Origin of the sequence: Streptomyces viridiviolaceus (assembly GCF_014650995.1) — a bacterium.
Lineage (GTDB): Bacteria > Actinomycetota > Actinomycetes > Streptomycetales > Streptomycetaceae > Streptomyces > Streptomyces viridiviolaceus.
In genome coordinates this window covers 57,672-112,353 of record NZ_BMWA01000013.1, presented here as the reverse complement: position 1 = coordinate 112,353, position 54,682 = coordinate 57,672, and the positions used below count along the sequence as shown (strand labels likewise).

The following is a 54,682-nucleotide window of genomic DNA, read 5'->3' as shown; positions in this document are numbered from 1 at the left end:
GGCCAGGAGCGGGTCCTCGGTGCGGAACTCGCCCAGCTCGACGCCGTCGCGGACGAGCGCTTCGAACCGGTTGCGCCAGGCGGCCTCCTGGACGGCGACCCGGTCGCGCAGCGCGGGCCGGTAGCGGCTCAGGTGCCGGGCGTTGAGCCAGAGCCGGCTGATGTCGTCGTAGGCCTCCCCGCTTGTCCGGGCGAAGAACCGCGCCAGGTGCTGCGTGGGGGTGGCGTCCCCGCGGTCGGCGGGCAGGAGCCCGTCCAGCTCGGAGCCCGCGGCCTCGCCGAACGCCTCGGCCACCAGGTCCTCCACCGCCGGGAAGTAGTGGCTGATCAGTCCGGGACGGACGTCGAGCTCCTCGGCGATTCGCCGGAGCGTGATGCACTCCAGCCCTTCTGACAGTGCCACGGCGGCGGCCGCCGCAACGATTTCCGCACGTCTGGCCGCCGGAGATTTGCGGATTCGCTTGTTCGGAACGCTTGACGACATGAAATCAATGCTATTGAGTGTGCGACCAACAGGCAAGCAGGTGGGTAACCAGCACCCCGGAGGTGCCTCATGGCGTCCACGATCCCAGACCCTCAGAACGGCGTCCGCGCCGCGCATCAGCCGCCGCGGCCCCCGTCGGACCGGGCGGGCCGCGTCGAGGCCCACGGCATCGACCACATCCCCGACACGGAACGCCACGGCCACCCACGGCAGTTGTTCTCCGTCTGGGCGGCGGCGAACGTCAACTACCTGAGCCTCGTGGTCGGCGGCGCCCTCGTCCTCATGGGCCTGACCCTGTGGCAGGCCCTCGCGGTCATCGTGGTGGGCAACCTCTTCTGGATACTCACCGGGCTGCTGTCCATATCGGGGCCGGCCGCGGGCGCACCGAGCGAAGTGATCACGCGGGCCATGTACGGAGTCCGCGGCAACCGGGTCAACAACGCCGTCGTCGGCTGGCTGATCTCCGTCTGCTACTTCGCCCTCAACCTGGCCGCCGCCGCGACCGCCGCCTTCGCCCTCGTCGAGAAGGCCGGGATCACGGCCGGCACCGGGGTCAAGGTCGCCGTCGTGATGGTGATCGCGGCGCTCACCCTGGCGATCGGCGTCTACGGACACGCCATGATCATGAAGCTGTACCTCCCGATCACCCTGGTCCTCGCCGCCGCGTTCGCCGTCGTCGCGGTCAGCGTGCTCGGGCACACCGACTTCTCCTACGTGCCGGCCGAACCGCTCACCGGCACCGACCTGTGGGCGGTGCTGATCGCCGGGGTCGCCCTCATCGGCGCCGGGCCGCTGTCCTACACCACCAGCGCCGACTTCTCCCGCTACCTGCCCCGCACGACGCCCGCGAAGGCCGTCATCGGCTGGACCGCGCTCGGCGGCTTCCTGCCCAGCGTCGTCGTCTGCTCCCTCGGCGCCCTCGCCGCGACCGCCGTCGACATGACCGACCCGCAGGCCGGGCTCGGGACCATCCTCCCCGGCTGGTTCGAGCCAATCTTCCTGGCCGCCCTGGTCCTCGGCACGATCGCCATCAACGCCCTGACCGCCTACAGCGCGGGACTCGCCCTCCAGGCCGTCGGCATCCGCATCCGCCGCTCCCTCAGTGTGATCGCCGACGGCACCGCCGCCGTCTCCCTCACCCTCTACGGGCTCCTGTTCTCCGACTTCCTCGACACCGTCAGCAACGTCCTCCAGCTCACCGTCGTGCTCCTCGGCCCCGCCATGGCCGTCTACGCCACGGACATCCTGCTGCGCCGCAACCGCTACGACGGCCCCGCCCTGACGGACGAGACCCCCGGCGGGCCCTTCTGGTACACCGCGGGCGTCAACCCGGCCGGTGCCCTGGCGCTCGCGGGAGGCGTCGTCGCCGCCGCCCTGTGCGTCAACACCCTCTACACCGGGCCGATCGCCCAGGCCGCCGGCGGCATCGACCTCGCCCTGCCCGCCGGCATGGTCGTCGCCGCCTCGCTGTACGCGCTCCTCACGCGACTGTCGGGCGGGCGCGCCCCCGCCCGTGTCCGCGGGTGACCCCGCCCGCCGGAAAATCACAGGCGCCCGCCCGCCCGCCGGAGGTACTGTCCCGGCATGTCGGACGAGGACGGCTACTTCGGGGAAAGCGTCGCCGCCGCCTATGACGAGTCATTGGCGGACATGTTCAGGCCGGAGGCGGTGGACCCGGCGGTCGACCTGCTGGCGGAACTCGCCGGTGCCGGCCGGGCGCTCGAGTTCGGCGTCGGCACCGGCCGGATCGCACTGCCGCTGGCCCGCCGCGGGATCCCGGTCCACGGCATCGACATGTCCCGCGCCATGACCGCCCGGCTGCGCGCCAAGCCGGGCGGCGACGCCGTCGGCGTCACCATCGGGGACTTCGCCACCACCCGGGTGCCGGGCACGTTCACGGTGGCGTACCTCGTCTTCAACACGATCAACAACCTGACGACGCAGGACGCCCAGGTGGCCTGCTTCCGCAACGCCGCCGCCCACCTCCGGCCCGGCGGCTGCTTCGTCATCGAGGTCGGCGTGCCGGAGCTCCGGCGGCTGCCGCCGGGCCAGAACGCCGTACCGTTCCGCACCGGTCCGACACACTGGGCGTTCGACGTCTACGACGTCGCCACCCAGGCGATGAGTTCGAACTACGTCACCGTCGTCGACGGGCGTGCCGAGTACGAGTACTACCCGTTCCGGTACGTGTGGCCGTCCGAACTCGACCTGATGGCCCGCCTCGCCGGGCTCCGGCTGCGCGACCGGTGGGAGGGCTGGACACGAACCCCCTTCCACCACGAGAGCCGCGGGCACGTCTCGGTCTGGGAGAAGCCGGCCGGCTGACGCCGGCGTCACGCACCGGTCAGCGCCGGGACAGGTACAGGCTCACGGCCTTGTGCAGCACCTTGTTGAGCGGGTACTCCCACTCGCCGAGGTACTCCACGGCCTCGCCGCCCGCACCGGCCTTGAACCGGAGCAGTCCCAGCAGGGGGTTGTCCTCCTGGACGGTGTCGGTGATGCCACGGAAGTCGTAGACCGACGCACCGAGTTCATGGGCGTCGCACATCATGCGCCACTGCAGGGCGTTGTTCGGCTGGACCTCGCGCCTGCGGCTGGTGGAGGCGCCGTACGAGTACCAGACGTGCTCGCCGACGGTCAGCATGGTGGCCGCCGCGAGCACCTCTCCGTCGTGGTGGGCGAGGTAGAGGCGCATGCGGTCCGGGTCCTCGGCGGTCAGTGCGGTCCACATGCGCTGGAAGTAGGGCAGCGGGCGCGGGACGAACCGGTCCCGCTCGGCGGTCTCGACGTACAGGCGGTGGAAGTCGGGCAGATCCTCGTAGCCGCCCTGGACGACCTTGACGCCGGCCTTCTCCGCCTTCTTGATGTTGCGGCGCCACTGCTGGTTGAATCCGCCCTCGATCTGCTCCAGCGACCGCCCGGCGAGGGTCACCTGGCACACGTAGCGCGGCTGGCCCGCGGCGAAGCCGTCCTCGCCCCCGGCATCGGCCTGCTGCCAGCCCATCCGGCGCAGCCGGCCGGCGATCTCCGCGGCCCCCGGCTCCTGAGTGGTGGCCCGCACGTCCCCCAGTCGGCGGGCCCCCGGGTCGGAGATCGCGGCCTTGACCGCCTCGGCACTCCAGCGGCGCGTCACCACGGGCGGCCCCATCCGTACCGAGAAGGCGCCCCGCCGCTTCAGGTACGCGAGCATCGGCCGCAGCCATCCCTCCAGGTCCGCCGCGTCCCAGTCGATGACCGGGCCCTCGGGCAGGTAGGCCAGAGCGCGCTTCAGCCTGGGCAGTGGCCGCAGCAGCACCAGCCCGGCCCCGACGAGCCGGTCGTCCTCGTCGAACCAGCCGAGGCTCTCCGCCTGCCAGTCCGGCTTCACGTCACCCCACGAAGGCACCTGCATGTGGCTCACGGAAGGCCGGGTCGCGACGAAGCGCAGGTGCTCTTCGCGGGTGATCGCCTCCAGGCGACAGCTCATGAGGGGGCTCCTCTGGTCGATTCGCAGGACTGCCGGGGCGCGAGAGGTGGCGTCCCGCACCGCACCTCACACGGAACGTGCATCGCGGGGCCCCCGCAACCGGGCCGCCCGCCGTGCGCAGGCCCCGGAGGACCGCTCGCGGTCACCTGCGACGGTGCCGTCCGTGGGCGCCGGAGCCCGGCCGCCGCATCGGCCGGAAGAGTGAAGGTCTCACCGGGGAAGCGCAGGCGCCGGGCCCACGCCCGGCGCCGTGCCGTCCGCGGTGGGACCGTGCCGGGGAGGAGGAGCCCCACGGCTCGGCGGTCCGGCAGGATGGAGCCAACGGCCATGGCACGCGCGATCTGGACAGGCGTGATCACTTTCGGGCTGGTCACCGTACCCGTCGGCCTGTTCACGGCGACGGAGGACCACACCGTCCACTTCCACCAGTTGCAGCGCGGGACCTCCGACCGGATCCGCAACCGGCGGGTCAACCAGCGCACCGGCGAGGAGGTCGACACCGGCGACATCGTCAAGGGCTACGAGGTGAGCGAGGGCGAGTACATCGTCGTCGAGCCGGACGAGCTCGACGAGATCGCGCCCGGCCGCTCCCGGACGATCGAGATCAGCGACTTCGTCGACCTGGACGACATCGAGCCGGTCTTCTTCGACCGCACCTACTACGTCGCCCCCCGGGGCAAGGAGTACCTCAAGGTCTACCAGCTGCTCCGCACCGCGCTGGCCGAGGCGGACAAGGCCGGCGTGGCCACCTTCGTCATGCGCAACAAGCAGTACCTCACCGCGCTCCGGGCCGAGGGCGAGGTCCTCGTCCTGCAGACGCTGCACTGGGCCGACGAGGTCCGCGACCCGGGCAAGGAGCTTCCGGAGCTGCCGTCGGGCCGAGCGGGCCGGGGAAAGGAGCTGGACATGGCGCTGCAGCTGGTCGACGCCCTCAGCGGCCCCTGGGATCCCTCCCGGTACCACGACACGTACCAGGAGAAGGTGCGCGACCTGGTGCGGGCCAAGGCCGAGGGCGAGGAGGTCGCCGTCGCTGAGGAGCCGCCCGCGGCCACCGACGTGATCGATCTGATGGAGGTGCTGCAGGGCAGCCTCGACCGGGCTCGGGGCACCGGTGGCGGGCGGCAGCCGTCGCCGAGGAGGAAGACCCGTGGCGCGGCAGCGGGACGCGAAGGCGCCGCGAAGAGGTCCGCGCCGTCCCGGAAGGCGCCGCCGAAGCAGGCGCGTACACCCACCGCGGCCCGTGACGGGGGCGGCGACGAGCAGGCGCTGCGGAAGCTGAGCAAGGCCGAGCTGTACCGGCGTGCGACCGAACAGGGCATCTCCGGGCGCTCGAAGATGAGCCGCGAGGAACTCGTCGACGTCCTCGCCGGGTCCGGCCGCCGGCGGAAGAAGAAGACCACCGCCGCCTGACGGCCGGCTCGGTCATGACGTCACAGGCCGCCGAGGAAGCGCCGCACCGAGGCCCGCCGGGTCGGCCCGGCGCGTCCTGCCCTGCCCGGAGTGGACGTGCCGGGGCCCGTCGGGACCGCCGTCGTCGAGACAGGACGGGCGGTGGTCGCCCGCGGTCATGCCGTCTCGGGCGGGTCCGGCCACGACGGTCGGTGCGACGGGCCGGTGTGACGGGCGGTCAGTGAGTGCTGAGCATGCCCTCGCGCAGGCGGGCCAGCAGGCGGGAGATCAGCCGGGAGACATGCATCTGTGACACGCCGAGACGCTCGCCGATCTCCTTCTGGGTGAGTTCCTCCACGAACCGCCAGTGGATGATCTGCCGGTCGCGTTCGTCGAGCGCGGCGATCATCGGGGCGAGGGAGTGGAAGTCGTCGACGAGCCCGAGAGCCGCGTCGTCGGCCCCGATGAAGTCGGCGAGGGCGGATTCGCCGTCCTCGCTGCCGTGGATGGCCGCGTCGAGGGAGGCCGAGTTGTAGCCGTTGGCGGCCACACGGGCCTCCACGACCTCGTCCTCGGGCAGGCTCATCAGCTCGGACAGTTCCTTGGTCGTGGGGTTGCGGCCCAGACGGCTGCGCAGTTCCTCGGTGGCGCGGGCCAGTTGCACGCGGGCCTCCTGCAGCCGCCGGGGAACGTGCACGGCCCACGAGGTGTCGCGGAAGAACCGCTTGATCTCGCCGACGATGTACGGCACGGCGAAGGAGGTGAACTCCACCTCGCGGGAGAGTTCGAAGCGGTCGATGGCCTTGATCAGCCCGATCATGCCGACCTGGACGATGTCCTCCATCTCCTCCGGTCCGCGACTGCGGAACCGGCCGGCCGCGTAGCGGACCAGGGACATGTTCATCTCGATCAGCGTGTTGCGCGCGTACTGGTACTCCGGCGTGCCTTCCTCGAGGACCGTCAGCTGGTCGAAGAACAGCCTCGACAACTCCCGCGCGTCCTTGGGCGCCACCTTGGAGGGATCCGCGATCTCCGGGATCCCGGTGGTGTGCTCAGCAGCCTGCACGGTCGTCGTCGTCATGATCTTGCCCTCCCAGTCGTCCGGCCCTGCCGGTGCCCGTTCACCGGCCGACGCAAGAGCGGCTACCCCGACCTCGTCCCCGCATGCCTTCCGGCCCGCGCATACGCCGGTGCGGGGATACACCATGCGACTGCGGCCAAAAGTGGGGAATAGGACAATAGGTGACATTTTCAGAAGGGAAGACGAGGTCATGTTCGAGGCTGAGAACATTCGTGAGTGGCGTGATCACGACGTCGTCGACAAGGACGGCCGAAAGATCGGGACCCTGGAGTCGATCTACGTCGACACCGCCACCGACCAACCCTCGTTCGCCGCGGTCACGGTCGGTCTGCCGACCCGTCGCCGACTGGTGTTCGTCCCCGTGGAGAAGGCCACCGTGGGGCCCGGTTACCTGAAGGTCCCGTACGACAAGGGGGTCGTGAAGGAGGCGCCCGGGATCGACCCGGACGGCGAACTCGCGGCCCAGGCCGAAGGTGAGATCTTCGCCCACTACGACCTGCCGTACACCCAGGGCAGCCGCGGCGAACGCCGGCTCGCGCGGCGCTGAGCCGCACCGCCGGTCCCCGGTGTCGCCGCCCGCCCGCTCAGGGCCGGCGACACCGTCGAGCCTGCCCTGCTCGGCTCGTCGAGGAGTGAGGAGAACTGGTCGGCGCTCATCCGGATCCGCTGACCGAAGTCGTCGGTCAGGACGACCCGCCGGTCGGCCGGCGCACCAGGGTCGACGAACAACCGGGGGCAGCCGCAGTCGCCGTTGCCGCAGAACGTCGCGACGGGCTCGAGGCCACCTGTGTCGGTCATGCCGGGCCACCTTCCGTGGGGTTGCCGCGCGCCGGTGTCCGGGCCGGCGGTCGTGGGGACTGTCAGTGGGATCCCCGGGCGGCGGCGAACGCGCGTCCGCGCCGGGCGCGGGAGCACGGCGGTCACCCGTCCCGCGCCCGTGCCCCCGCCTCCGCTCCCGGCGCCCCGGTTCGGCAGGGGGCCGGGGAACCGGACGTGCGCGGCGTACGACCACTGGAGGGGAGGCGCGCGCTGTGTCAGGATCACAGGCGCCGGATCGAGCGGGAGGCAGGACCGGAATCCGTACCCATCGGTGATCGAGGCAGTGCTGATGCAAGGATGAGGCCGCCATGACTGCAGGGTGGTGCGCTCGCACCGTAGGAGCCGCGGTGTTCGCGGCCGTCTGCGTGCTGCTCGCCTCCCTCGGCCACGTCATGATGTCGGGCATCGCCGTGCCCTGGTGGGCCCTGACGGCCGGCGCGGTGGCGGTGGGCGGCTCGGCCTGGTGGCCGGCCGGCCGGGAACGCGGGCCGTTGCTCGTCGTCTCCTGCGCGGTGGTCGCCCAGGCCGTGCTCCACTCGTCGTTCGCGCTCGCCCAGGCGGTCGTGCGACCCCGGCCGCCCGGCGAGTCCCTCGTCCGGCAGTGGCTGGACCTCCTGCTGTGCGCGACACCACCGGGGCGCCCTAGTGGGGAAGCTGACGCCGTGTCGGTGTCCGCGGGCCCCATGGAGCACGGCGCGCACGGCATGCACGTCATGGGCACGACGGCACAGTCGGCGTCCGCGGACGCCATGACACACGGCATGGCCGGCATGTCCTCGACCGGCATGCTGGCCGCCCACCTGCTGGCCGCGGTGCTGAGCGGGCTCTGGCTCGCCCACGGCGAACGTGCCGCGTTCCGTGTCCTGCGGGCCCTGGCCGCCCGGCTCGTCGCCCCGCTGCGGCTGCTCCTCCCGCTGCCCGCGCCGGCGCACCGGCCGCGTGTCCGGGCCCGCCGAAGGGGCTCGGACCGCGCGCCGCACCGCTTCCTCCTCACCCACGCGATCACTTCTCGGGGCCCGCCGCCAGGGAGCGCTGTCGCCTGACGGCAGCCGGTTCCCCGAGGCCGCACGACAGCCACCGCGCCGTCGGTCGCCGCCTCGGTCCCCGGCCGTGCACCCCCGTGCCCGGCCGCCCCCTCATCGCCGGTCCCGCCGTGCCGCCCGCCGACCCGCGGGGGCGCAGGCCAGGGGACCGGATCCCTGATCCCGAGAAGGACAGACACAGGTGATCACTCCTGCCCTGCCCCCATCGCCCGGACCGTGCGGACGGTCCGGCACGGGCGCCGACGACGAGTCGATCACGGCCTGGGCACTCGCCGCGCGCGGCGGCGATGCCGACGCCGTCGACCATTTCGTGCGCGCCCTGCACCGGGACGTCCGCCACTACGTGACCTTCCTCGGCGCCGACCCGCAGAGCGCCGACGATCTGACCCAGGACACCTTTCTGCGGGCCCTGGGCAGCCTGCACCGCTTCGAGGGCCGTTCGTCGGCCCGCACCTGGCTGCTGTCCATCGCCCGCCGCGCGGTGATCGACAGCATCCGGCACAGCTCGTCCCGTCCCCGTCTGTCGGCCACGGACGACTGGGAGGCGGCCGCCGAACGCACCCAGCCGCGCGGTCTGCCGGGCTTCGACGACGGCATCGCCCTCGCCGAACTGCTGGAGACGCTCCCCGACGACCGCCGCGAGGCGTTCGTCCTCACTCAGCTCCTGGGCCTGCCCTACGCCGAGGCGGCCCACGTCAGTCACTGCCCCGTGGGAACGGTGCGTTCCCGGGTCGCCCGGGCCCGCACCTCCCTCATCGAGTGGCTGAACGACGCCGAGGACGTCGCGCCGGTCGCCGCCGCGGCCTGACGACCCGTACGGCCACGGGTCCGGATCGCCGGGTGATCCGGACCCGTGAGGCGCGCCGCCGCGCGCGGAAAACGCGGTGGCCGTTCGCCGACCGCTTCCCCTATCTTCGGCCGCATGGCTGACGAGTGCTTCCGGCACCCCCGGCTCGCCGCGGTCTACGACGCGCTCGACCCGGACCGCGGCGACCTCGACGCGTATCTCCGCATGACCGGGGAGTTCGGGGCACGCAGGGTACTGGACATCGGCTGTGGCACGGGGGTCTTCGCCCTGCTGCTGGCCGGCCGTGGAATCGAGGTCGTCGGCGTCGATCCCGCTGAGGCGTCGCTCGCCGTGGCCCGGGGCAAGCCGGGTGGTGAACGGGTGCGCTGGATCCGGGGTGACGCGACCTCGCTGCCGCCGCTGCGCGTCGACATGGCGACCATGACGGCGAACGCCGCCCAGGAGATCACCGACGCAGCGCAGTGGCGGGGGACCCTGCGGGGGGCCCACGCCGCACTGCGACCGGGCGGGGTTCTGGTCTTCGAGACCCGGGATCCGGCCGTGCGGGCCTGGGAGAGGTGGAACCGGGAGGACTCCTACGGCGTGACGGAGATCCCCGGCGTCGGGCCGGTCGAGACCTGGGTCCGGCTGGTCGAGGTGAGCGGGCCCCTGGTCACCTTCCGGTGGACCTACGTCTTCGCGGCCGACGGGGAGGTCCTGACCTCGGAGTCGACGCTGCGGTTCCGTGAGCGGGAGGAGGTGGAGGCGGACCTCGTCGCGTGCGGTTTCGCGGTGGAGGAGGTCCGCGGGGCACCGGACCGTCCGGGCCGGGAGTTCGTCTTCGTCGCGCGACGTCCGGTCCGGGTCGGCGGAGCCCGGCGGTTCCCCGTCCCGCCGGGCTAGGGTTCCCGGCATGACCTCGACAACCTTGCGCGGCGTCACCATCGACTACGACGACCTCGGTCCCCCGGCCGGGCTGCCGGTTCTCCTGGTGCACGGGCACCCCTTCGACCGCACTCTGTGGGCACCCCAGGCAAGGGCGCTGACCGGAGCCGGCCACCGCGTCGTCACCCCGGACCTGCGCGGATACGGCCGCAGCGGTGTCACCCCCGGCAAGGTCCTGCTCGCGGACTTCGCGGACGACCTGGCGGCACTCCTGGACCACCTGGGCATCGAGCGGGCCGTGGTCGGCGGCGTCTCCATGGGGGGCCAGATCGCCATGGAGTTCCAGCTCCGCCACCCCCGGCGGGTGCGCGCCCTCGTCCTGTCCGACACCTCCGCCGCGGCCGAGACCGACGAGGGCAAGCGGTTCCGCAACCGGCTCGCCGACAGGCTCCTGGCCGAGGGCATGGACGGTTACGCCTACGAGGTCGTCGACAAGATGCTCGCGGACTACAACGTCACCGCGATGCCCGACGTGGCCGCACGGGTTCTGGAGATGATGTGCGCCACCGATCCGCGCGGTGCCGCGGCAGCACTGCGGGGGCGGGCCGAACGCCCCGACTACCGTGAGGTGCTGGCCGCCGTCGAGGCTCCGGTGCTGATCGCCGTCGGGGCGGACGACGCCTACACGCCCGTCGCCGAGGCCGAGGCCATCCACCGCCTCGTCCCGCATGCCACCCTGGCCGTGATCGAGAAGGCCGGCCATCTGCCCGGCGCCGAGCAGCCCGAGCGCTTCAACGCCGCACTGCTGGAATTCCTCGCCGCGCAGGTGTGACGGCACGCGCGACGTGGGGCGGGCGCCGGCCGTACGGGAGGGCCCGCCCGGTACCGGTGTCAGGGGCCGGTGCCGGGCGGGCGGTTCGAGGGGTGCCGGCCGGGGTGCTTCAGGGAGCGGCGGTGAGCCGGTCGATCGCGTCGACGGTGAGGGTGTGGTCGTGCGGGGTGGTGTCCAGTGCCCTGTGCAGGGACAGGCCCTCGATCAGCGCGTCGAGCTGCTGCGCGGTCGCCGCGTCGAAGTGCCGCTCCAGCGCGGCACGGCTGCGTCGCATCCACGTGTGGGTGAGGTCCCGGTAGGCGGGTTCCCGGGCGGCGAGGGTGTACAGCTCGTGGGTGAGGACGAGCGTGCGCGCGTCGCCCTCGGACAGCTCGCGTACGAGCTGTGCCACCGCCTCGCGAGCCTCCTGCCGGTCGACGGCCGCGCTGAGCCGTTCTTCGAACAGTGCCGCGGCCTGCTCGGCGAAGGAGGCGAAGGCTTCGCGCAAGAGGGCGTCGCGGCCCGCGAAGTGATAGGTCATCGACCCCAGGGGGACGCCCGCCCGTGCGGCGACCTTCCGGTGCGAGACTCCCGCCACGCCCTCATCGGCGATCAGGTCGAGTACCGCGCGGAGGATACGGGCCCGCCGCTGCGGGTCGGCGTGTCCGGTGGCCACTACTCCTCCGCCACGGGGGTGCCGGCCGCCGCGTCCGCATGAAGGGAGCGGACCACACGGGCGGGGTTGCCGACGGCGACGACTCCGGCCGGGACGTCCTTGGTGACCACCGAGCCCGCCCCGATCACGCTGTCGTCCCCGATGGTCACGCCCGGGAGCACGATGACGCCTCCGCCGAGCCACACGTTGTCGCCGATGGTGATGGGCCGGGCGGCCTCCAGCTTGTCCCTGCGCGGCCCCGGCTCCAAGGGGTGGGTGGGCGTGAGCAGCTGCACGTTCGGGCCGATCTGGCAGTCGTCGCCGATACGCACGGCGGCGACGTCCAGTGCGGTCAGGTTGAAGTTGACGAAGGTGCGTGCGCCGATGGTGAGGTGGCTGCCGTAGTCGACGTACAGCGGCGGCCGGATCTCGGTCCCCTCACCGACCTCGCCCACCAGTTCGGTGAGGATCTTCCGGGCCTCGGCGGGGTCGTCGACGAACGCCTGCCGGTAGGCCGCGGCCAGCCGCTGCGCGCGTTGCTGGGCCTCGACGATGGCGGGGTCGTCGGCGATGTAGAGGTCTCCGGCGAGCATGCGTTCGTGGTGGCTCCGGGGATCACCGGCGAAGTGGTCAATCACGTGTACGATCGTACACCCTGGAGCGTACGATCGTACGCTCCAGCTACTCGTGTCCGGAACGTGCGGCAGTGCGCCCTGAGGAAAGTGGGAGGCGGACAGGTGGTGCACGGGCACCCAGTGGGCGCACATCGGGTCGTCATGAGCCCTGTACGCGCCCCCATGGGCGTGCGGAGAATGCGCAGTGACCGTGAACACGCGGCGGACGCGCGCGTCGAACCGCCGACTCCCGGGAAAGCAGGTCGATCGCCGTGCTGTTGCGTCTTCCCACGTCCTTGTCCGAAGCACAGGAGTGCCTCGCCGAGGGGGCGGTGCCCATCGGCGGGGCCACGCTCGTGTGGGCCCTCTGGCAACGCGACGGCTTCCCCGAGCAGGCCATGTCGCTGCGCGATCTGCCGGAGGCGACGGCGCTCGAGCCCGAGGCGCTGGGCGCGGCCGTGGTGCTGAACCGGATCGACGACCGCGTGCCCGAGGTCCTGCGCCGGGCGGCGGGCTCCGTGGGCACCGGAGCCGTACGCCGGACGGCCACGGTCGGCGGCAACCTCGTCGGCAGCACACTGCGCTGCCTGCTGCCCGCGGCTCTCGTGCTGGACGCCCACGCGACGGTGCTGGGCACGGACGGGGCCTACGAGACCGATCTGGCCGAGGTGCTGGCGAAGCGTCACCTGCTCCTCGGCATCCGCTGGCGCACTCCCATGTCCAGCGGCTACCACAAGGAGCCCGCCGACGCCGGAGGGCCGCCGCCCCTGGCCGTCGCCACCGCCGTGCACGACGACGGGCAGGGGCGCCGCCGACTCCGCATCGCCGTCCGCGACGGCTACGAGGTGCTGAGCGAGAGCGCGCCCTGTGACGGCGGCGCCGATCAGGTCATCGAAGCCCTGGAGCGCGGGGACGTCGGCGCGCTCGCCCCCGCGGCCCGTGAAGTGGTGCGCCGGCAGATCGTCGACAGGCTGGTCTGACCCGTCGGCGCGCTGCCGGCGCCGGATCACGCTCAGCCGTTGGCGAGTTCCTTGACGCGGTCCAGAGCCCCGTTGAACTTGTCGTGGTCTCCGACGGTCGGGCCGGTCGAGGTGTACTGCCACATCGTGTGGTACGTCCAGCCGGCCGGCAGGGGGCCCACCGTGGAGGCGTAGCGGGCGATCCACAGCGGGGTGGTGGAGGCGAAGCCGCTGTAGTCACCGGTGCACTGCTGCCACCAGTTGGTGGAGGTGTAGATCACGGCGTTCCGGCCGGTGCGGGCCTTGTACCTGTCCAGGAAGTCGCGGATCCAGCTGACCATCTGACTGTGCGTCTTGCCGTAGCAGGTGTTTCCGTAGGGGTTGTACTCGATGTCGAGCACGCCGGGCAGGGTCTTGCCGTCCTTCGACCACGCGCCCCCGCGGTCGACGAAGTAGTCGGCCTGGGCGGCGCCGCCCGCCGTGTCCGGGGTCGCGAAGTGGTACGCACCGCGGATCATGCCGACGTCGTACGCGCCGTTGTACTGCTGGGCGTGGTACGGATTCCGGTAGTACGTCCCCTCGGTGGCCTTCACGTAGGCCCATTTGACGCCGCTGTTCCACAGGGTGGTCCAGGCGACCTCGCCCTGGTGGCTGGAGACGTCCACGCCCTCCGTCTGGGTGACCCGGGTGCCGGCGGGGGGCGGACCGAGCACGCCTTCGTGGGCGAGAACTCCACTGCCCATGTAGGCGGAACCACGATCCGGTACGTCGTCGGCCGATGACGGTACGGCGTGCGCCGTCAGCACGAGCGACAGGGCGGCGAGCAGAACGCCCGACGTGAGCAGGCGGGAGCGGCCGGAGGCCGCGGCTGTGGGTATGTGCATGGAACCCATCCGAGCCGCCGTCGCGCCCCGTCGCATCCCACAGTCGGCCAGACGGCGTCACCCGCGTCCGAACGGGGGTGATACGCGGGACGGCTGGGTGGGCCCGCCGGTAAAGGCCGCCACGGCGGACGGCCTGACGGTCCGCCGGTCAAAGGCGGGTGTCCTCCTCAGGGGCCACGGCCCGGCGATAGACCTGCCGGGAGCCGCCGTCCGGGCCCGGGTCGGTGACCTCGGCCGGCTCGAAACCGAGGCGCTCGTAGAAGACGCGTGCGCCGCCGACGACGGCTCCCGGATGATCGGCTCCGAACGTCACCACCTCAAGGGTGCCCGGCTCCCGTACGAACCTCCGTACGGCGTCCGCCATCAGTTCCCGCCCGGCCCCGCGCCCGCGCGCCTCCTCCGAGACGACGAGCCAGTGGACGTGGTAGGCCGGCGCCCGCACGCCGAACAACAGGCCGCCGAGCAGACGGTCCGACGGCGGGGAGACGGCGACGAGCGCCATGGACCGGTGGATGTGTTCCTGCACGGCCTGGTGGAAGCCGGGTTCCTCGACCATCGGGCCGAACCAGTGCTCGACCTGCCCCGCCAGGTCGAGGAAGCCGGGGAAGTCGTTCGTCCGTGCGAGTCTGACGATCATCCCGTGAGTGTGCCAGACAGGACTGGCGGCCAACTCGGCACGGACCCGACGGAGTTGCGCCGTGCCCGTCGGGCCGGGCTGCCGTCGGCCACCCGCCTCCGCGCCGGGCTGCCCTAGGGGATCGGCACCGCCTGTCCGGTGACCCGGGTACGGGAGTCCTGCGGCGACACGGTGATCAGCAGGTCGCTGGGGCGGCCCATGTCCTCGCCCTGGCGGATCGCGATCGTGGCGGGGCCGGTGACGAGGCCCAGCGCGTGGAGGTATCCACCGAACGCCGCGGCCGCCGCTCCGGTCGCGGGGTCCTCCACGACACCGCCGACGGGGAACGGGTTCCGGGCGTGGTACCGCTCCGGCGACTCGCGCCACACCAGATCGACCGTGGTCCACCCGTGCCGCCGCATCACCTCGGCGAGTCCGTCGAAGTCGTAGTCGACGTCGGCCAGACGCGCCCGGGAGGCCGCGGCGAGCACCAGGTGATCGTTGCCGCCGAACGCCACGTGCGGGGGCAGTGCGGGGTCGAGGTCGTCGGGCGTCCACCGCAAAGCCGCGAGTGCCTGCCGAAGTTCCGTGGCTTCGGCCGGACGGGACCGCGTCGGCACGCTGGTGAGCGTGGCCCGCACCGCGCCCGTCCCGTCGGTCTCGGTGGACACCGGGATCTCGCCCGCGGGGGTGTCGAGCACGATCTCGCCGGGCCCCAGGCGCTCGGCCAGCGCCACGGCGAGCGCGACCGTGGCGTGACCGCAGAACGCCACCTCCGTGAGGGGACTGAAGTAGCGCACCCGGAAGCGCCGCGCCGCCTCGTCCCCGCCGGTGACGAAGGCCGTCTCGGAGTAGCCCACCTCGGCGGCGGTCCGGAGCATCGCCGGGTCGTCGAGCCCGGCGGCGTCCAGGACGACCCCGGCGGGGTTGCCGCCGCCCGGGTCGTGGGTGAAGGCGGAGTAGCGCAGGATCTCGGTCCCGGTCAGCGGCCCGGAGCGGTGCGCCCCGTGGTTCGTTCCCGTCACGTCACTGGTCATGGCCCCACGCTGTCATCGCGCGCCGATCGTGTCCAACGATGGATTCTGATCGTTCCCATCGAGAACACGCATGCCTCGCCTAGGCTGCCGCCGTGGACACCCGACTGCTGACGACCTTCACCACGCTCGCCCGAACCGGCAGCTTCACCGCTGCCGCAGCCGAGCTGCACCTGGCGCAATCCACCGTCACCGTGCACATCCGCACCCTCGAGCGGGACCTCGGGGTCCGGCTCTTCGACCGCCTCCCCACCGGTGCGCTGCTCACCGACACCGGCCGTCGGCTGCTGGAGAGGGCGGAGGACGTGCTCGACGCCGTGGCCCGCCTGCGGGCCGGCTGCGCCGACGTCGGGACCGTGTCGGGGCGGGTGGTGGTCGGCACCCCCGAGTCGCTGTGCGCCACCCGGCTGCCGGCCGTGATCGCGGGGCTGCGTACCAGCCGTCCCGAGGTGGACGTCCACCTGCACGCGGCCGGGCCCGCGGAGTGCGTCGAGGGTCTGCGGTCCGGACGCCTCGACCTGGCGCTGATGTGGGAGGAGGAGACGGAGCACCCCGACCTGACGACCGAACCGGTGGCTCGGGAGCCGCTCGCCCTCGTCTGCGGTCCGGGCCACCGCCTCGCCGCGCCGGCACATGCGGTGACGTGGGAGGAACTGGCGGGGGAGAGCTTCTTCCTGCTGGAGGAGGGGTGTTCCTACAGCGACGCGTTCGCACGGCGGTTGCTCGCCGTGCCCGGCGCCCGGCCGCGCCTGACCCGGTTCGGCAGCGTGGACGCCGCGCGCTCCTGCGTGGCGGCGGGGCTGGGCCTGACCCTGCTGCCCCGCACCACCGTGGAAGAACAACTGCGCCGCGGCCGACTTGCCGAGGTCGGGGGACCGCGCTTCCCGGACGTACCGGTACTGCTGGCCCGGTATCGCCGGCGGTGGGCATCGCCCGCCGTGCGGGAGTTCGCGCGGGAGCTCGTGCGTCACTGGAACGACTGAGCCGGGCGGCACCCCGCAGGCTCCTGATCCCCCGCCGCTCCCGAGGGCCCCGCTCCGGCCGGACTGAGCCGCATGGCGCACTGGTCCTCGGCCTCGACGTGGACCTCGACGCCCCGGCAGGCGGTGAGGCGAGGCGGTGTGCGACGGCGACCGGTCGGCGGCGCGAGTCGCACCGGTGCCGGACGGCCCGCTTCCGCGGCCCGTGGGAAACACGCGGATGTGTAGGACCGGCGAACCCGGGCACTCGGACGGGGCGTGATGGTACGGGGTTATGGCGGCGCGGCAAGGGACGGCCGCGTCGCCACCCGTGCGCCCGGCGACGAGGACTCAGGGCCGGTACGGCTGCTGCGGCTGCCCGTACGGGTTGTTCTGCTGCGTGCCGGCGTCCTGCGCCTGGAGCTGTTCCGCCTGCTCCTTGGTCAGCTTCTGTTCCGCGCCGCAGAAGGTGCACTGCGTCGAGTACTTGGTCGAGAACGGGAACAGCGGGACGAAGAACAGGGTGAACTTCGTGACGCGCTTCCGGAGCGTGTGGGCGGAGGGATTGCCGCAGTGGCCGCACACCAGCGTGAGTATGGCGAGCTGGTACAGGTAGCCCTTGGTGCCGAAGATGATCACGTGCCGGTCCTTCCCCGTGGCAGTGCCTGCCGTGACCGGGGGATCCGGTCACGGTGCCATCTTCGCGCACGTCGATCCGCCCGGTGAAACGCACTGCGGTGCCGTCGCGTGCCTGAGGGGCCCGGCGGGCGAGGGCTCAGCCCTCGCCGTCCACCGAGGCGCGCAGTCGCGCGCTGGCCATGCGCATGTGTTCCGCCATCGCCCGGTCCGCGGCCTCCGGGTCGCGGGCGCGGATGGCCCGGAGCACCGCGTCGTGCTCGCACAGGGTGCCGCTGACCGTGTCCTCGATGTCGCTGACGCGTTCCATCCACACCTGCAGCAGCGCACGGATGCTGTGCAGGATGTCGCTGAGGACGCTGTTGCGGGCGATGCCGGCCGTCTCCAGGTGGAAGGCGATGTCAACCTGCCGGCCCGCGTGACGCCGGAGGCACGGCACGTGCCTCCGGCGTCGCCGCTTCTACGCTCGCGTGTCGAACTCCGGGGAGACCCGCAGCAGTTCGGACACGTCCGAGCCCACCGCGATCTCCCGCGGAGCCGACCCGCGGCGGAACAGCCGGGCGTCCCGTTCGCCCCCGACGACGGCGCGGTCGCCCTCGACCCGCAGCCAGGAGCCCTCGCGCAGGCCGAGCACGGGCACGTCGTTCTCCTCCAGGAACTCCGTCAGCCGCTCCTCGCGGGTCTCGCCCTTGTGCGTGGAGTCCGGGTCCGGGTCGAGGTAGTGCGGGTTGATCTGGAACGGGACCAGCCCGAGCGCCTCGAAGGACGGGGGCTCGACGATCGGCATGTCGTTGGTCGTCCGCAGCGAGGGTGCCGCCATGTTGGTGCCCGCGCTGGCGCCCATGTAGGGCAGACCGTCCCCGACCGCCTTGATCAGCGCCTCCCGCAGTCCCGTCCGGTACAGCGCGCCGAGCAGCCGGAAGGAGTTGCCGCCGCCGACGAACACGGCGTCCGCCTCGCCGAGCCGCGCGAGCGGGTCGCCGCCCTCGTGCACACCCCGGACGTCGATGCCGGCCCCGGCGAGCGCGTCGCGCACCTTGGCGGTGTAGGCGTCGTGGTCGGCGAGCGCGTACGGCACGAAGGCGAGCCGCGCCCGGGCGGGCAGGAAGCCGGTGACGGTGTCGAGGGCGTGTTCCAGGTAGCCGCGGCCGTACTGGGTGGAGTTGGACAGGAGCAGCAGTTTCACGGGGTGGTCCTCATCAGCGGGGTGGATCGGTGCGTCAGGTCGTGCGGGGGGAGCGCGGACGACGGTGGTGCTGGGGCGGATGCGTCAGACGCTGCTCCAGCAGCCGGGCGGCGCGGCGCAGCGCGTCGAGCCGGTCCTCGGGCCCGTCGGGGAAGCGCTCCTTGGCGGCGCCGAGGCTGAGGCTGCCGTACGGCTCCGAGCCGAGGAACACCGGCACGGCGACCGTGCCGATGCCGGCGTCGTACTCGCCGACCGTCCAGGCCCAGCCCTGCGCGCGCACCTGCCGGAACTCGCGCTCCAGCTGCTCGGGGTCGGTGACCGTGCGCTCGGTGAAGCGCGCCATGGGACGGCCGTGGAAGAGCCGGTGGCGCTGGTCGTCCGGCAGGAAGGCGTAGTACGACTTGCTGGTCGCGCCGGCGTGGGCCGGGTACAGCTCGCCGACCAGCGGGTAGTAGCGCAGCGGCCCCTCCTCGCCCTCGACGGCCGCCACACAGCGCATGTGGAAGCTGTCGGGCAGGCAGAACAGCACGGTGTCGCCGGTCGCCGCACGCAGCTCCTGCAGCACCGGTTCCGCGAGCAGTTCCAGGGAGCCCGAGCGTTCCCACAGGCGGCCCAGGCGCAGTGCGGCCGGGCCGATGCGGTAGCGGCGGGTGGCGGGGTCGGAGACCAGGAAGCCGCGTCCCGCGAGGGTGGAGAGGAGGCGCTGGGCGACCGAGGTGTCCCAGCCGAACTCGCCGGCGATCTCCGTCACGCCCCAGTCGGGCCGGGTGCGCTCGAACGCCAGCAGCACCAGCAGAGCGCGGTCGACGGTCTGCAACGCACCGGCCGGGGTCTTCCGGTCGGCGGGCTGCACGGGCTGTCCGGTCACGGCAGCTCCTCTCACTCGTTCGCCACTGTCCCGCGCATCTCGCCATTCAGACCTGGATTGCAAATAACGGGAAACAGTTGCGGAGAACGTTAACGGATCCTGAACTTGCTGTCAGCACCGCCCCAGGTGCGGATCAGGAGAACTGCCCCATGTTGAAGTACGTCCTGGACATCGTGGATCTGCTGGACGATCCCGACGTCGACGGCAAGCGCGTCGCGGCCCACCTCGACTCCGTCGCGGGGCCCGAGGGGTCCGGCGCCGAGGTCACCACCGTCACCGGTGAGCGCGGCTCGACGGACTTCGTGCTCGTCCGGGTCCCGGGCCGCAACGGCCGTACCCGCGGCGGCTCGGCCCGCACCCTCGGCGTGGTGGGGCGGCTGGGCGGCGTCGGAGCGCGCCCGGAGATGACCGGCCTGGTCTCCGACGCCGACGGCGCGGTCGCCGCGCTGGCCACCGCCGCCAAGCTGCTCGACATGCGCCGCCGCGGGGACGTGATCGACGGCGACGTGATCGTCGCGACGCACGTCTGCCCGAACGCCCCGACCGCACCGCACGACCCGGTGCCGTTCATGGACTCGCCGGTCGACATCGCGACCATGAACCGGCACGAGGTCACCGGTGAGATGGAGGCGGTGCTCTCCATCGACACCACCAAGGGCAACCGGATCATCAACCACAAGGGCCTCGCCCTGTCGCCCACCGTGAAGGAGGGCTGGGTGCTCAAGGTGAGCGACCAGCTCGGGGAGCTGCTGGCCGTGGTGACCGGTGAGCCGTTGGTCACGTACCCGGTGACCACCCAGGACATCACCCCGTACGGTAACGGTGTACATCACATCAATTCGATCCTGCAGCCGGCCACGGCGACGGCCGCTCCGGTCGTCGGCCTGGCGATCACCTCCGCGGCGGCGGTGCCCGGCTGCCAGACGGGCGCGAGCCACGAGACCGACATCGCGGCCGCGGCCCGGTTCGCCGTCGAGACCGCGAAGGCCTACGGCGGCGGACGCCTCGACTTCCACGACGACCAGGAGTTCGACTCGCTCGTGACCCGCTACGGCTCGCTGGCACACCTGCAGACCTTCGGCCGCACCACCAGGGAGTCGTGATCATGGCCGCGCACAAGAAAACCGACGCCGCAACGGAGGCGGGCGGCGCCGGAGCGGTGGGCAGCGACGACTACGCGCTGTCCCGCGTCCCGCGCGAGAAGCGGCTCGGCTTCTGGACGATGCTGCTGCAGTGGCTGGCCCAGTCGGGCTCGATCTCGCAGTTCACCCTCGGGGCCACGATCGGCGTCGGCATGTCCTTCGGGGACGCGTTCCTGGCCTTCACCCTCGGCGCGGTGATCCTGGAGGTCGTGATCTTCGCGATCGGCCTGGCCGGCATGCGCGAGGGCCTCGCGACGCCGCTGCTGACCCGCTGGGTCGGGTTCGGCCGCAACGGCTCCGCCCTGGTCAGCCTGGTCATCTCCATCAGCCTCGTCGGCTGGTTCGGCGTCCAGAACACGATCTTCGGCGACAGCGTCTCCTCGCTCGTCGGCGGTCCGTCCTGGCTGTGGTGCGCGGTCGCCGGTGTGGCCATCACCGTGCTGGTCATCTTCGGCTTCCGGTACATGGCCGTGTTCGCGAAGATCGTCACCCCGCTGTTCTTCGCGATGGTCGCCTGGTCGGTCACCGACGCGCTGAGCGAGCACTCGCTGTCCGAGCTGATCCACTCCCCGGCGCCCGGCCAGGCCATCCCGCTCTCCGTGGCCGCCACCGCCATCGCGGGCGGCTACATGACCGGCGCGATCGTCTCCCCGGAGATGACCCGCTACAACCGCAAGGGCAGCCACGTCTTCCTGCAGAGCGCCTCGTCGATGATCCTCTCCGAGTACATCGTCGGCCTGACCGGCGTGCTGCTCGGCCACATGGTCGGCAGCGGCCAGGTCTCCCAGATCGTGCTGTCCACCTCCGGTGTCTTCGGTGTGCTCGTCGTCCTGATGTCCACCGCGAAGATCAACGACTGGAACCTGTACGGCTCCTCGCTCGGCGTCGTCAACTTCTTCCAGGTCGTCTTCGGCAAGCGACTGCACCGCGGCGCGGTCACGATCGCTCTCGGCGTCGCCGGCACCGTCCTGTCCGCCGTCGGCATCATGACCCACTTCACCGACTTCCTGTCCGTGCTGGGCGTCGCCATCCCGCCGGTGGGCGGCATCATCGTCGCCGAGTACTGGGTGGTGCGCCGCATGCGCGCGCCCCTGGACGCCACCCGCGAGGCCGGGACCCTGCCCGCCGTCTCGCCGACCTGGGTGCCGATGTCCCTGGTCATCTGGGCGGTCGCGTTCTGCGTCGGCAAGTTCTACGACGGCGGCATCCCCGCCCTGAACTCCCTGCTGACCGCGTTCGTCCTCTACAGCGTCCTCGGCCTCGCCGGCTGGATCAGGACGTACGGCACCACGACCCTCGACGACGCCGACGACACCGCCCCGTCCCAGGCCGCCCCCGGCACGGCGCCCGTAGGAGCATGATGAGCACCACCTCCCCCGGCACCTTCGTCCCCGCCTCCCAGGAGGCGCAGCGCGAGGTCGTCGACCTGTGCGCGGAGCTGATCCGCTTCGACACCTCCAACCCCACCAGCGACGAGCGCCCGTGCGCCGACTGGGTCGTGGCCCGCCTCGCCGAGGTGGGCATCGCCTCCGAGCTGGTGGAGAGCGCCCCGGGCCGCGCCAGCGTCATCGCCCGCATCCCCGGCACCGACCCGGCGCGCGGCGCCCTGCTCGTGCACGGCCACCTCGACGTCGTTCCCGCGGACCCCGCCGACTGGCAGGTGCCGCCGTTCTCCGGCGAGATCCGCGACGGCTACCTGTGGGGGCGGGGCGCCATCGACATGAAGGACACGGTGGCCGTCATGCTGGCCACCGCCCGGCACTTCGCCCGCACCGGCACCCGGCCCGCCCGCGAGATCGTCCTCGCCTTCCTCGCCGACGAGGAGGCGGGCGGCAGGTTCGGCGCCCACTGGCTGGTCGAGCACCGGCCCGAGCTGTTCGCCGGGGTCACCGAGGCGATCGGCGAGGGCGGCGGCTTCAGCTACGCCCTGGACGACACTCAGCGCCTGTACCCGATCGAGAACGCCCAGCGCGGTATGGCCTGGATGGAGCTGACGGCCACCGGCCGGGCCGGGCACGGCTCCTCCCCGAACGACGAGAACGCCGTCACCGACCTCGCCGAGTCCCTCACCCGCATCGGCCGCCACACCTTCCCGGTGCGCCTGATCGAACCCGTGCGCGCCCTGCTCGCCGAGGCCGCCCGCCTCAAGGGCGTCGACGTCGACTTCGACGCCGAGGACCTGGACACCGAGCTGGCCAAGCTGGGCCCGGTGACCGACTTCATGCAGGTCGTGCTGCGCAACTCGGCCAACCCCACCATGTTCTCGGCCGGCTACCAGACCAACGTCATCCCGGGGAAGGCGACGGCCCGTGTCGACGGCCGCTTCCTGCCCGGCCACGAACAGGAGCTGATCGACACGATCGACGCGCTGCTCCTGCCCTCGGTGTCCCGGAAGTGGGTCAACCACGACATCGCGATGGAGACGACCTTCGACGGTCCGCTCGTCGACGCCATGTGCGCCGCCGTACGCGCCGAGGACCCCGACGGCCACCCGGTGCCGTACTGCAACCCGGGCGGCACCGACGCCAAGGCGTTCACCAAGCTGGACATCCGCTGCTTCGGGTTCAAGGGCCTGAAGCTGCCCCACGACCTCGACTACGGCCGCCTCTTCCACGGCGTCGACGAGCGGGTCCCGCTGGAGGGGCTGCGCTTCGGCGTGCGGGTGATGACCCGGCTGTGGCAGGACTGCTGAAACGGCCCGGGAATGCGCCGACGGAGGTCGGTGTTGAGGGGAGCGACTGACATGCGCGGGTCAGAACCGCAACCGCGCGGCGGTCGAGAGGAGCACCCATGGCACGCAGCACCGCACGCCCGGTCGTCCGGCTGAAGTCGACCGCCGGGACCGGCGTCACCTACGTGACGCGCAAGAACCGGCTCAACGACCCCGACCGGCTCGTCCTGCGCAAGTACGACCCGGTGGCCGGGCAGCACGTCCCCTTCCGCGAGGAACGCTGAACGGCAGGCCGGAGCGAGGAGATCTCATGAAGGTTCGCAATTCCCTGCGCTCACTGAAGGCCAGGCCCGGCGCACAGGTGGTGCGCCGCCGGGGCGTGACCTACGTGATCAACAAGAAGGACCCGCGTTACAAGGCCCGCCAGGGCTGAGCAGCACCACGGTCCCTCGGGCCCGGCCCCGCGAGCAGCGGGGCCGGGCCCTGTGCGTACGTGCCCCGGGGCACGGTGGTGTCAGGCCGGCGGCCTGCCCGGTGTCACGTCACGGAACGATCTTCAGCAGACGGTTCGGCGAGCCTGTGCCGGGGCTGGTGACCTTGCCCGTCGTCGCGCCGTTCACCAGGGCGGTGGCGACCTGCGCCGGGGTGGCCGAGGTTTGGTTCGCCAGGTAGACCGCGGCCGCGCCCGCGACGTGCGGGGTCGCCATCGACGTACCGGAGATGGTGTTGGTGGCGGTGTCACCGGTGTGCCAGCCGGCCGTGATGGAGGAGCCGGGCGCGAAGATGTCGAGCACCGAGCCGTAGTTGGAGTAACCGGCCTTCGCGTCCGTGCTGGTGGTGGCGCCGACCGTGATGGCCTCGGTGACCCGGGCGGGCGAGTACGAGGAGGCGTTGGCACCGCTGTTGCCCGCCGCGACGGCGTAGGTGACCCCGCTGGCTATGGAGGTGCGCACGGCGTTGTCCAGGGTGGTGGACGCTCCGCCGCCGAGCGACAGGTTGGCGACCGAGGGGCCCGAGTGGTTGGCGGTGACCCAGTCGATGCCCGCGATGACGCCGGCGGTGGTGCCCGAGCCGTTGTTGTCCAGCACCCGGACCGCCACGACCTTCGCCTTCTTGGCGGCGCCGTAGGTCGTGCCCGCGATCGTGGTGGCCACGTGGGTGCCGTGGCCGTTGCCGTCGGAGGCGGTGGTGTCACCGTCGACGGCGTCGTAGCCGTAGGAGGCACGACCGCTGATCTGCTGGTGGGTGATGCGCACGCCGGTGTCGATGACGTACGCCGTCACGCCGCTGCCGGCACTGTCCGGGTAGGTGTAGGTGCCGGAGAGCGGCAGCGACGTCTGGTCGATGCGGTCCAGGCCCCAAGGCGCGTTGGACTGCGTCGTGTCGGCGAGCCGGACGCGCTGGTCCTGTTCGACCGAGGCCACGGCCGGGTCGGCGGCGAGCCGCCTGGCCTCGGTGGCGGAGAGGGTGACGGCGTAACCGTTCAGGGCGCTCCGGAACGTCTTCTTCACCGTGCCGCCGTACTCCTCGACGACGTCCTTGCCGGCGGCCGAGGACGCCTTGAGGCCGGTGCTCTTCTTCAGCGTGACGATGTAGCTGTCCTTGACCGCCGTCGGCGAACCGGCGGCGAGGACGGCGCCCTCCGCGGGAGCGGCCTGGGCGGGAACGGTGGTGAGGCCGCCGGCGAGGGCGGCGGTTGCCACGCCGGCCAGCGCGGCGAACCGGATTCTCTTGCTCCGCAGTCGTGCCATGACGAGGGAGTCCTCCTCTGGGCGACGCGCGCCCGGGTGGGGCGCGCGTCTGTGGGGGGTGTGCGCGTGATCCCCCCCACGACCGGGAGCGTTGCGTTCCGCTCCTGGCCGTGATCAAGACTCGGCCGTCGGTGACTGCGGGACAAGGGAGTTGAGGACTTGTCAACAAACCTGTCATGAGCACGAAATCATGAGCCGGTTGGTCGAGGAGCGCATGCGGCGCGGCGTCCCCCGTGGGCGGCTCAGCCGGCCGCAGCCCGCTCCAGCAGGCCCTGCAGATACAGCCCACGCCCGGCGTCGAGCGGGCTCGGAGTGCCGGTGCGGACGGCGGTGGCGAATTCGCGGCGCAGGACGGGCCAGCACTCCTCGTGGTCGATGCCGGCCGTGTCGAAGACCAGGGGAAGCTCGGGGCCGAACAACTCGACGCGGGTGAGAGTGTGCGGCACGGCGACCGAGCCGGACAGGGACGCCTGGCTCACCGCTCCGTTGTCGTGCTCGCAGGTCAGCTCGAACCAGCGGCGCGCGTCGCCCGTGCCGCGGATGCCGGTGATGGGGCCGATCGCCGCGTCCAGCAGGTCGAGCAGATGGGGACCGAGGTCGAGCAGGGCGCCGTGCTCGAGGCGCCAGCCGGTGGCGAACTCGCCCTGGAGGAAGGCGCCGTGGAGGTAGCAGGCGCGGGCTCCGCGGACGTCGAGCGTGCGCGCCTCCTCCAGGAAGGCTCGGGTGGTGGGGTGGTAGCGCTTGGTGAGGACGAGCTGGGAGACGACTCCCGCCTCGGCGATCGCGTCGGCCACCCGGCGGGCCGCGGGCAGGTCGGGACCGAGGGGCTTCTCCAGCAGCACGGCCTTGCCCCTCTTCGCCGCCAGCGGCGCCAACTCGGCCTGGACGGCAGGGGGAACGGCGAAGGCCACGGCCTCGCAGCGGTCCAGCAGTTCCTCGAAGCCGGCGGCGACGTGGGCGGCGTGGGGAGCGGCTGTCTGCCGCGCCGCCTCCGGGCGGCGGGCCCAGACCGCGGCGAGCCGGGTCTCGGGCCCGGCGGCCAGGATGCGGGCGTGCATGGCCCGGGCCCAGGGGCCGGCGCCCACGAGTCCGACCTCGACGGGCCGGTGGGGCCACGGGGCGGGGGGAGCAGTGGTCACGGTGTTCCTGTCTGTGGGGCGAGCGGCACGGCGGTCACCGTGCGAGGCGGTCGAGCCGGGCGTCGGCGCGGGCGGGGGAGTAGAGGGACTCCACGACCACGGCCGCGGCTCCGATGAGCCCGGAGTGGTCGCCCAGCCGCGAGGTGACGACCTGGAGGTTGGCGGTGGCACGCGGCATGGCGCGCTGGTAGAGCAGTTCCCGCACGCCGGTCAGGAAGGGGACTCCCGAGAGTTCGCCGGCGATCATCAGGACGCCGGGGTTGAGCAGGGTGACGACGGTCACCAGCACCTCGCCCACGCGGCGTCCGGCCTCCCGGGCCAGACGGATGGCGTCCGGCTGCCCCTCGTTGAGCAGCCGTTTGACGTCCCGTCCGGAGGCCGTGTCGTGGCCGAGGGCGGCCAGCTCCTTGGCGATCGCCCGTCCGCTGGCGACGGCGGCCAGGCAGCCCTGGGAGCCGCACATGCACAGCGCGTCGGTCCGGTCGTGCAGGCGGATGTGCCCGATGTCGCCGGCCCCGCCGTCGACGCCGCGGAAGAGGTTGCCGTCGATGACGACGCCCGCGCCGATGCCGGTGGAGACCTTCAGCAGGAGGAAGGCGGAGCAGTCACGGTGGTTGGCCTGGTGCTCGGCCAGCGCCATGAGGTTGGCGTCGTTGTCCACCAGGACCGGAACGGCCTCGTCCTCGAGGCCGGTGTCCATCTGGTGCGCGTACGCCTTCTGCAGGCGTTCGCGGATCGGGTGGCGGTCCCAGCCGGGCATGATGGGCGGCTCGATCACCCGGCCCGACTCCCAGTCGACGGGACCGGGCACCGACAGCCCGATGCCGCAGACATGGGCCGGCGGTACACCGGCGGCCGCGATCAGGTCCGGGAACCAGCCTGCAAGGTGGTCCAGCACGTGCTCGGGGCCTTCGCTGATGTCCATGGGACCGGTGTGCTCGGCCAGGATGGTTCCCGCGAGGTCGACGACCGCGGCACGGGCGTGCCGGGTCTCGAGGTCGAGGGCGATGACCGAGGCGTGCGTGGGGTCGAAGACGATCCGGTCGGAGGGCCGGCCGCCGGTGGAGGTGCCGGTGGTGTGGCGCAGCCATCCCGCCCGGTTGAGCAGGTCGAGGCGTTGCCCGACGGTGGAGCGGGACAGCCCGGTGACACGCTGGAGGTCGGCCCGGGTGTTGGCGCGGCCGCTGCGGATCAGCTGCAGCAGTTCTCCCGCGCTTACCTGGCTTGACGTCATCATGGAGGCCCCCAAGGCTCAGCTCTTGTCGGCGCCGCTGGTCAGGCCCTCGGTGAGGAGGCGTTCGGCGGCGAAGAACAGAAGTACCACGGGGATCGTCAGCACCACGGACCCGGCCATCAGGACGGTCTTCGGCACCTCGATGCCGTTGGAGAGCTGGGCCAGGCCGAGCGAGACGGTCCACTTGTCGGGATCGGCCGCGAGGAACAGCAGGGCGAAGAGGAACTCGTTCCACGCGATCATGAAGACGTAGAGACCCGTCGCCATCAGGGACGGCAGCGCGAGCGGCAGGATCACCTTGCGGACCGTCTGCAGCCGGGAGCACCCGTCGAGCATCGCCGCCTCCTCGATGGAGTACGGGATGGTCACCAGGTAGTTCTTCAGCATGTAGATCGACACCGGCACGGTCTGGGCGACGTAGACGACGGCGAGGCCGACCAGGCTGGAGGACAGTCCCATCTTCGCGAAGACGACGAACAGCGGGACGGCCAGCAGCGTCGCCGGGAACAGGTAGACGGCCAGGAAGAGCGCGCTGACCTGGCGGTGGCCGAAGAACTTCAGCCGGCTCACGGCGTACGCGCCGGGCACGGCGGCCACCAGGGTCAGCACCACCGTGCCGAGCGACACCAGCGCGGAGTTGAGCAGGAACTTCAGGAAGCCCTGCCCGCCGGAGTCGGCGGAGCGCAGCACGTCGCGGTAGGTGGAGACGGTGAAGTCCTTGGCCGAGAGCCACAGGGATCCCGGGTCGAGCAGCAGTGCGTCGATGGGCTTCAGCGACAGCAGCACCATGTAGTAGAAGGGCAGCAGGGTGATCACCGCGAGGAACGCGATGACGACCCAGCGCAGGACGCCGAAGAACCTCTCCTCGAACTGGGCGCGGGTCATCACGAATCCTCCTGGACCTTGTTGCCGAAGAACTTGAAGTAGAAGCCCAGCAGGATCATGAGCGAGACGGCCAGGACGAGGGCCTGGGCGGCGGCGGCCCCCACGTCGTAGCGGGCGGTGAGGAAGTCGTAGACGCGCACGGCCGCGACGTCGGTGCCCGCGCCGCCTCCGGTGAGCAGGTAGACGTCGTCGAACTTGTTGAAGGTCATGATGAACCGCAGGACGCACAGCAGCGCGATGACCGGCATCAGCTGGGGGAGCAGGATGTGCCGGAACCGCTGGGTGGGAGTGGCACCGTCGACGAGCGCGGCCTCCTCCAGACCGTCGGGCACCGCCTGCAGCCGGGCGAGGATGAACAGGAAGGCGAAGGGGAAGTAGCGCCAGCACTCGAAGGCGATGACGGTCAGCAGGGCTAGCGGGATGTCGAAGTGCAGCCCGAGCAGGTGCACTTCGTACTCGCGGGTGGACAGGAACGCGATCGGGTCGTCCCAGCCGAACAGGCGACGGCCCCAGTCGTTGACGACGCCGTACTGCGGGCTGAGCGCGACCTCCCAGACGAAGGCCACGGCGACGACGGGCGCGACGTACGGCAGCAGCATCGCCGCGCGCAGCAGTCCGCGGCCCCGGAACGGCTTGCGCAGCGCGAGCGCGGCGATCAGGCCGAGGACGACGGAGCCGAGCGTGGACCCGGCAGTGTAGAGCAGGGTGGTGCCGAGGCTGGACCAGAAGCCGGCCGAGTCGAAGACCTGGGAGAAGTTGTCCAGGGACCAGTTGCCGAACAGGCCCATGCCCTGGATGTCGACCAGCTTGGCGTCCTGGAACGCCAGCAGCACGGTCCACGCGATGGGCAGCACGACCACCACGAGGACGACGAGGAAGGTGGGGGAGACGAACGCGAGTCCCGCGCGGTTCGCGCGCCGGGCGGCGCTCAGCGGGCGTCGGCCCGAGGGGGCGGGCCGGTCCGTCGGCCGGGGGCTGGAATCCGGGCGCTCGGGTGCGCCGGCTGGGGCTGTAGTCATGAGGGGACCTTCGTGACGTGCAGGCGGGCGGCTACTGCAGGGACTTCTTCAGGGCGGCGACCTCGTCGTCGGCTTCGCGTGCCGCCTCGGACGGCGAACTCTGGCCGCTGGTCATGGCGCCGATGGCCTTCGGGACGGGCAGTTCGCCGTTGGTGGCGCCGACGAGGGCTCCCTCGCCCTGGGTGATCCCCCAGCGCCGCATGTTGCTGACGCCGTCGGCGAGCTGGTTCAGCAGGCTCGGGGGGAAGACCTCGTCGAGGGGCTTACGGGTGTCGACACCGATGTCGCTGTGCCGCCAGGCGTCGAGATAGCGGCCGGGGTCGGCGGCGGTGCCGGTACGGACGGGGATCTTGCCCTCGGGTGCCATGCCGAACCAGGACTCGTAGCCGGTGCCCATCATGTACTCGATGAACTCGCGGGACGCCGCCGTCTCGGCCGTCTTGGTGGTCACCCATGAGGTGATCTCGCCGAACTGGGCCGCCTCCTTGCCGTCGGGGCCCTTCATCGCGGTCACGATGCCGCTGTTGTCCGACAGGTACCGCGGGTCCTTCTTGCACTCGGGGCAGCTCGGCAGGGCGTCCTCACGCAGGCCGGCCAGTTCGTCCAGCAGGAACGAGGACCAGATGATCATGGAAGACCGGCCCGCGAAGTAGGTCGCGCGGGTGGAGTCCACGGTCTGGGTTCCCGCGGCGCCGTAGACGCGGGCCAGCTGGTCGTAGGTGCGGAACGCGCTCTCGCACTGCGGGGAGTCGAGGGCGACCTCGCTCCGGTCGTCGACGAGTTGGCAGTCGTTGGCGAGCGCCACGCTCTCGAAGCTCTGGGAGGTGAAGACGTCGCCGGGATCGGTGGCCGCCGAGACGCCGTCGTGACCCTCGGTGGTCAGGGCCTTGGCCGCGGCCAGTGCCTTTCCGTAGGTGTCGGGGGCCGCGAGCTCCTTCTGCTCGAACCGGTCCTTGCGGTAGACCAGCAGCTGGAGCCAGGCGTCGGACGGCACGCCGAGGCTGGTGGCGCCGTCGGAGGTCAGCTCCAGTGCGTTGGCGTTGAAGGTGTCGCGCCCGAGTTCGCCCACGATCCGCTCGGGGATGTCGGTGTTCAGCAGGCCGTTGGTGTACATCTGCCAGACCTGGCCCATCGGCGCCGCGCCGATCACGTCGGGCAGCGTGCCCGAGGCCGCCGCCGACATGATCAGCTGAGGCATCTGGCCCTCGTCGACCCCGACGAGATGGACCTTGATGCCGGTCTTCTTCTCGAATCCGTCGATCACCTTCCGCGTCGCGGCGACGCGGTCAGGGAGGTTCTCCTGGGACCAGACCGTGATCTCACGGTCCGGTGTGCCGGGTCCGGTGCTGCCGGCACAGCCCGACAGCAGCCCCGTCCCCAGGGCTGCCGTGACGCCGACCGCGGTCATCCTCGACCGCAGGGTCCTGGTGCGCATTGCGTGTCCTCGTTCCGGCTTACGTCTACTAGCCACGCATCACAGCACCAGTTTTGCGTGTTGACAAGACATAAGTTGCAGATATTGTCGACGCAACCGCATCAGCAACCCTCCGGAGCCCTCCGTGTCATCCGTGGAACGCGTCGTCCAGTTCACCGGCCCCCGCCAGGTCGAGGTCGCCGAACACGTCCGAGCCGAACTGCCGCCCGGCCATCTGCGAGTCCGCACCCGGTACTCCGGCATCTCGGCCGGCACCGAGCTCACCGCCTACCGCGGCACCAACCCGTACCTGACGCGCACCTGGGACCCCGAGGCGCGGCTGTTCCGCGAGGGCGCGCCCGGCATCGAGTACCCGGTGGCCGGCTGGGGCTACTCGGAGGTCGGCGAGGTCGTCGAGGTCTCCCCGGAGCTGTCCGGCACCCCGGACCTGCCGGCCGTCGGCGACCTGGTGTGGGGCATCTGGGGCCACCGCAGCGAGGGCGTCGTCCCCGCCGAGCGCATGATCGGCCACACCCTGCCGACGGGCCTGGAGCCCCTGGCCGGTGCCTTCGCCCGGGTCGGCGCCATCGCGTACAACGCCGTCCTGGCCGGCGACATCCACCTCGGCGAGGACGTCGCCGTCTTCGGGCAGGGCGTCATCGGCCTGCTCACCACCCGCCTCGCCCAGCTCAGCGGCGCCCGCGTCACCGCCGTCGACGCCCTCGACGGCCGCCTGGAGACCGCCAAGCGCTACGGCGCCCAGCACACCCTCAACGCCCGCACCGACGCCGTCGCCGAACGGATCCGCGAGGCCACCGCCGGCCTCGGCGCCGACCTCGCCATCGAGATCAGCGGCGCCTACCCGGCCCTGCACGAGGCCCTGCGCTCGGTCGCCGCCGGCGGCCGGGTGGTCGCCTCCGGCTTCTACCAGGGCGACGGCATCGGCCTGCGCCTCGGCGACGAGTTCCACCACAACCGCGTCCAGCTGATCTGTTCCCAGATCGGCGGCGTCCCCCCGCAGCTGTCGAACCGCTGGTCCGTCGAGCGCCTCCAGCAGACCTTCCTGCGCCTGGTCGCCGAGGGCCAGGTGGACGTCGCCTCGCTCGTGAGCCACGTGATCCCGGCCGCCGACGCCGCCGACGCCTACGTACTGCTGGACGAGCGCCCCGCCGAGGCGCTGCAGGTCGTCCTGGAATTCTGACAGTCCCGAAAGGTCCCCACCCCCATGCTCAAGACCGCCGTCCAGGAACAACTCCTGCCCGGAGACACCCTCCAGGCCAAGTGGGACTTCGCCCAGCAGTCCGGCTACGACGCCATCGAACTGCGCGGCAAGGGCGACCTCCACTTCGCCTCCCGCCTCGACGAACTCAAGCAGGCCGCCAAGGACGGCGTCGTCATGCCGACCGTCTGCGTCGACATGCTGCACTTCCTCGGCGCCTTCGACGAGGACCTGCGGCGCGACGCCGTCGCCCAGATGAAGTCCCAGCTCACCGTCATCGCCGAGATCGGCGGAGTGGGCGCCCAGACCCCCGCCTCGTACGGCATGTTCTCCCGCCGGCTGCCGCCCTTCGAACCCCCGCGCACCGAGGAGGAGGACCGCGAGGTGCTCCTCGCCGGGCTCACCGAACTGGGCGAGCACGCCCGCAAGGAGGGCGTCACGCTCTTCCTGGAGCCGCTCAACCGCTACGAGGACCACATGGTCAACCGGCTCGACCAGGCCGCCGACCTGATCCGCGCGACCGGCCTGGACTCGATCCGGATCGGCATCGACAGCTACCACATGAACATCGAGGAGACCGACCCCGCCGCCGCGATCCTCGCCCACGCCGACGTCATCGGCCACGCCCAGGTCTCGGACTCCAACCGCTTCCAGCCCGGCGCCGGACACCTCGACTGGCCCGCCTGGCTCGGCGCCCTGCACACCATCGGCTACGACGGCCACCTGGCCCTGGAGTGCCGCCTGACCGGCGACCCCGTCGAGGCCGTCCGCTCCGTTCCCGGCTTCCTCAAGAGGTCCGGCGCGTGAAATCACTCGTCGACCTTCCGGTCCGGCCCGCGCCCACCGCGCCCGCAGACCACCTGACACTGCGGCGCGGTGCGGCGCGGGTCCTCATCGACAACTGGACCGGCGCCTCCACCGTCCCCTCCCGCACCCTGTACCCCCACCAGTGGAGCTGGGACTCCGCCTTCGTCGCCATCGGCCTGCGCCACCTCTCCGTGCGCCGCGCCCAGCGGGAGCTGGAGTCCCTGCTGGCGGGTCAGTGGGCCGACGGGCGTGTGCCCCACATCGTCTTCAACCCCGCCCTGCCGCACGACGCCTACTTCCCGAGCCCCGACTTCTGGCAGTCCTCGCGGGCCGGCCGGACGGCGGGCGCACCCTCGGCTCCCGAGACCTCCGGCATCGTCCAGCCCCCGGTGCACGCCCTGGCCGCCTGGCTCGTGCACCGGGCCGATCCCGAGGAGTCCCGGCGCCGCGGATTCCTCGCCCGGGTCCGGCCACGGCTCGCGGCCTGGCACGACTACCTCCTCACCCGCCGCGACCTCGGCGGCGGGGGACTGGCCGCCGTCGTCCACCCGTGGGAACCGGGCATGGACAACAGCCCCTGCTGGGACAGCGCCCTGGAGCGCGTCGAACCGGCGCCGCCCCACGCCTTCCGGCGCGCCGACCTCACCCACGGCCACCCCGCCGACCGGCCCACCGACCTGGACTACGGCCGCTACGTGAGGCTGGCGACCGACTACCGCGCAGCGGGCTACGACGACCGCGGCCTCGCGCACCGGTTCGCCCTCGAAGACCCCTGCTTCAACGCCCTGCTGGTCGTCAGCGAGCTGGCCCTGGCCGCCATCGCCCGGGAACTGGGCGCGACCGGCGAACCGCACACCGCACGGGCAGCGCGGCTCACCCGGCGGATGGTCGCCCGGCTGTGGGACGAGGACACGGGCCTGTTCCGCGCGCGCGACCTGCACACCGACACCCTGGTCGACGAGCGCAGCGTCTCGGGGCTGATCCCGCTCGTCGTCCCGCACCTGCCCCAGGACGTCGTCCGGCGTCTGCACACGGCGCTCGACGGCCCGCACTTCGACGCCCCGGCCACCCGACTGGTCCCCAGCTACGACCTGACCGGCCACGCCTTCGACCCCACGCGGTACTGGCGCGGCCCGGCCTGGTTCAACACCGCCTGGCTGATCCAGCGCGGACTGCGCACCCACGGCCTCCAGGAGAGCGCCGAACGTCTGAAGGACGGCTTCCTCACGGCGGCAGGACGTTCCGGGTTCGCCGAGTACGTCGACCCCTGCACAGGCGCGGCCCGCGGGACCCGGCAGTTCTCCTGGACCGCCGCGCTCACGCTCGACCTGCTGTGCGCCGACCCGAAGGAACCCATGCCATGACCGTGGCCGACCACCGCGTCCAACTGGTGCGCGACGCCACCTTCGTACGCCTCGCCGCCGACGGGGAGATCAGCGGCACCCGCGGCTCCGCCCCCGACGGACTGTTCGCCCGCGACGCCCGTCACCTCAGCCGCTGGCAGCTCACCGTCGACGGCGGCCGCCCCCTCGCCCTGGTGCCGGCCACGGCGGAGACGGACGACACGGCCGGCTGCGTCCTGACCCCGGAGGGCACGCGGGACGACCCGCCCGCCTACACCGTCTTCCGTCGGCAGAGCGTCGGTGCCGGCACGTTCACCGAACACCTGCGCCTGGTCAGCAACCGCCCCGACCCCGTGACGGCCCGCGTCGCCCTCACCGTCGACGCCGACTTCGCCGACCTGTTCGAACTGCGCGCCGACGACCGCCACTACGCCAAGCCCGGCGCGGAACACGAGGTCCACGACACGGCCGACGGACTGCGCTTCGACTACCGGCGATCCGACTGGCACGCCGCCACCGACGTCACCTGCCGCCCCGCCCCGGACCCGGCCGGCACCACGGCCCCGGAACCGCGGGGCACCGCACGGACGCTGACCTGGCGCCTGCACCTCGCGGCGCACGGACAGGCCGACCTGCGCCTGACCGTCCACGCCCGTCCCCACGGCCGCCCGCTCACCGCCCCCGCCGCACGGCGGCCGCACAGGCACGACCCCACGGCGGTGGACGGCACGGACGACCTGACGCGCGCCTGCGAGCGCGGCCTCGCCGACGTCGACCTGCTGACCATCCCGGTCACCGGCGTGGACGGCGAGGAGGTGCGCATACCCGCCGCCGGCATCCCCTGGTTCCTCACCCTGTTCGGCCGGGACTCCCTGCTGACGTCCTACTTCCTGCTCCCGTACCGGCCCGCGACGGCGGCCGCCGTACTGAGCGCGCTCGCCGCCACGCAGGGGCAGCGCCACGACGCCTTCAGCGGTGAGCAGCCGGGCCGCATCGTCCACGAGACCCGGCACGGAGAACTCGCCCACTTCCGGCAGGTCCCGTACGGCCGGTACTACGGGGCCGTCGACGCCACGCCCCTGTTCCTGGTGCTGCTCCACGCCCACTACGAGACCGTCGGCGACGCCGGTCCGGCGAAGCGCCTGGAGCGGCACGCACGGCAGGCCGTGGACTGGATGCTCACCGACGGCGGTCTGGGGGAGCACGGCTACCTCGTCTACACCCCGGACCCGGGCGGACTGGTCAACCAGAACTGGAAGGACTCCGCGGGCGCCGTCTGCTTCCGCGACGGCACCCAGGCGCAGGGCCCCGTCGCGGTGTCGGAGGCACAGGGCTACGCCTACGACGCCCTCGTGCGCACGGCCGAACTCGCCCACGCGGTCTGGCGGGACGAGCCGTACGCCCGGCGCCTGCGCGAGACCGCCGACCGGTTGCGCGACCGGTTCCTCACGGACTTCTGGATGCCGGAGGCCGACTTCCCCGCCCTCGCGCTGGACGGAGCGGGCCGCCAGGTAGACGCCCTGGCGTCGGACGCCGGACACCTGCTGTGGTCGGGCATCCTCGACGAGGACCGCGCCCGCCGGGTGGGCCGGAGGCTGCTGGAGCCCGACTTCTTCTCGGGCTGGGCGATCCGGACCCTGGCGGCCGGACAGCGGCCCTACCACCCGTTGTCCTATCACCGGGGCAGCGCATGGCCGCACGACAACGCCGTCATCGCCCTCGGACTGGCCCGCCACGGTCTCGCCGCCGAGGTGCGCACTGTCGCCGAGGGCCTCGTCGCGGCGGCGGCCCACCACGGTCACCGGCTGCCCGAGGTCATCGCCGGGTACGACCGCGCGGCGACCGCCGGACCCGTCCCGTACCAGCACGCGTGCTCACCGCAGGCCTGGGCCGCCGCCACGCCGCTGGCCCTGCGGACGGCGCTGCAGCAGATCTGAGCGGCCGGGGCGCGGGACTGCTGCTCCCGCGCCCCACAGCCGCCCCGCGCCCTCACCGGGCGGCGAACAGCTCCCCGGCGTGCTCCAGCGCGAACCGGGCCACCCGCCTGCCCAGCGCGATGCCGGCCTCGTCGGCCGACCTGGTGTGGATGCCGGAGAGGATCCGCGCCTCCACGTTCTCGTCCGACAGCCGCTTCCAGTCGGTGTACGTGCGGGTGACCCCGGGCGCGGTGGGACTGGTCAGTTCGAACGGCGCGGTGCGCGGACCGAAGAACGCCGTGAGCACGGACTCCGCCGCCCCCGAGTAGGTGTTGTGCCCGCTCGGGTGGTCGGGGTGCGCGGGCGTGGTGTGCAGCGGCGTCCAGCCCGGGTCCGGGTCGATGGTCCCGGTGCGGATCGCCGTGACCGGACGCCACCGCTCGTAGGCGTACTTGCCGTCGGACGTGGCGATCTGCGTGTCCACCAGGGCCACGTGGAACAGGGCGACCTGCCGTGCCTGTTCGGCGATCCCATGGGGTGAGCGGGAGAGCGCCACCCGCAGCGGCTCGGTGTACAGGGTGAGGGAGGAGCCCAGCCAGAAGGCGGCCGTCTCCGTCTGGTGCGGGCTGCGCGCCTTGCTGTCCACGGCGCCGTAGGCACGCACCTCCGCCAGGTCCGCGGCATAGCGGTCGGAGTCCAGGGCGGGCGGCGGCCCCGGTCTGAACTGGTCGGGCCTCCTGAGCAGGAAGGGCACGGCGAGGCGGTTGCCGTACTGGGTCGCCGGGGCGTACGCCGGCGGTGTCGGCTGCCAGATGCCGGGCCGGGGGGCCGGGACGGGGTACGGGGCGTTGACCGAGGCGGGGTCGAGCCCGTCGCTCCGGCGCGAGCCGAGGACGTGCGCGGCCTCCCGCCGTCCCGCCGCGACGCCGAGGCCCCGGGCCTCGCCGCCCGGGATGCGGTCGATGCTCTGTTGGAACGTCGCGTCGAGCTGCTCGGCCCGGGCGGGGACCAGGTCCACCAGCGCGTGGTGCACGGCCGAGACGAGCGCGGCCTCCTGGTAGGCGGCACGGTCGACGCCTCGCGGGACGTCGCGGGCGGCACGGGCCGCCGCCAGCCAACCGATCGCCCAGGTACGGCTGTTGGTGACCTGCGTGGCGGCTCCGGCCGCCGCGATGGCCTCCGCCGTGGCGTCGTACCAGGTGAGCACCGCCGAGCGGCGGTCGGCGGCGACGGCCCGCGGTACGGCGACGGACGCCGACAGCAGGGCCGCCGCGCCGAGGGCGACGAACCCCCGGCGGGAGGGACGGGGTCCGGACACGGTCACGCGATCTCCTTCGACGGGACGGGGGCGGCGGCGGGACGCGGCAGCCCGTAGTGCTCGCGGAGCGTGGAGCCGGTGTAGGCGGTGCGGAACAGGCCGCGCGCCCGCAGGATCGGCACCACGTGCTCGGCGAAGAGGTCGAACCCACCGGTGAGCCAGGGCGGCATGATGTTGAATCCGTCGGCCGCTCCGTGCTCGAACCACTCCTGGATCTCGTCGGCGATCTGCTCGGGGGTGCCGGCCACCACGCGGTGGCCGCGGGCGCCCGCGAGGCGGTGCAGGAGCCCGCGGACCGTGGGCTGTTCGCGGTCGATGATGTCCAGGACGAGCTGGAAGCGGCTGCCGTTGCCGCGCTCGCCCCGCGTCTCGATGAGGGCCCGCGGCACCGGGCCGTCGAGCTCCTCCTCGCTCAGCTCCAGGCCCAGCAGCCGCTGGAGCAGCTGGAGCGAGTACGCGGGCTGGGTGAGTTCGTCGAACTCCTCGTGCAGCGCGCGTGCCTCCGCCTCGGTCGAGCCGATGAAGGGGCTGATGCCGGGCAGGACGATCACCTGGTGCGGATCCCGGCCGAGCGCCGCGGCCCGCGCCTTGACGTCGGCGTAGAACTCCTGGCCGCTGCGCAGCGTCTGGTGCGCCGTGAACACGGCCTCGGCGTACGCCGCCGCGAAGGCACGGCCGTCCTCGGAGGACCCGGCCTGTACGTAGACCGGGCGGCCCTGCGGGGAGCGGGGCAGGTTCAGAGGTCCGCGCACCTTCAGATGGCGGCCGGCGTGGTCGATCTCGTGGATGCGGTCGGTGTCGGCGAACAGCCCGGACTTCTGGTCGGCGACCAGCGCCTCGTCCTCCCAGCTGTCCCACAGCTTCGTCACGACGTCCACGAACTCCCGGGCCCGGTCGTACCGTTCGGCGTGCACCGGGTGCTCGTCGAGGCCGAAGTTGGCGGCGGCCTGCGGAGCCCCCGTCGTCACGATGTTCCAGCCAGCACGTCCCCGGCTGAGATGATCCAGCGAGGCGAAGAGACGGGCCAGGTTGTACGGCTCGGTGTAGGTGGTCGACGCGGTGGCGATCAGTCCGATGCGCTCGGTGGCGGCGGCGACGGCCGACAGCCAGGTGAACGGCTCCAGGCGGAACCGGCTGGCGTAGCGCACGTTGTCGGCCAGCGACGGGCCGTCCGCGAAGAACACGGCGTCGAACGCGGCCCGTTCGGCCCTGCGGGCGAGATCCTGGTAGAACCCGATGTCCAGGAGCCGGCCGGGATCCGTGCCGTGGTAGCGCCAGGCGGCCTCGTGGTGACCGCCCGGGTAGACGAACAGGTTCAGGTGCAGCTTCCGGGCGCTCATGCCGCGTTGTCCTCCTCGACGAGATCCACTCCGAGCCTGGCGAGCAGCCGGCCGCGCAGGGCCGCGTACTCGGCGCTGCCGCCCCGGCGCGGAGCCGGGAGGTCCACGGGCAGGTCGGCGGCGATCCGGCCCCGGTCCAGCACCACGACCCGGTCCGCGAGCGCGATGGCCTCGTCCACGTCGTGGGTGACGAGGAGCACGGCGGGCCGGTGCCGCTCGCACAGACGGCGCAACAGCGCGTGCATCCTGATCCGGGTGAGCGCGTCCAGCGCACCGAACGGCTCGTCGGCGAGCAGCAGTTGTGGCTCCCGCACGAGGGAACGGGCCAGGGACACGCGCTGCTGCTCGCCCCCGGACAGCTCGACGGGCCAGGCGCGCTCACGGCCGGCGAGTCCGACCTCGGCGAGGGCCGCCGTGCCGCGCTCCCGCGCCGAGGGGCCGTCCAGACCCAGGACCACGTTGTCCAGCAGTCGCTTCCAGGGCAGCAGCCGCGCGTCCTGGAAGACGACGGACACGTGGTCCGGAGCCGTGAGCTCGCCGCCGCCCGCCACCTCGTGGTCGAGCCGGGCCAGCGCCCGCAGCAGCGTGCTCTTGCCGGACCCGCTGCGCCCGAGCAGGGCGACGAACTCGCCCGGCGCGATGGACAGGTCCAGCCCGTCCAGCACCCGGCGCTCGCCGAAGGAGCGCACCAGGTTCTCGATCCGGACCGTCGCGTGCCCCTCGGTCTTCGTCAGCCCGCCAGTGTGCGTCGCCATGTCAGGGTCCTCCTCTCCACGAGTCGTACGAGGGCGTCGGAGACGAGGCCGAGCAGGCCGTACACGACGAGGCCGACGATGATCACGTCGGTCTGCCCGTACGTCCGCGCGAGCTCCATCATGTAGCCGATGCCGCTGGTGGCGTTGACCTGCTCCACCACGACCAGCGCGAGCCACGCGGCGGTCACCGCGAAGCGCATGCCGAGTAGGAAGCCGGGCAGAGCGCCGGGGAGCACGACGTGCCGGACGAAGGCGAGCCGGCCGAGGCGCACGGTCTCGGCGAGTTCGGCGTAGCGGTTGTCGATGGTGCGCAGCCCGTTGTGCGTGTGGATGTACACCGGTACGAAGACACCGAGAGCGATCGTGATGACCTTCATCGTCTCGCCGATGCCGAACCAGAGGATCAGCAGCGGTATCAGCGCCAGCGAGGGGATGGCCCGCTTGATCTGCACGGGACCGTCGATCACCGCCTCACCGAGCCGGCTCAGGCCGGAGACCAGCGCGAGCAGCAGACCCGCCGCTACGCCGAACAGCAGTCCGAGCAGGGCGCGTTGGCCGGAGGTGGCCAGGTGCGACTGCAGCTTGCCGCTGTCGATCAGGTCCGCGGCGGTGCCGGCGATGGTCCACGGCGCGGGCAGGCTGCGCGCGTCGACCAGGCCCAGGCCGGAGCCCGCCGCCCAGAGCGCGAGCAGCAGCAGCGGGCCGATCGCCCAGCCGTACGGCACGGGCCGGCCGGGACCGAGCCTCTTGCGGCCGGCGCGGCGCGGGCGGACCGCGGCCGCCGGGGCGCCGACCGCCGGCGGCGCCTGTTCGTCGAGGGTGGTGGTGCTCATGATGACGTCCCTTCGCCGGCGATGGCCGCGGCGGCCACCGGTTCGTAGCGGCGGTCGAAGAGAAGGTCCGCTTCGAAGGGTTCGCGGTCCTGCTCCTTCGCCAGCAGGTCGATGGTCTGCTGCTGACGGCGGATGGCGTCGGTCCAGTCCGCGGGAATGTCCGGATGGCCGACCCGCCGGACCAGATATTCGCCGTCCTCGCGGCTGAGTCCCTGGTCCTCGACGTAATAGCCCGCCACCCATTCCTTCGGGTGCTTGTCGATCCAGATCTGCGCCCTCGCCCAGAACTTGATGAGTTCCCTGATCGCGGCGGATTTCTGGGCGTCGCCGACCGACTCGGTCAGTGCCCACAGGTGAGCGGGGTCGTCCCGGAGGCCGTGTTTGATGGTCGTGCCGCCCTCCTTGCCGTACTTCGTCAGATAGCGCTTGATATTGACGTCCGCGATCGGGGCGGCGTCGACCTGGCGGTTGCCGAGTGCCGTGGGATAGACGTCTCCGGTGCTGGCGAGTTCGACGAGTTCGACATCCTGCTGCGTGAGACCGGCCTTGTCCAGGATGCGCAGCACCAGCGCGCCCTGGGCCTGCCCCGGACTGTAGGCGATCTTCTTTCCGCGCAGGTCCGCCGGCGAGCGGATGCCGGCGCCGGGAGCGATGCCGAGTTCGTAGATCGGGTTCTTCAACGGATCCTTGCGGAACTTCGCCGCCACGAGTTTCGTGTCGAGCCCCGTCCAGTGCGCGTTGATCGACGGGATCTCGGCGGCCGAGCAGACGTCGAGGGCGTCGGCCCGGAAAGCCTCCGAGCACTGAGGGCCGCCGCTGATGTTGGCCCACTTCACCTTGAAGGGCAGCTTGTCGATCTGTCCCGACAGTTCGAGTGCGACCTTGAGGTCCGGTGCGCCGACGGTGAGGGTGGTGTCGCGGGAGACCGTGGCCGGGATCTTCTCGGCGGAGACGTCCTTGCTGCTCGCGGTGGACTGCGCCGGGTCCACACAGGAGGTCAGAACCAACGAGGCGGTCAACGCGGCCGCCGGGAAGGTCAGACGCCGGAATCCGGATATGCGTGTGCGGGAGGTCATTACGGCCTTCACAGTGAGAGACTTCGCCAAGAGGGAATGCGCCCCGGAGAAAAGGGCAGGGTGCCGGACGAGGCGACACGGAAACGGGGCTGGACGGGCAGTGGAGCGGTGGATTTCAGCGACACACCGCGGTGGCGACGCGCATCAGATCGATGGCTCGCCTCTTTCGGAACTGCCGGGTCTCGGGCATGCCGTGGACGCTATCCACGCGTCAATAGCCGGTCAAGGCGGGGAAGTCGGCCGGACGGCAAGTGCAATGACACCTTCGTAGCCGCGCCATGTTTCCGCAACAAAGCAAACCGGGCGGAAAAAAATTGCGGCCTCGGCTCGACACCTCGGCCGCCGGCTCATGGCGTGATCTGTGGGACGTCTGTCCAAACGGCCATGGCTGTGCCCCGCCGGCACCGCGATCCTGGAAGCGGCCCAGACGCCCCCCCCGAGCAACCCACGCAGAGGCGGCATGAGACTCGACGAGGTTGCCCGACTCTCCGGGTTCGGCTCCGCCGGAACCCGTGCGCCGCGTCTTCCAGCAGCGGCTCGGTGTCGCCCCCTCGGCCTACCGCGCCCGGTTCCGCTCCAGCTCCGCGCCTTCCGGTGGAAGAGTTCCGGCAGAGCCGATGACTTTCCGCGCTCGCGGCCGTCTACCCGTGCGACACACCGCCGACGACGGACACGAGGAGCAGGAACATGAGCGACGGCCACTCCTGCACACTCACCCGCACCCTGGACGCCCCCGCGGCCGAGGTGTGGCTGGCGTGGACCACCCCCGGGCAGTACGAGCAGTGGGCTCACGCCGCCGCCGGATCGGTCGAGATGGACGTGCGGCCGGGCGGGGCGTGGAAGTCCACGGTGGTCACCCCCGACGGCGGGCGGTTCCCGCTGACGGGCACCTACCTCGACGTCACCGAGAACCGTCTGCTGGTCGTGGGCATGGACGTACCGGGCAGGCCCTCGCCCGCCGTCATGACCGTGGAACTCGACGAGCCGGACGCCGGCCGCACGAGGATCGCCCTCCACCAGACCTGTGACAGCGCGGAGGAACGCGACATGGCGGAGCAGGGCAGCACCATGCTGCTCGATGGCCTGAGCGCCCACCTGGCCGCCGGCGCGGGCGACTGACGCCCGGGCAGGCGCACGACGACCCCGGCCGGCAGGGGTCCCCGGGGCCGCGTCAGGCGATGGACGCCGAAATGACGGCGGCCACGGCCAGGTTGCACGACGCCGTCACCCAGACCGCCGGGTGGGGCTCGGGATCGACCAGCGTCGCGCCCAGGCGACCCGGCGTGATCAGGTCGACCACCAGGAACGCCACGGCCATCATCACCAGCCCCAGCACGCCGAACGCCGCGGTCGACACCAGTCCCTTGCCGAAGTCCTCGTACGTCGTCCAGATCGAGGTGAACACGATGCCGCCGATGCCGAGCAGCGCCGAGCTGAGCAGCACGGCGGCGTTGCGATTGCGCTGCTCCCAGATCTGCCGGCCGAGCTTTCCGGGCGTCAGCACATCGACCAGGACGATGCCGAGGACCAGCAGGACCAGGCCCAGGGCGCCGTAGGCGGTGGCCCGGCCGAGTCCGTTGACGATGTCGCTCATGGGGTTGCCGGCTCCGTAGCGTGAGAGATCGTGAGTGATCGCGGTCAAGGCGATGCAAAATGTAGCGCACCCGTTCGGCCCCTTGACCGCTGGACCGAAAACCCACGGGCGCAGAGCACTTGGGCCGCCGGGAAGGGCGGCCGAAGCGCTCCCACCGTGCGCGTCGAGGCCCGGTGCGCACGGCCGTCCCGGGGACCGGTGTCAGATGAGCGCGCGGGCGAACGCCTCGAGGGTCTCGAAGTCGCCGTCGCGCAGACCCAGCCGGGCGTCGACCCGGTGCAGGAGCGCCGCACCGCCGTGGTGCGCCGCGACGAAGGCCCGGTCCGCGGGCCCGATCTCGTCGTCGACCCAGGCGAACGGACGGCCGTCGGCATGGGCCACCAGACCGCGGGTCTTCCAGAACGTGCCGTCCGGCTCCGTCCCCCACAGCGTCGGCCAGGTGACGACGGGCAGCTCCGGGAGGCCGAGGACCGGCCCGATGAAGAGGTTCGCCTCGTGCCCCCACGTCGTGGCCCACACCAGGTCGTACAGCTCGCTCAGACTCCGCAGCCTGCGGCCGTGCCCGGGGTTCAGCCAGACACGCAGCGGCTTCACGTACGCCCGTGGCGTGCCCGGGTGCCGGGCCACCCACCCCTCGGGCTTCATCCGGTGGGTCGAGTAGCCCTCGGGACGCCGCTGCGGCTGCGCCGCGAACGGATTGAGCGGGCCGTCGACGTCGAGGTAGAGCAGTGGCCGAGACACGAGAAGGGCAGTCCTCTCACCCGTGGCGATGCCCCCGCGGCCATGAGCTGCGAAGTGGCCGGACGGCCCTCAGGCTGGAGGGAGCAGCATGCCGGACGTCACCGATTCTCTGCCAGGAGGTTTTGAGATGGCGAAGAGCCGTGGAGCGGGAAAGAAGCTGAAGAAGGGCGACGAGGTCGCCTGGAGCAGTCACGGCCACCGGACCGAGGGCACCGTGGAGAAGGAGATCACCGAGCACACGGAGGCGGCCGGTCGCACGGTGGACGCCGCCGCGGACGATCCGCAGTACCAGCTGCGCAGCGCCAAGTCCGGAAAGGCCGCGGTGCACAAGCCGTCCGCGCTGAAGAAGAAGTGAGACGCCGTGGACGGCATGGACGACGAGCACCGGCGTCCCGACGGCGTCGGTGACCTGACGGTGGAAGCGCTCGGATCCTTGTCGAAGGCGCTGGAGACGACGGAGCGGGCGCGCGGGCACCTGTACTCCTTCCACCAGCTCACCGGCACGGCCGACCTGGAACTGGACCGTACGGTGGACCTGCTGCGCAAGGCGGGTCACCGGGCGTGGGCGGACCGCGTCGAGACGGAGATCCTGGGGCGCAACGTGATCCCCGGACACTGGACGTTCCAGGTCGTCGAGGCGTACGAGCGGACGTACTACCAGGCCTTCAAGGACCTGGAGCGCGCGGCGGTGCAGGAGCTGGCCGACGGCCGCGACCATCTGTACGAGGCGGAGCTGAAGGAGGCCCGACGCACCCGGAGCCACCCCGATCACACGGCCCGCCCCGACAGCCCGGGCACCCGCGGGCCGGCCGGCCCCTCCTCCTGACGGCCGGGTCCCGCACCGCTCAGTCCCTTCCGCGGGCCCGGCGGAACCGGGCCAGCCCCTCGGCGAGGTCCACCACGGGGTCGGGGTAGGCGTCGTACAGCGCGCGCTCGGCGCCGCGCAGCTTCCACGGCTGGTGCACGGCCGGACCGTCGAGCCCGGCCAGCTCCGGCACCCAGCGGCGGACGTAGGTGCCGTCGGGGTCGTACCGCTTGGCCTGCGCGATCGGGTTGAGGACGCGGTGGGGGCGGGTGTCGGTGCCGGTGCCCGCGACCCACTGCCAGTTGAGCTGGTTGTTGGCGAGGTCGCCGTCCACGAGCAGGTCCAGGAAATGCCGGGCGCCCACGCGCCAGTCCACGTAGAGCGTCTTGGCGAGGAAGGAGGCGGTCAGCAGCCGCCCGCGGTTGTGCATCCACCCCTCGTGGCGCAGCTGGCGCATCGCGGCGTCGACGACCGGGTAGCCGGTGCGGCCCTCCTTCCACGCGGCGATGTCGTCATGTGCCTCGGCCTCGGTCCGCCACCGGTCGTGCCGGGTGCGGTAGTCCCCGGCGGCCGCCTCCGGCCGCGCGGCCAGCACCTGGCGGTGGAAGTCCCGCCAGGCCAGTTGCCGTACGAACGCCTCGGCGCCCGGGCCTCCCGCGCGGCGCGCGCGGTGGACGAGCTCGACGGGGGAGAGGGTGCCGAAATGCAGGTGCGGGGAGAGACGGGAGGTCGCGTCCCCGGGCAGGTCGTCGTGGCGGTCGGCATAGGCGGCGACGTCCTCGCGCAGCCAGGCCGCGAGTCGTTCCCGTGCCTGCGTCTCACCGCCCGTCGGCAACCCCGGGGACACCCCGGACAGGTCCGGGCGGGTGGGCACCGGCAGCGACCCGACGCCGTCGGGAACACGGACCCGCCGGGGTGCGGGGAGCACGTCCCTCAGGCGCTGCTCGGACCACCGCCGGAAATAGGGGGTGAAGATGGCGAAGTGGTCGGAGGACGCGGGCGTCACGATACCGGGCGCGATCACGGTGGTCACCGTGTCGTGGACGTGCAGCCGGCAGCCCTGCGCCCGCAGGGCGGACCGCAGCCGGTCCTCGCGGCCGTGCGCGTAGGCGCTGACGTCGGCCGCCATGTGCACCTCGTCCGCCGCGGCCTCGGTCACCACCGAGCACACCTCCTGGACCACGTCGCCGTGGCGCACGACGAGCCGCCCGCCGCGCTCGCGCAGCCCGGCGTCCAGGTCCCGCAGACAGTCCGCGAGGAAGGCGAGCCGGTTGGGCGCGGCGAAGCCGGCTGCCTGGACGGCCCGGTCACGGACGAAGAGCGGCACCACGGCCGAGGAGCCGTCGAGGGCGGCGCGCAGCGCCGGCTGGTCGTGCAGTCGCAGGTCGGCGGTGAACAGGACGACCGAAACGGTCATGGTGCTCCTTGGACGTGGGGGGCCCGGGCCGCGGCCCGGGCGATGTTGCGGGCCATGCCACCGAACACGACGGCATGGAAGGGCCACACGCTCCACCAGTAGGCGTGTCCGAGCAGCCCGTGCGGGTGGAACAGGGCCCGCTGGCGGTACCGGGTCCGGCCGTCGTCGTCGGTCCCGGCGTACATCTCCAGCCAGGCCAGTCCGGGCAGCCGCATCTCGGCGCGCAGCCGCAGCAGGCGGCCCGGGAGGATCTCCTCCACCCGCCAGAAGTCGAGCGAGTCGCCGGCGCGCAGCCGGGCCGCGTCCCGCCGCCCGCGGCGCAGCCCGACCCCGCCGACCAGCCGGTCCAGCCAGCCGCGCACCGCCCACGCCAGGGGGAAGGAGTACCAGCCGTTGTCACCGCCGATGCCCTCGATCACCCGCCACAGCGCCTCGGGCGGGGCGTCGACGAGCAGGGCACGGCGGTCGGTGTAGAGGCTGCCGCCGGCCCAGTCGGGGTCGGTGGGCAGCGGATCGCTGGGCGCACCGGGCGGGGACGCGGAGGACCAGCGGGTGGCGACGTCGGCGTCGCGCACCCGGCGCAGGGCCAGCCGGACCGCCTCGTCGAAGGGGAGGGGGGAGCCGGGAGGGTCCGGCACGTACCGGGCGATGTCGTGTTCGCGGCAGACCACTTCGTGGCGCAGCGACTCCGTGAGCGGACGCGCGATGGACGGGGGCACCGGGGTGACCAGCCCCACCCAGTAGCTCGACAGACGGGGCGTGAGGACCGGCACCGGGACGATCAGTCGCCGCGGCAGCTCGGCGACCTCGGCGTACCGGACCATCATGTCCCGGTAGGTGAGGACGTCCGGGCCGCCCAGGTCGAACGCGCGGTTGACGCCGTCCGGCATCCGCGCGCTGCCGACGAGGGCGCGCAGGACGTCCCGGATGGCGACCGGCTGGATGCGGGTGCGGACCCAGCTCGGGGTGACCATCACCGGCAGCCTCTCGGTCAGGTAGCGCAGCATCTCGAAGGAGGCCGAACCGGAGCCGATGACGACCGCGGCCCGCAGCACGGTCGTGGGCACGCCGGAGGCCAGGAGGATACGGCCCACCTCCGCCCGGGACCGCAGGTGCGGGGACAGCTCCCGCTCCGGAACGCCCGACGGAGTCAGCGCGCCGAGGAAGACCAGGCGCCGTACGCCCGCCGCCCGGGCCTGCTCGGCGAAGACACGTGCCGCCCGCCGGTCGGTCTCCTCGAAGGTGCTCCCGGTGCCGAGCGCGTGCACCAGGTAGTAGGCGACGTCGACGTCCTTCATCGCCCGGGCGACCGCCTCGGCGTCCGTGACGTCGCCCCGGACCACCTCGGCGTCCCGCGCCCAGGGGTGATCGCGCAGCTTGTGCGGAGAACGGGCGAGGCACCGCACCCGGTGCCCGGCGGTGAGGAGTTCGGGCACGAGCCGGCCACCGATGTAGCCGCTGGCCCCGGTGACCAGGCAGCGCAGCCCGGCTCCCGTTCCGTCGTCGCTCATGCGCCGTGCCCTTCTCTCCTGACGGTCCGCCGTCGCCGGACCGTCCTCGCCGGATCACTTCCCCCGAGCGGGGCGCCGTCCGCGGTGCGGCGTCACAGGTCCGCCGCGTGGTCGGGAACGTAGGTCTGCAGTTCGCGCGGCGTGCGCCTGTACCCCGTGGAGGCGGGCCGCTGCGGAAGGTCCAGGACCGGCGGTGAGATGTGGTGGTAGGGGACGGAGTCCAGCAGGTGGGCGATCATGTTCAGCCGCGCCCGGCGCTTGTCGTCGCTCTCCACGACGTACCACGGCGCTTCGGGGATGTCGGTGTGCACCATCATCTCGTCCTTGGCCCGCGAGTACGCCTCCCAGCGTGTGATCGACTCCAGGTCCATCGGCGACAGCTTCCAGCGGCGCAGGGGGTCCTCCAGACGGCGCCGGAAGCGTTCCTGCTGTTCGGTGTCGCTCACCGAGAACCAGTACTTGCGCAGCAGGATGCCCTCCTCCACCAGCATCCGCTCGAAGATCGGGCACTGGTGCAGGAACCGCTGGTGCTCCTCCTTGGTGCAGAAGCCCATCACATGCTCGACCCCGGCCCGGTTGTACCAGGAGCGGTCGAACAGCACGATCTCCCCGGCGGCCGGCAGGTACTGCACGTACCGCTGGAAGTACCACTGGGTCCGTTCGCGCTCGGTGGGCTTCGGCAGGGCCGCGATCCGCGCGACACGTGGGTTGAGGTGCTCGGTGACCCGCTTGATCGTGCCGCCCTTGCCGGCCGCGTCCCGCCCTTCGAAGACGACGACCAGCCGTGCGTCCTCCGCCCGCACCCACTCCTGCATCCTCGCCAACTCCGTCTGCAGGCGGAGCAGTTCCTTCTCGTACACCTTCCGCGGCAGCTTCGCCGCCTTCTTGCCGGCCATACCGCCTCCACCCGCTGAGCCCGCCGGCGGTGACCCACCACGTCACCGATGCGGGCCACCGTACGTCCGCCGGGGCGCCCGCGCACCCGGTCCGCCGTGCCACAGGTCAGGCGGGCTGCGGTACGAAGGGGAGCAGGGCGTCCTCCCCGGGCTGCACCACGCCGTAGCTGCTCTCCGGAACCTTGTTCCAGGCGCCGGGCAGGCCGCCCAGGGGCTCGGACACGATGAGGCGGGCGTCCTCGGACATGTTCCGCAGGAAGGCCAGGTCCGGATGCAGCGCACGCAGGGTCTCCACCCGCGTGCTGTAGTACAGCGACCGTGAGGCGCCCTGGCTGGAGTAGCGGAAGGCCCACAGCCGCCGGCCGTCGGTCACGGCGACCGTCATCTGCAACGGGTACTCGACGCCGTGGTCGTGACCGGTCCGCTCGATCATCCCCACCATCCGGGCCACGGCCCCGGGAGGGTCGTCCTCGAGGCCCAGCGTGAGGGCCAGGAAGAACATCATCTCCGAGTCCGTCGATCCCTCGATGTAGGGGTAGAGACTCGGGTCGACGGCCAGGGCGAGTTCGCGCCGGCTCAGGTGGAACTCGTCGATCGCCCCGTTGTGCATCCACATCCAGCGGCCGTGCCGGAACGGGTGGCAGTTGGTCTGCTGCACGGCGCTGCCCGTCGAGGCGCGGATGTGGGCGAAGAACAGTGACGAACGGACGTGCGCCGCGATCTCCCGGAGGTTGCGGTCGCTCCAGGCCGGTCCTATCTCCCGGACCACCGCCGGGGTCTCCATGTGCGGGCCGTACCAGCCCACCCCGAAACCGTCGCCGTTCGTCGTCTCGACGCCCATACGGGCGTGCAGGCTCTGGTCGATCAGCGAGTGCTCCGGTTTGTAGAGGATGGTGTCGAGCAGCACGGGCGCACCCGAGTAGGCAAGCCATCGGCACATATTCCGTCGCCTCCCGGCATCGGTCCACCGCTCACCACACGTCCACGTCGGACCCGGAGTCAGTCGACCGGCCAGGTGTGGACAGGGGCGTTGAGGTGCATGTAGTCGATGTACATCTGGGTCATCCGGCGCAGGGACTCGTGCCGGCCGGAACGGGTGGAGGCGTCCAGGCGGTGGAACATCTCCTTCTGCCAGACCGCCCCGTTGCGACCGGTGACGCACCGCTGCTCGATGATGCCGAGCAGCGGCTCCCGCCACGCCTCGTCCATGCCGGACCGCTCCAGTCCCCGGTGCGCGAGCGGCAGCAGACGCCGCAGGACCAGTTCGGGCACCGGGACCTCGCCCATGCCGGGCCAGTACAGCCGTGCCTCGATGCCGTGCCGCGCCGCCTCGTGCAGGTTGTCCTCGGCGGCCGAGAAGGACATCCGTGACCACACCGGGCGGTCCTCCTCCACCAGGGCGCGGGTGAGCCCGTAGTAGAAGGCGCCGTTGGCGAGGATGTCGGCGACGGTCGGGCCGGCGGGCAGCACCCGGTTCTCCACCCTGACGTGCGGTTTGTCGTGCGAGACCGCGTACACCGGGCGGTTCCACCGGTAGATGGTGCCGTTGTGCAGGGTGAGCTCGGCGAGTTCGGGGATGTCACCGCGGTCCAGGGTCTCCGCGGGGTCCTGCTCGTCGCACACGGGCAGCAGGGCCGGGAAGTAGCGCAGGTTCTCCTCGAAGAGGTCGAAGACGCTGTTGATCCACCGCTCCCCGAACCACACCCGCGGCCGCACTCCCTGCACCTTGATCTCCTGCGGACGGGTGTCGGTCGCCTGCTCGAACAGCGGGATGCGCGTCTCGTGCCACAGTTCCTTGCCGAGCAGGAACGGTGCGTTGGCCGCCAGCCCGACCTGGACGCCGGCGATCGCCTGCGCGGCGTTCCAGTAGTCGGCGAACTCCTCCGGCGCCACCTGGAGGTGGAACTGGGTGCTGGTGCACGCGGCCTCCGGCGTGATCGTGTCCGCGTAGGTGCGCAGCCGGTCGACCCCGTCCACCTCGATGCGCAGGTCCTCGCCCCGGGCCGCGAAGACCTGGTCGTTGAGCAGCCGGTAGCGGGGGTTCTCCGACAGCGAGGCCTCGCCGACGTCCTGCTGCCGCAGGGTGGGAAGGATACCGATCATGATCAGATGGGCGCCGACCGACGTGGCGCGCTGCTCGGCGTGGTTCAGCGCGGAGCGGATCTCGGTCTCCCAGGCGTCCGGGCCCCCTGCGGTGAGACGGCGCGGCGGGACGTTGATCTCCAGGTTGAACCGGCCCAGCTCGGTGGACCACGCGGGGTCGGCGATCGCCTCCAGCACGTCGCTGTTGCGCATCGCGGGCTCGGCCGCGCCGTCGACCAGGTTCAGCTCGATCTCCAGGCCGACCTGAGGGCGCTCGGCCTCGAACCGTGACTCGCGCAGCATCTGCGCGAACGCGTCGAGGCACTGCTGCATCTTGATCCGGTACCGGCGGCGGTCCTCGCGGGTGAAGACCAGCGCCGGGACGTCCCGTCCCATCGGCCCTCCCGGGGGTTGCCTCCTCGGACGTTCTCCATCCCAGCGTCGCACCGCCGGGCGACAGCGACCACGCGAGGTGACGCCGGTACCGGCGTCACGGAACGGGCCCCTGCCGCTACCACGGGTGGATCGCACTCGTCCCCGTGCGGCGGCCGTCCGCGTCCAGCAGATGGCCCATCCGCTTGACGGTGCGGACGCCGACGACGCGATCGGTGATCCGCAGTGAGGGGAGACGGGCGCAGAGCGCCGTCTCGCGGTGCTGGACGGCGCCCATGTCGCGCAGCCAGTAGGTGGCGAGGACATTGGACGCCCCGGTCACGGCCGCCACGAGCCGGCACTCGGGCAGCGTGGCCAGCGTGCGGTGCAGACCGTTGACGTCCCGCACCGGCGCCCGGCCGCGGAACGTCACCGCCACCGGCAGGCCGCTCAGCGCCGGAGCCACGTCGCAGCGGAACGTCGCCACCCCGGAGGCGGTGAGCCGCCGCAGCCGGCGCCGTACGGTCGCGGCGCTGGTGCCGGTCCGCAGGGCCAGCTCCGCCAGCCCCAGGCGCCCGTCGGGCACCAGGGCACCGAGCAGCTCGCGGTCGAGGGCGTCGAGCGTCAGGAGGGCGTCGGCGTCCCGGTCACCCGTCCCGGGCGGGCCCAGCGCGGAGAGCTGGGCGGAGTCGAGGGAGCCCAGCCGCCAGCGACTGCCCTCCGCGTACAGGGACGTGGCGAACAGGCACTCCACTCCGGTCACGTCGGGCAGCAGGGCCAGGCGCTCGGTGACGAACCGGTTCAGCGCGGCCGGGTCCGGGGCCAGCACGTCCAGCAGGAGGTCGGTTCCGCCGGGAGCCGTGAGCTCGACGGTGACCGCCTCGCTCAGGGTGGCGACGCGCGCGGCGAGCCGCTCCCGGGCCGCAGGCGGGCAGCTGACGAGCACGAACGCCGTGCAGCGGGTGCGGGAGAACGCCGGGCCGGGAACCGCGGACAGCCAGGCCAGACCCTGCCCGGTCAGCCGCTCCCAGCGGCGGGCCAAGGTCACCGCCGAGACGCCCAGCAGCGGTGCGAGCTCGGACCAGGCCGCACGCGGACGGATCTGAAGCGCGTGCACGAGAGCGAGGTCCAGCTCGCTCACGGCGTCCGAATCCTTCACCCGACCCTCCCTCTCCGCACGATTCTCGCGAAGTTCCCGGCCCTGTCGACCGGTGGCCGCACTGTAGCCACCACGTCGGATTCCGACCAAGGGATGAGGGTGAGACCGTGACGAGTGCCATCAGCCGTGGCCGCGGACTGCTCGCGACCATGACGGTGATCGTGGTCTGCAGCGGTGTCGTGCAGGGCTACTTGACGCCCCTGTTGCCCGTTGTCGGGCAGCACGTCGGTATCGGAGGCGTGGGCCAGAACAATCTGTACCTGCTCTCGCAGCTCGCCTTCGCCGTGCTGACCCCACTGCTCTCCCGCTGGGGTGACATCCACGGTCACCGGCGGCTGCTGCGCGTCGCCGTCGCCATGGTGGCCGCCGGATCCCTCCTCATCGCCCTGCGGCCGACGACCGCCACCCTGGCCGTGGGAATGGGGCTGCAGGGCGCCGTCGTCGGCTTCTTTCCGCTGCTGGCGGGCATCCTGCGCTCCCGCGCACCGGAACACGGCCGGGCCGGCATCTCCGTCCTCGTCGGCGCACTGCTGCTGTCCATCGGCGTCGGCGGCCTCGTGTCCGGTTCACTGAGCGAGGAGCACGCCCTGGCCGGGCTGTGGACCGCGGTTCCGTTCGCCGCCCTCGCCCTGGGCGCCGCCCTCGCGCTGCCGGACAGCACGGCGCCGCGCGCGGGCCGGTTCAACGCCCCGGCGGCCGTGCTGCTGACCCTCGGCCTGGCGGCCCTGGTCCTCGTCCTGGCCCAGGGCGGCACCTGGGGGTGGGCTTCGGCCCCGTCCGCGCTGACGGCGCTGGCCGCCGTGGTGTTCCTCGCCGTGTGGGTGCGCGTCGAACGGGGCGCGGCCCACCCGCTGGTGGACATCGGCCTGCTGCGCAACCCGCGGCTCGCCGTCGTCAGCGCGCACACCTTCTGCGCCGCCTTCGGCACCATCGGGTTCCTGGGCGCGAACGCCGTGTTCCTGGGCGCGCGCCCGGACGACGAGGGCTACGGCCTCGGACTGGGGTCGCAGACCATCGCGCTGGTCTCCCTCGCGATGGTCGTGGCCGGCTGTGCCGGGTCCACCGTCACGCCCCGGCTGGCCCGGCTCGTCGGTGACCGGACGACCCTAGTGGCCGGCGGCACGGTCGGCGCCCTGGGCTTCCTGTGCCTCGTGCTGTTCCACCGCTCCCTGCCCCAGTACCTCGTCGGTGCGCTGGTGGTGGGTGTGGCGACCGGCATGTTCGAGGCCGTGACCCGCACGCTGTCGGTGGAGGTCGTCGCGGACTCGGAGACCGCCGTGTCCGTCGGCATCAACGAGCTGGCCCTGTCGCTGGGAGCCGCGATCGGCGCCGCGGTGATCGGCGCGCTCTTCGCCGGTCACCCGGCGCCCGGCGGGGGCGTCGCCCCGGCGGGCCATCTGTGGTCGTGGGGCGTGTGCGCGGCGGTGGCCCTGGCCGGTGCGGCCCTGGGCCTGCTGTTCCGCGGCACGGCGCCGGCCCGGTCCGCGGCCCCCGGCCTCGCCCCGAGCGGGGAGGCGGCGGCATGACACGGCGCGACACCTCCCCCACCGGACTCGGGCCGCGCGAGCGGGCCACGCTCACGGCCGCGGAGGCCGTCCGCTCCTCGTGCCCGGCCCTCGTCGCCCTCAGCCACAGCCTGCACGCGGAGCCCGAGACAGCGCTCCAGGAACACAGGTCGGCCGACAAGGTCGCCTCGCTCCTCGCCGACGCCGGCTTCCGCGTGGCGCGCGCGGCGGGCGGCCTGCCGACCGCCCTGGTCGCGACGTACGGCACGGGAGACCTGGTGGTGGCCCTGTGCGCCGAGTACGACGCCCTGCCCGGCCTCGGCCACGCCTGCGGGCACAACGTCAACGGCGCCGCCGCGGTGGGAGCCGCGCTCGGCCTGGCGGCCGTGGCGGACGCGATCGGCGTCACCGTGAAGCTGGTCGGCACCCCGGCCGAGGAGGACATCGGCGGCAAGGTGCTGCTCCTGGAGGCCGGGGTCTTCGACGACGCCGGTGCGGCTCTGATGGTGCACGCCGCCCCGGAGGACTCCGTCGGTGCCTCGTCCCTGGCCATCGGAGCCTGGGACGTCACCTACCGCGGACGGCCGGCGCACGCCGCGCTCGCTCCCTGGGAGGGGGTCAACGCGCTCGACGCCATGACGCTCGCCCACTCCGCCGTCGGCCTGCTGCGGCAGCAGCTCCCGCCGGGCACCCTCGTCCACGGTGTCGTCTCCGAGGCCGGACGCGCGGTGAACGTCATTCCCGAACTGGCCCGCGCCCGCTACGAGTTGCGCGCCCCCACCGCCGAGGGGCTCGCCCTGGCCAGGCGCCGCGTACGGGCCTGCTTCGAGGCGGGAGCGCTCGCCACGGGCGCGGAACTCGACCTCGTGACGCACGGCCGCGACTTCGCCGACCTGAGGCAGGACTCCTTCCTGACGGAGTCCTACGTGCGTGCCGTCCGCGCCCTCGGCCGGGAACCGGTGTCCCGGCACGGCGAGGTCATGGCCTCGACCGACATGGGCAACGTCTCGCACCACGTTCCGGCGCTCCACCCGACGATCGGGTACGACACCGGCGGCGCTCGCCAGCACACCGAGGAGTTCGCCCGGTACGGCACGAGCCCCGGCGCCGACCGGGCCGTCGTGGACGGGGCGATCGCCCTGGCGCACGTCGGCGTCGACCTCGCCACGGATCCCGTGCAGCGCCGGCGCTTCCTGGAGGGCGCGGCCCGGCGGCGCCCCCACGAGCCGGCCGCCGGCGGTGTCAGTGCCGCGACGGGTTGTGACGTGGCCTGATGACGGCGTTCGGGAGGGCAGGGGCGGGGAGCCGGTCGCCGGGGTATCCCTCGACGGCCCCGAACCGGTCGGACGCCTGCTCCCACTCCTCCCGGGCCCGGACGATGTCGTCGTGGCTGCGTCCGATGAAGTTCCACCACATGACGATCTCCTCCTCGAACGGGGGCCCGCCGAGCAGGACGGTGCGGGCGGGTTCGTCGGACTCGTTGAGGAGCGTCAGCGTGTCCGAGCCGGGGGGCGCGTACCCCAGCTCGGCCGGGCGCAGCAGGGTCCCGGCCAGCCGGACGTC

General features: G+C 72.3%; 55 protein-coding genes and 2 pseudogenes (2 of these 57 only partly in view). 24 read left to right on the top strand and 33 right to left on the bottom strand.

Annotated elements, in window-relative coordinates; genetic code table 11:
* A protein-coding gene (locus IE260_RS20390) for a TetR/AcrR family transcriptional regulator (RefSeq protein ID WP_189873878.1) crosses the window boundary here: on the bottom strand, positions 1 to 483 show its 5' portion. It extends 162 nt beyond the left edge of the window; 483 of the gene's 645 nt are visible here — the first part of the coding sequence; its start codon is at positions 481 to 483; its stop codon lies off the left edge, out of view.
* A gap of 69 nt (positions 484 to 552) precedes the next feature.
* On the opposite strand from IE260_RS20390, the gene IE260_RS20385 reads away from it, so the two are divergent.
* Positions 553 to 2,010, top strand: a complete 1,458-nt coding sequence (locus IE260_RS20385; RefSeq protein WP_189873876.1) for a purine-cytosine permease family protein — start codon at positions 553 to 555, stop codon at positions 2,008 to 2,010.
* A 57-nt stretch (positions 2,011 to 2,067) separates the two neighbouring features.
* Positions 2,068 to 2,808, top strand: coding sequence for a class I SAM-dependent DNA methyltransferase (locus tag IE260_RS20380; protein WP_189873874.1), 741 nt, complete (start codon positions 2,068 to 2,070; stop codon positions 2,806 to 2,808).
* A 19-nt stretch (positions 2,809 to 2,827) separates the two neighbouring features.
* Here the strand turns inward: IE260_RS20380 and IE260_RS20375 are convergent, their stop codons facing one another.
* The gene (locus IE260_RS20375) at positions 2,828 to 3,949 is read right to left on the bottom strand and encodes a lipid II:glycine glycyltransferase FemX (RefSeq protein WP_189873872.1); all 1,122 of its coding nucleotides are present in this window, start codon (positions 3,947 to 3,949) and stop codon (positions 2,828 to 2,830) included.
* A gap of 327 nt (positions 3,950 to 4,276) precedes the next feature.
* Here IE260_RS20375 and ku point away from each other — a divergent pair, with 327 nt between their 5' ends.
* Positions 4,277 to 5,359 carry a non-homologous end joining protein Ku gene (gene ku, locus IE260_RS20370; protein WP_189873870.1) on the top strand — a complete coding sequence of 361 codons (1,083 nt, stop codon included), beginning with the start codon at positions 4,277 to 4,279 and terminating at the stop codon, positions 5,357 to 5,359.
* Between the two features lie 217 nt (positions 5,360 to 5,576).
* Here the strand turns inward: ku and IE260_RS20365 are convergent, their stop codons facing one another.
* Positions 5,577 to 6,419, bottom strand: a complete 843-nt coding sequence (locus tag IE260_RS20365; protein ID WP_189873868.1) for an RNA polymerase sigma factor SigF — start codon at positions 6,417 to 6,419, stop codon at positions 5,577 to 5,579.
* A 190-nt stretch (positions 6,420 to 6,609) separates the two neighbouring features.
* Between IE260_RS20365 and IE260_RS20360 the strand changes: the two genes are divergently transcribed.
* A complete protein-coding gene (locus IE260_RS20360) occupies positions 6,610 to 6,966 on the top strand; it encodes a PRC-barrel domain-containing protein (protein ID WP_189873866.1) in 357 nt (118 codons plus the stop codon).
* A 45-nt stretch (positions 6,967 to 7,011) separates the two neighbouring features.
* Here the strand turns inward: IE260_RS20360 and IE260_RS42805 are convergent.
* Positions 7,012 to 7,217, bottom strand: a pseudogene (locus IE260_RS42805) (hypothetical protein); the annotation flags it as partial.
* A gap of 329 nt (positions 7,218 to 7,546) precedes the next feature.
* Between IE260_RS42805 and IE260_RS20350 the strand changes: the two are divergent.
* The 4 genes from IE260_RS20350 to IE260_RS20335 all read left to right on the top strand — a co-directional run bounded on the left by IE260_RS20350 (position 7,547) and on the right by IE260_RS20335 (position 10,785).
* Entirely contained in the window at positions 7,547 to 8,281 is a 735-nt protein-coding gene (locus tag IE260_RS20350; RefSeq protein WP_189873864.1) for a hypothetical protein, read from the top strand.
* A gap of 181 nt (positions 8,282 to 8,462) precedes the next feature.
* Positions 8,463 to 9,089, top strand: a complete 627-nt coding sequence (locus tag IE260_RS20345) for a sigma-70 family RNA polymerase sigma factor (protein WP_189873863.1) — start codon at positions 8,463 to 8,465, stop codon at positions 9,087 to 9,089.
* Positions 9,090 to 9,203: 114 nt separating this feature from the next.
* Complete coding sequence (locus tag IE260_RS20340; RefSeq protein ID WP_189873860.1) at positions 9,204 to 9,971, top strand: class I SAM-dependent methyltransferase; 768 nt, start codon at positions 9,204 to 9,206, stop codon at positions 9,969 to 9,971.
* Between the two features lie 10 nt (positions 9,972 to 9,981).
* Positions 9,982 to 10,785, top strand: a complete 804-nt coding sequence (locus tag IE260_RS20335; protein ID WP_189873858.1) for an alpha/beta fold hydrolase — start codon at positions 9,982 to 9,984, stop codon at positions 10,783 to 10,785.
* Between the two features lie 109 nt (positions 10,786 to 10,894).
* Here the strand turns inward: IE260_RS20335 and IE260_RS20330 are convergent, their stop codons facing one another.
* On the bottom strand, positions 10,895 to 11,440 hold the full coding sequence (locus tag IE260_RS20330) for a TetR/AcrR family transcriptional regulator (protein WP_189873856.1): 546 nt from the start codon (positions 11,438 to 11,440) through the stop codon (positions 10,895 to 10,897).
* Positions 11,440 to 12,057 (bottom strand): sugar O-acetyltransferase, encoded by a 618-nt coding sequence (locus IE260_RS20325; RefSeq protein ID WP_229880944.1) that lies wholly within the window; start codon positions 12,055 to 12,057, stop codon positions 11,440 to 11,442. The genes IE260_RS20330 and IE260_RS20325 overlap by 1 nt, the downstream gene beginning before the upstream one ends.
* A gap of 248 nt (positions 12,058 to 12,305) precedes the next feature.
* On the opposite strand from IE260_RS20325, the gene IE260_RS20320 reads away from it, so the two are divergent.
* Positions 12,306 to 13,013, top strand: a complete 708-nt coding sequence (locus tag IE260_RS20320) for an FAD binding domain-containing protein (protein ID WP_189873852.1) — start codon at positions 12,306 to 12,308, stop codon at positions 13,011 to 13,013.
* Positions 13,014 to 13,045: 32 nt separating this feature from the next.
* Here the strand turns inward: IE260_RS20320 and IE260_RS20315 are convergent, their stop codons facing one another.
* The 3 genes from IE260_RS20315 to IE260_RS20305 all read right to left on the bottom strand — a co-directional run bounded on the left by IE260_RS20315 (position 13,046) and on the right by IE260_RS20305 (position 15,529).
* Positions 13,046 to 13,876 carry a lysozyme gene (locus IE260_RS20315; RefSeq protein WP_189873850.1) on the bottom strand — a complete coding sequence of 277 codons (831 nt, stop codon included), beginning with the start codon at positions 13,874 to 13,876 and terminating at the stop codon, positions 13,046 to 13,048.
* 148 nt (positions 13,877 to 14,024) lie between these two features.
* Positions 14,025 to 14,513: a GNAT family N-acetyltransferase gene (locus IE260_RS20310; protein ID WP_189873848.1), complete on the bottom strand. Its 489-nt coding sequence runs from the start codon at positions 14,511 to 14,513 to the stop codon at positions 14,025 to 14,027.
* A 113-nt stretch (positions 14,514 to 14,626) separates the two neighbouring features.
* A complete protein-coding gene (locus IE260_RS20305) occupies positions 14,627 to 15,529 on the bottom strand; it encodes a PhzF family phenazine biosynthesis isomerase (protein WP_189873846.1) in 903 nt (300 codons plus the stop codon).
* Positions 15,530 to 15,621: 92 nt separating this feature from the next.
* On the opposite strand from IE260_RS20305, the gene IE260_RS20300 reads away from it, so the two are divergent.
* Positions 15,622 to 16,509 (top strand): LysR family transcriptional regulator, encoded by an 888-nt coding sequence (locus IE260_RS20300; RefSeq protein ID WP_189873844.1) that lies wholly within the window; start codon positions 15,622 to 15,624, stop codon positions 16,507 to 16,509.
* Positions 16,510 to 16,836: 327 nt separating this feature from the next.
* Here the strand turns inward: IE260_RS20300 and IE260_RS20295 are convergent, their stop codons facing one another.
* The 4 genes and pseudogenes from IE260_RS20295 to IE260_RS20280 form a co-directional block, all read right to left on the bottom strand.
* The gene (locus IE260_RS20295; protein WP_189873842.1) at positions 16,837 to 17,124 is read right to left on the bottom strand and encodes a zinc-ribbon domain-containing protein; all 288 of its coding nucleotides are present in this window, start codon (positions 17,122 to 17,124) and stop codon (positions 16,837 to 16,839) included.
* Between the two features lie 136 nt (positions 17,125 to 17,260).
* Positions 17,261 to 17,524: pseudogene (locus tag IE260_RS20290) on the bottom strand (FadR/GntR family transcriptional regulator); the annotation flags it as partial.
* Positions 17,525 to 17,581: 57 nt separating this feature from the next.
* Positions 17,582 to 18,307, bottom strand: a complete 726-nt coding sequence (pepE, locus tag IE260_RS20285) for a dipeptidase PepE (protein WP_189873840.1) — start codon at positions 18,305 to 18,307, stop codon at positions 17,582 to 17,584.
* A gap of 34 nt (positions 18,308 to 18,341) precedes the next feature.
* Positions 18,342 to 19,175: an IclR family transcriptional regulator gene (locus IE260_RS20280; RefSeq protein WP_189873838.1), complete on the bottom strand. Its 834-nt coding sequence runs from the start codon at positions 19,173 to 19,175 to the stop codon at positions 18,342 to 18,344.
* Positions 19,176 to 19,324: 149 nt separating this feature from the next.
* On the opposite strand from IE260_RS20280, the gene IE260_RS20275 reads away from it, so the two are divergent.
* The 5 genes from IE260_RS20275 (at position 19,325) to ykgO (ending at position 23,421) form a co-directional block, all read left to right on the top strand.
* Positions 19,325 to 20,278, top strand: coding sequence for a DUF1177 domain-containing protein (locus IE260_RS20275; RefSeq protein ID WP_189873836.1), 954 nt, complete (start codon positions 19,325 to 19,327; stop codon positions 20,276 to 20,278).
* 2 nt (positions 20,279 to 20,280) lie between these two features.
* On the top strand, positions 20,281 to 21,678 hold the full coding sequence (locus tag IE260_RS20270; RefSeq protein ID WP_189873834.1) for a cytosine permease: 1,398 nt from the start codon (positions 20,281 to 20,283) through the stop codon (positions 21,676 to 21,678).
* On the top strand, positions 21,678 to 23,009 hold the full coding sequence (locus IE260_RS20265) for a M20/M25/M40 family metallo-hydrolase (RefSeq protein ID WP_189873832.1): 1,332 nt from the start codon (positions 21,678 to 21,680) through the stop codon (positions 23,007 to 23,009). Before IE260_RS20270 ends, IE260_RS20265 begins: the two co-directional genes overlap by 1 nt.
* A 98-nt stretch (positions 23,010 to 23,107) precedes the next feature.
* Positions 23,108 to 23,272 carry a 50S ribosomal protein L33 gene (rpmG, locus tag IE260_RS20260; protein WP_188182870.1) on the top strand — a complete coding sequence of 55 codons (165 nt, stop codon included), beginning with the start codon at positions 23,108 to 23,110 and terminating at the stop codon, positions 23,270 to 23,272.
* Positions 23,273 to 23,298: 26 nt separating this feature from the next.
* Entirely contained in the window at positions 23,299 to 23,421 is a 123-nt protein-coding gene (ykgO, locus tag IE260_RS20255) for a type B 50S ribosomal protein L36 (RefSeq protein WP_189873830.1), read from the top strand.
* Positions 23,422 to 23,530: 109 nt separating this feature from the next.
* On the opposite strand, the gene IE260_RS20250 is transcribed toward ykgO, so the two are convergent.
* The 6 genes from IE260_RS20250 to IE260_RS20225 form a co-directional block, all read right to left on the bottom strand.
* Positions 23,531 to 24,739 (bottom strand): S8 family peptidase, encoded by a 1,209-nt coding sequence (locus IE260_RS20250; RefSeq protein WP_189873828.1) that lies wholly within the window; start codon positions 24,737 to 24,739, stop codon positions 23,531 to 23,533.
* Positions 24,740 to 24,981: 242 nt separating this feature from the next.
* Positions 24,982 to 25,878: a Gfo/Idh/MocA family protein gene (locus IE260_RS20245; protein WP_189873826.1), complete on the bottom strand. Its 897-nt coding sequence runs from the start codon at positions 25,876 to 25,878 to the stop codon at positions 24,982 to 24,984.
* A 34-nt stretch (positions 25,879 to 25,912) separates the two neighbouring features.
* Entirely contained in the window at positions 25,913 to 27,112 is a 1,200-nt protein-coding gene (locus tag IE260_RS20240; RefSeq protein ID WP_189874150.1) for an ROK family transcriptional regulator, read from the bottom strand.
* An 18-nt stretch (positions 27,113 to 27,130) separates the two neighbouring features.
* Positions 27,131 to 27,997 carry a carbohydrate ABC transporter permease gene (locus IE260_RS20235; protein ID WP_189873824.1) on the bottom strand — a complete coding sequence of 289 codons (867 nt, stop codon included), beginning with the start codon at positions 27,995 to 27,997 and terminating at the stop codon, positions 27,131 to 27,133.
* On the bottom strand, positions 27,997 to 29,016 hold the full coding sequence (locus tag IE260_RS20230; RefSeq protein WP_189873822.1) for a carbohydrate ABC transporter permease: 1,020 nt from the start codon (positions 29,014 to 29,016) through the stop codon (positions 27,997 to 27,999). The genes IE260_RS20235 and IE260_RS20230 overlap by 1 nt, the downstream gene beginning before the upstream one ends.
* A gap of 31 nt (positions 29,017 to 29,047) precedes the next feature.
* Positions 29,048 to 30,451, bottom strand: coding sequence for an ABC transporter substrate-binding protein (locus IE260_RS20225; protein ID WP_189873820.1), 1,404 nt, complete (start codon positions 30,449 to 30,451; stop codon positions 29,048 to 29,050).
* 133 nt (positions 30,452 to 30,584) lie between these two features.
* Here IE260_RS20225 and IE260_RS20220 point away from each other — a divergent pair, with 133 nt between their 5' ends.
* Genes IE260_RS20220 through IE260_RS20205 form a run of 4 tightly spaced genes read left to right on the top strand, consistent with a single transcriptional unit; the run spans position 30,585 to position 35,736 of the window.
* Positions 30,585 to 31,631, top strand: coding sequence for a zinc-dependent alcohol dehydrogenase (locus IE260_RS20220; RefSeq protein ID WP_189874148.1), 1,047 nt, complete (start codon positions 30,585 to 30,587; stop codon positions 31,629 to 31,631).
* Positions 31,632 to 31,655: 24 nt separating this feature from the next.
* Positions 31,656 to 32,456: a sugar phosphate isomerase/epimerase family protein gene (locus IE260_RS20215; RefSeq protein WP_189873818.1), complete on the top strand. Its 801-nt coding sequence runs from the start codon at positions 31,656 to 31,658 to the stop codon at positions 32,454 to 32,456.
* On the top strand, positions 32,453 to 33,820 hold the full coding sequence (locus IE260_RS20210; protein WP_189873816.1) for an MGH1-like glycoside hydrolase domain-containing protein: 1,368 nt from the start codon (positions 32,453 to 32,455) through the stop codon (positions 33,818 to 33,820). Before IE260_RS20215 ends, IE260_RS20210 begins: the two co-directional genes overlap by 4 nt.
* Entirely contained in the window at positions 33,817 to 35,736 is a 1,920-nt protein-coding gene (locus tag IE260_RS20205; protein ID WP_189873814.1) for an amylo-alpha-1,6-glucosidase, read from the top strand. Before IE260_RS20210 ends, IE260_RS20205 begins: the two co-directional genes overlap by 4 nt.
* A gap of 52 nt (positions 35,737 to 35,788) precedes the next feature.
* Here the strand turns inward: IE260_RS20205 and IE260_RS20200 are convergent, their stop codons facing one another.
* Genes IE260_RS20200 through IE260_RS20180 form a run of 5 tightly spaced genes read right to left on the bottom strand, consistent with a single transcriptional unit; the run spans position 35,789 to position 41,037 of the window.
* A complete protein-coding gene (locus IE260_RS20200) occupies positions 35,789 to 37,039 on the bottom strand; it encodes a vanadium-dependent haloperoxidase (RefSeq protein ID WP_189873812.1) in 1,251 nt (416 codons plus the stop codon).
* Complete coding sequence (locus tag IE260_RS20195) at positions 37,036 to 38,373, bottom strand: LLM class flavin-dependent oxidoreductase (RefSeq protein ID WP_189873810.1); 1,338 nt, start codon at positions 38,371 to 38,373, stop codon at positions 37,036 to 37,038. The genes IE260_RS20200 and IE260_RS20195 overlap by 4 nt, the downstream gene beginning before the upstream one ends.
* Positions 38,370 to 39,128: an ABC transporter ATP-binding protein gene (locus IE260_RS20190; RefSeq protein WP_189873808.1), complete on the bottom strand. Its 759-nt coding sequence runs from the start codon at positions 39,126 to 39,128 to the stop codon at positions 38,370 to 38,372. Before IE260_RS20190 ends, IE260_RS20195 begins: the two co-directional genes overlap by 4 nt.
* Complete coding sequence (locus IE260_RS20185; protein WP_189873806.1) at positions 39,104 to 39,961, bottom strand: ABC transporter permease; 858 nt, start codon at positions 39,959 to 39,961, stop codon at positions 39,104 to 39,106. The genes IE260_RS20190 and IE260_RS20185 overlap by 25 nt, the downstream gene beginning before the upstream one ends.
* Positions 39,958 to 41,037 (bottom strand): ABC transporter substrate-binding protein, encoded by a 1,080-nt coding sequence (locus tag IE260_RS20180; RefSeq protein WP_189873804.1) that lies wholly within the window; start codon positions 41,035 to 41,037, stop codon positions 39,958 to 39,960. Before IE260_RS20180 ends, IE260_RS20185 begins: the two co-directional genes overlap by 4 nt.
* Before the next feature lie 687 nt (positions 41,038 to 41,724).
* Between IE260_RS20180 and IE260_RS20175 the strand changes: the two genes are divergently transcribed.
* Entirely contained in the window at positions 41,725 to 42,156 is a 432-nt protein-coding gene (locus IE260_RS20175) for an SRPBCC family protein (RefSeq protein WP_189873802.1), read from the top strand.
* 52 nt (positions 42,157 to 42,208) lie between these two features.
* Here IE260_RS20175 and IE260_RS20170 read toward each other — a convergent pair whose 3' ends face one another.
* Both IE260_RS20170 and IE260_RS20165 read right to left on the bottom strand, forming a co-directional pair.
* The gene (locus IE260_RS20170; protein WP_189873800.1) at positions 42,209 to 42,631 is read right to left on the bottom strand and encodes a DUF350 domain-containing protein; all 423 of its coding nucleotides are present in this window, start codon (positions 42,629 to 42,631) and stop codon (positions 42,209 to 42,211) included.
* A 201-nt stretch (positions 42,632 to 42,832) separates the two neighbouring features.
* The gene (locus tag IE260_RS20165; protein WP_189873798.1) at positions 42,833 to 43,372 is read right to left on the bottom strand and encodes an HAD domain-containing protein; all 540 of its coding nucleotides are present in this window, start codon (positions 43,370 to 43,372) and stop codon (positions 42,833 to 42,835) included.
* A 127-nt stretch (positions 43,373 to 43,499) separates the two neighbouring features.
* Between IE260_RS20165 and IE260_RS20160 the strand changes: the two genes are divergently transcribed.
* Both IE260_RS20160 and IE260_RS20155 read left to right on the top strand, forming a co-directional pair.
* Positions 43,500 to 43,727 carry a hypervirulence associated TUDOR domain-containing protein gene (locus tag IE260_RS20160; RefSeq protein WP_189873796.1) on the top strand — a complete coding sequence of 76 codons (228 nt, stop codon included), beginning with the start codon at positions 43,500 to 43,502 and terminating at the stop codon, positions 43,725 to 43,727.
* Between the two features lie 15 nt (positions 43,728 to 43,742).
* Complete coding sequence (locus IE260_RS20155; RefSeq protein ID WP_189874146.1) at positions 43,743 to 44,198, top strand: hypothetical protein; 456 nt, start codon at positions 43,743 to 43,745, stop codon at positions 44,196 to 44,198.
* 19 nt (positions 44,199 to 44,217) lie between these two features.
* Here the strand turns inward: IE260_RS20155 and IE260_RS20150 are convergent, their stop codons facing one another.
* The 6 genes from IE260_RS20150 to IE260_RS20125 all read right to left on the bottom strand — a co-directional run bounded on the left by IE260_RS20150 (position 44,218) and on the right by IE260_RS20125 (position 51,614).
* Positions 44,218 to 45,594 (bottom strand): cryptochrome/photolyase family protein, encoded by a 1,377-nt coding sequence (locus IE260_RS20150; RefSeq protein WP_189873794.1) that lies wholly within the window; start codon positions 45,592 to 45,594, stop codon positions 44,218 to 44,220.
* Positions 45,591 to 47,105, bottom strand: a complete 1,515-nt coding sequence (locus tag IE260_RS20145; protein WP_189873792.1) for an SDR family oxidoreductase — start codon at positions 47,103 to 47,105, stop codon at positions 45,591 to 45,593. The genes IE260_RS20150 and IE260_RS20145 overlap by 4 nt, the downstream gene beginning before the upstream one ends.
* Positions 47,106 to 47,197: 92 nt before the next feature.
* Positions 47,198 to 48,001: a polyphosphate kinase 2 gene (gene ppk2 / locus IE260_RS20140; RefSeq protein WP_189873790.1), complete on the bottom strand. Its 804-nt coding sequence runs from the start codon at positions 47,999 to 48,001 to the stop codon at positions 47,198 to 47,200.
* Between the two features lie 106 nt (positions 48,002 to 48,107).
* Positions 48,108 to 48,941, bottom strand: a complete 834-nt coding sequence (locus IE260_RS20135) for a class II glutamine amidotransferase (RefSeq protein ID WP_189873788.1) — start codon at positions 48,939 to 48,941, stop codon at positions 48,108 to 48,110.
* Between the two features lie 59 nt (positions 48,942 to 49,000).
* Positions 49,001 to 50,479 (bottom strand): glutamate-cysteine ligase family protein, encoded by a 1,479-nt coding sequence (locus IE260_RS20130; RefSeq protein WP_189873786.1) that lies wholly within the window; start codon positions 50,477 to 50,479, stop codon positions 49,001 to 49,003.
* Positions 50,480 to 50,594: 115 nt separating this feature from the next.
* Entirely contained in the window at positions 50,595 to 51,614 is a 1,020-nt protein-coding gene (locus IE260_RS20125; RefSeq protein ID WP_189873784.1) for an Lrp/AsnC family transcriptional regulator, read from the bottom strand.
* A gap of 107 nt (positions 51,615 to 51,721) precedes the next feature.
* On the opposite strand from IE260_RS20125, the gene IE260_RS20120 reads away from it, so the two are divergent.
* Both IE260_RS20120 and IE260_RS20115 read left to right on the top strand, forming a co-directional pair.
* Entirely contained in the window at positions 51,722 to 53,140 is a 1,419-nt protein-coding gene (locus IE260_RS20120; protein WP_229880940.1) for an MFS transporter, read from the top strand.
* The gene (locus IE260_RS20115; RefSeq protein ID WP_189873782.1) at positions 53,137 to 54,393 is read left to right on the top strand and encodes an amidohydrolase; all 1,257 of its coding nucleotides are present in this window, start codon (positions 53,137 to 53,139) and stop codon (positions 54,391 to 54,393) included. Before IE260_RS20120 ends, IE260_RS20115 begins: the two co-directional genes overlap by 4 nt.
* On the opposite strand, the gene IE260_RS20110 is transcribed toward IE260_RS20115, so the two are convergent.
* Positions 54,362 to 54,682: the 3' end of a pirin family protein gene (locus IE260_RS20110; RefSeq protein WP_189873780.1), read on the bottom strand. The gene runs 666 nt beyond the window's last position; the window shows 321 of its 987 coding nt (coding positions 667-987); its start codon lies beyond the right edge, outside the window — the gene reads right to left on this strand; its stop codon occupies positions 54,362 to 54,364. The genes IE260_RS20115 and IE260_RS20110 overlap by 32 nt on opposite strands.

What these genes read in the sequence shown, in the direction of transcription:
- IE260_RS20385 (WP_189873876.1), top strand. Translation starts at nt 553, where the DNA reads ATGGCGTCCACGATCCCAGACCCTCAGAACGGCGTCCGCGCCGCGCAT.
- IE260_RS20380 (WP_189873874.1), top strand. Translation starts at nt 2,068, where the DNA reads ATGTCGGACGAGGACGGCTACTTCGGGGAAAGCGTCGCCGCCGCCTAT.
- IE260_RS20375 (WP_189873872.1), bottom strand. Translation starts at nt 3,949, where the DNA reads ATGAGCTGTCGCCTGGAGGCGATCACCCGCGAAGAGCACCTGCGCTTC.
- ku (WP_189873870.1), top strand. Translation starts at nt 4,277, where the DNA reads ATGGCACGCGCGATCTGGACAGGCGTGATCACTTTCGGGCTGGTCACC.
- IE260_RS20365 (WP_189873868.1), bottom strand. Translation starts at nt 6,419, where the DNA reads ATGACGACGACGACCGTGCAGGCTGCTGAGCACACCACCGGGATCCCG.
- IE260_RS20360 (WP_189873866.1), top strand. Translation starts at nt 6,610, where the DNA reads ATGTTCGAGGCTGAGAACATTCGTGAGTGGCGTGATCACGACGTCGTC.
- IE260_RS20350 (WP_189873864.1), top strand. Translation starts at nt 7,547, where the DNA reads ATGACTGCAGGGTGGTGCGCTCGCACCGTAGGAGCCGCGGTGTTCGCG.
- IE260_RS20340 (WP_189873860.1), top strand. Translation starts at nt 9,204, where the DNA reads ATGGCTGACGAGTGCTTCCGGCACCCCCGGCTCGCCGCGGTCTACGAC.
- IE260_RS20335 (WP_189873858.1), top strand. Translation starts at nt 9,982, where the DNA reads ATGACCTCGACAACCTTGCGCGGCGTCACCATCGACTACGACGACCTC.
- IE260_RS20315 (WP_189873850.1), bottom strand. Translation starts at nt 13,876, where the DNA reads ATGCACATACCCACAGCCGCGGCCTCCGGCCGCTCCCGCCTGCTCACG.
- IE260_RS20310 (WP_189873848.1), bottom strand. Translation starts at nt 14,513, where the DNA reads ATGATCGTCAGACTCGCACGGACGAACGACTTCCCCGGCTTCCTCGAC.
- IE260_RS20305 (WP_189873846.1), bottom strand. Translation starts at nt 15,529, where the DNA reads ATGACCAGTGACGTGACGGGAACGAACCACGGGGCGCACCGCTCCGGG.
- IE260_RS20275 (WP_189873836.1), top strand. Translation starts at nt 19,325, where the DNA reads ATGTTGAAGTACGTCCTGGACATCGTGGATCTGCTGGACGATCCCGAC.
- IE260_RS20270 (WP_189873834.1), top strand. Translation starts at nt 20,281, where the DNA reads ATGGCCGCGCACAAGAAAACCGACGCCGCAACGGAGGCGGGCGGCGCC.
- IE260_RS20265 (WP_189873832.1), top strand. Translation starts at nt 21,678, where the DNA reads ATGAGCACCACCTCCCCCGGCACCTTCGTCCCCGCCTCCCAGGAGGCG.
- rpmG (WP_188182870.1), top strand. Translation starts at nt 23,108, where the DNA reads ATGGCACGCAGCACCGCACGCCCGGTCGTCCGGCTGAAGTCGACCGCC.
- ykgO (WP_189873830.1), top strand. Translation starts at nt 23,299, where the DNA reads ATGAAGGTTCGCAATTCCCTGCGCTCACTGAAGGCCAGGCCCGGCGCA.
- IE260_RS20250 (WP_189873828.1), bottom strand. Translation starts at nt 24,739, where the DNA reads ATGGCACGACTGCGGAGCAAGAGAATCCGGTTCGCCGCGCTGGCCGGC.
- IE260_RS20240 (WP_189874150.1), bottom strand. Translation starts at nt 27,112, where the DNA reads ATGACGTCAAGCCAGGTAAGCGCGGGAGAACTGCTGCAGCTGATCCGC.
- IE260_RS20235 (WP_189873824.1), bottom strand. Translation starts at nt 27,997, where the DNA reads ATGACCCGCGCCCAGTTCGAGGAGAGGTTCTTCGGCGTCCTGCGCTGG.
- IE260_RS20230 (WP_189873822.1), bottom strand. Translation starts at nt 29,016, where the DNA reads ATGACTACAGCCCCAGCCGGCGCACCCGAGCGCCCGGATTCCAGCCCC.
- IE260_RS20225 (WP_189873820.1), bottom strand. Translation starts at nt 30,451, where the DNA reads ATGCGCACCAGGACCCTGCGGTCGAGGATGACCGCGGTCGGCGTCACG.
- IE260_RS20215 (WP_189873818.1), top strand. Translation starts at nt 31,656, where the DNA reads ATGCTCAAGACCGCCGTCCAGGAACAACTCCTGCCCGGAGACACCCTC.
- IE260_RS20205 (WP_189873814.1), top strand. Translation starts at nt 33,817, where the DNA reads ATGACCGTGGCCGACCACCGCGTCCAACTGGTGCGCGACGCCACCTTC.
- IE260_RS20195 (WP_189873810.1), bottom strand. Translation starts at nt 38,373, where the DNA reads ATGAGCGCCCGGAAGCTGCACCTGAACCTGTTCGTCTACCCGGGCGGT.
- IE260_RS20190 (WP_189873808.1), bottom strand. Translation starts at nt 39,128, where the DNA reads ATGGCGACGCACACTGGCGGGCTGACGAAGACCGAGGGGCACGCGACG.
- IE260_RS20185 (WP_189873806.1), bottom strand. Translation starts at nt 39,961, where the DNA reads ATGAGCACCACCACCCTCGACGAACAGGCGCCGCCGGCGGTCGGCGCC.
- IE260_RS20180 (WP_189873804.1), bottom strand. Translation starts at nt 41,037, where the DNA reads ATGACCTCCCGCACACGCATATCCGGATTCCGGCGTCTGACCTTCCCG.
- IE260_RS20175 (WP_189873802.1), top strand. Translation starts at nt 41,725, where the DNA reads ATGAGCGACGGCCACTCCTGCACACTCACCCGCACCCTGGACGCCCCC.
- IE260_RS20170 (WP_189873800.1), bottom strand. Translation starts at nt 42,631, where the DNA reads ATGAGCGACATCGTCAACGGACTCGGCCGGGCCACCGCCTACGGCGCC.
- IE260_RS20160 (WP_189873796.1), top strand. Translation starts at nt 43,500, where the DNA reads ATGGCGAAGAGCCGTGGAGCGGGAAAGAAGCTGAAGAAGGGCGACGAG.
- IE260_RS20155 (WP_189874146.1), top strand. Translation starts at nt 43,743, where the DNA reads ATGGACGACGAGCACCGGCGTCCCGACGGCGTCGGTGACCTGACGGTG.
- IE260_RS20150 (WP_189873794.1), bottom strand. Translation starts at nt 45,594, where the DNA reads ATGACCGTTTCGGTCGTCCTGTTCACCGCCGACCTGCGACTGCACGAC.
- IE260_RS20145 (WP_189873792.1), bottom strand. Translation starts at nt 47,105, where the DNA reads ATGAGCGACGACGGAACGGGAGCCGGGCTGCGCTGCCTGGTCACCGGG.
- ppk2 (WP_189873790.1), bottom strand. Translation starts at nt 48,001, where the DNA reads ATGGCCGGCAAGAAGGCGGCGAAGCTGCCGCGGAAGGTGTACGAGAAG.
- IE260_RS20135 (WP_189873788.1), bottom strand. Translation starts at nt 48,941, where the DNA reads ATGTGCCGATGGCTTGCCTACTCGGGTGCGCCCGTGCTGCTCGACACC.
- IE260_RS20130 (WP_189873786.1), bottom strand. Translation starts at nt 50,479, where the DNA reads ATGGGACGGGACGTCCCGGCGCTGGTCTTCACCCGCGAGGACCGCCGC.
- IE260_RS20115 (WP_189873782.1), top strand. Translation starts at nt 53,137, where the DNA reads ATGACACGGCGCGACACCTCCCCCACCGGACTCGGGCCGCGCGAGCGG.